The organism is Citrobacter sp. Cb004, from assembly GCF_030337065.1.
Lineage (GTDB): Bacteria > Pseudomonadota > Gammaproteobacteria > Enterobacterales > Enterobacteriaceae > Citrobacter > Citrobacter braakii.
The window spans coordinates 57672-110842 of the sequence record NZ_JAOWCH010000034.1 but is presented as its reverse complement, the minus strand read 5'-3'; the positions used below and the strand labels follow the sequence as shown (position 1 = coordinate 110842).

Genomic DNA, 53171 nt, shown 5'->3' with positions numbered 1-53171 from the left:
GGAAGGTGCGAATAAGCAGGTCATTTCTTCCCAAGCTGACTCGCTGATTAAAATTTCGCGGATCTGGGCCGATTTTTTTCCCGCAAACACATCGAATCAGCCTATTTAGGCTATTTTTTCCACCATTTCTGGCGTTATTTCCGGTTTTTACTGAGATCTCTCCCACTGACGTATCATTTGGTCCACCCGAAACAGGTTGGCCAGGGTGAATAACATCGCCAGTTGGTTATCGTTTTTCAGCAGCCCTTTGTATCTGGCTTTCACGAAGCCGAACTGCCGCTTGATGATGCGAAACGGGTGCTCCACCCTGGCACGGATGCTGGCTTTCATGTATTCGATGTTGATGGCCGTTTTGTTCTTGCGCGGATGCTGCTTCAAGGTTTTTACCTTGCCGGGACGCTCGGCGATCAGCCAGTCCACATCCACCTCGGCCAGCTCCTCGCGCTGTGGCGCTCCTTGGTAGCCGGCATCGGCTGAGACAAATTGCTCCTCTCCATGAAGCAGATTACCCAGCTGATTGAGGTCATGCTCGTTGGCCGCGGTGGTGACTAGGCTGTGGGTCAGGCCACTCTTGGCATCGACACCAATGTGGGCCTTCATGCCAAAGTGCCACTGATTGCCTTTCTTGGTCTGATGCATCTCCGGATCGCGTTGCTGCTCTTTGTTCTTGGTAGAGCTGGGGGCCTCAATGATGGTGGCATCCACCAAAGTGCCTTGGGTCATCATGACGCCTGCTTCGGCCAGCCAGCGATTGATGGTCTTGAACAATTGACGTGCCAGTTGATGCTGCTCGAGCAGGTGGCGGAAATTCATGATGGTGGTGCGATCCGGCAGGGCGCTATCCAGGGATAATCGGGCAAACAGGCGCATGGAGGCGATTTCGTACAGGGCATCTTCCATGGCACCGTCGCTCAGGTTGTACCAATGCTGCATGCAGTGAATACGCAGCATGGTCTCCAGCGGATAGGGCCGTCGGCCATTGCCCGCCTTGGGATAAAACGGCTCGATGACAGCGGTCATATTCTGCCATGGCAGAATCTGCTCCATGCGGGAGAGGAAAATCTCTTTTCGGGTCTGACGGCGCTTAGTGCTGAATTCACTATCGGCGAAGGTGAGTTGATGGCTCATGATGTCCCTCTGGGATGCGCTCCGGATGAATATGATGATCTCATATCAGGAACTTGTTCGCACCTTCCCTAGATAACGCAATAACGGTGCACTATTACCACCCCGCGCTTCAATAACCAAAGCGTCATAATCTGATGTCGCTGCAGAGATTTGCATAGGGAAAAGAACGCTTGCCGTAAATAAACAGCTTAAAGACTTAAAACGTTTAATGAAGTTGGCATGTCGACGCATACTTAACATATCTGCCCTTATAACTTACATCAGAGTAAAAATAAGCGTTTTCAATATATTACAGTCAGTTACTTACGGTACCCGACCATGTAAGATGCACTGCCGCTTATTTTGCAATAGGGTTATGAAGCAATTAATTCTTTCGTCTTATTGACTACCCGCGCCTCGCCCTCTAATCGTGGGAAAGCAGGCGTAAACTCGAAAATTTTATCACTCAGCGTAGTTCGTGGCTATGCGATACGAAAACTCTTAGACAAAAAAGTATTTTAGACTAAATAATCCTAATACTCTTGGGATTGAATTCTGGATTTAGATTAAGTTTGCATGACGAAACCTTGTGACGATGATAACTATTGCTGGTTAGCATAGCTACACCGCGCAACTGTTTGCATGGTAACTATTGTGTGCGGATAGAGAAAGTTCTGATAATAATGCCCCTGATAACAACAAAGATAACAATGTAAATAATATAACCTAATTTTAAGTTTCGAACAGGGTCGATAAAATGAAATTAAAGGTACAGTCATAAGCAGAACTAAGTACAGTAAAAACTCAATAAAATCAAATGACTTCTTGAACCTATCCTTGAAATCTACCAAAATTGGTATTTTGGTATCCGCCATAATACGTGCGCGAAGAATTGTGCATTGCTCAACTCGCTAAAGTATTTACCACTCTTGCGTATTATTGACAGTATCAACCACACTCACTTTACCCTTACAATTTGAAAGCTTATTTGCATTGAAAATAATTTATATACCCTCAATAATTCGAGTTACATGAAGGCGGCAAGTGAGTAAATCCCCAGGAGCATCGCGAACTATGTGACTGAGGCGAGCTAACGTAGCCAACGCACATGCAGCTTAAAGAATGACGGGTATAGACGCATAATTTTTTGCACTTACCTTCCCTCCAGCCTTTGAGGTAATTTGGACAAAGATGCCAATGGGAGCTGGTCAATGAAAATCGTTAACGCTGAAAAAAAACACATCCCCGCCATACGCGATATCTACGCCCATCATGTTATTCACGGTACCGGCAGCTTTGAAACTGACCCGCCGGATACCCGCGAGATGCAGGGGCGTCTGGAAAAAATCCGCAGTCTGGGACTGCCGTGGGTTGTCGCATTGCAAGAAGATAAGGTCATCGGGTATTGCTATCTCACCCGCTACCGCGAGCGTTATGCCTATCGCTATACCCTCGAAGATTCGATTTATATTGACCCGACGGCACAGCGTCAGGGGGTGGGAAAAGCGTTGCTACGCCATGTAATTGAGTGGGCTGAAACGCAGGGTTATCGGCAGTTGATCGCTATCGTCGGCGACAGCAATAATCAGGGATCGCTGAAAGTCCATCAGCAGGCCGGATTTACGAAAATAGGCACGCTGACGAACATTGGATTCAAGCATGGGCTCTGGCTTGATACGGTATTAATGCAACGCAGCCTGGGCACAGGAAACAGTACGCTACCAGCGGATTTCGATGCCGCTATTTAACATTGCCAAGGGATGACTTCAGGATACTGTTTTCTGGTAACCCTCAGACAAACAGAACCACAATCAGGTATAACGTAGTTATTAAATAATTCTCCGTTTTTCAACTCGTTAGAACGAAAAAAGCACCCGAACGTTAATGAACGGATGCTTTCTAAATCGAATAACTCAGTTTTACTTAGCGGGCGGCCCCGCCTGGTGCGCCAAAGGCATCGCGGGGCAAACGTCTTTTCAGCCCGAAGATGATTCATCCCTGCGCGTGATATTTCGCCAAATCCCCCCCGACAGTCTCAGGTTTTCCGGCCCGCTATTCAGGATTTGGGTTACACATTTCAGGTAATTGTCTTTCCAGCGCTCAATAAAAGAAGACTGGCTTTCGAACCTCTGCGGATCGACCATTTTCTCCAAAACAAAATGGATGCGCCCGTCTCGCCACACCGGAACACCAAATACGGTGGGTAAGTGCATTTTCCAGGCAAGTCGAGAGCAAAAGGTGGAGTAGGTAATCTGCTGGCCGAAAAAGTCGATAGTCGGCGCGCTCAAATTCAACGCGCCGTCGATCGCCACAACAAGCGACTGCCCACTATGTAAGGCCTGTATGCAAGCCCTGACCACGTCCGCTTCGCTTTTGTCACTAACCGAAATCAACCGCTCGCCGTAGCCCCCTTTGAGCACGCCAGGCGTGGAAGCCACCCATTTGCTGTTCATTTCCAGCAAGGACAGGATCATCGGCCCGGCATACATTGCGCCCATATGAGCCGATACAACAATGCAACCACGCTTATCGAGCTGCAGCCGTTGGAAAAACTGCTCGACATGCGATATATCGGCCAACCGATACATCGGTTCGTCGGCCTGCTCTCCACGGCATTCAAGCCAGTCGAGGAGATAATTATCGGCAAGATACCCCCACTTCGCCCGGCGTTCCCATTCATCGCGCTCGATACCGGACTGTCTGCCGGCAACTTCCCATGCCCAGTCAAGGCGCTCAGGCGGTAGATTAACGGCAGATATTTGCCCATCAAGCGCCAGCAGCCCCTCTTCGAATGACTGAGGCAGATGGCTTGCTCTGGCCTGAATATAGTGCTCAAAGATGCTTTCCGCTTCGCTTGTTTTCCCCGCCTGTAACAACGCCGCCGCGGCATAACGGTTCCATTTACTGGTCACCCCTTTTTCCCTTGCCAGTTGTACAAACTCATCGCTGGCAGCAGCGTATTGCCCAACCTGGCGCAGTGCTCGGGCATACATGGCTCTGACATAAGGAAGATCAGGATGAGTCGCGAGCGACTGCTGCAGTAACGGAATGGCTTTCTCATTCTGACCCGTTCTGATTAAGGCATCGGCATACAGGGTCACGATCCGTAAATTATCAGGGTTAAATTGCAGGGCATGACGCCAATGCTCAGCGGCCTGAAGCTTCGCTTCCCGGCTGCGGCCAGATTGATAGTGGGCAAGCCCCAGGCTACGACGCAGCGCTGCACCATCCAACCCACGGGCTAATGCGGACTCCCCAGTCTGAATGGCTTCCTGATATTTACCGACAGCGCACAGCGTATCAACCGCCAGCCCCGCCGACTCCTGCTTTTCTAACGCGAAGAAAGGGAGCAATGCGCGGGCCAGGTCATGATCTTCTGGTAGGCGGCTTTTATTTAAGAAACGGAGGCAGGTCTCAATCATATCTCCCCGCGGGGGAACTTCCTGCGCCTGTGTTCTGGCCAACGAGATTGCCTGTAACTCTTTATCCACCAGCGTCAGGCTGCGCAGATGGAGGGCAAAAATTTTGCTATTGCCCGAAAAAGCGAGCCATGCCCGCTCGGCTAAGTCAGCAACAGTCGCATATTGTTTACTCTTAAGCAGCACGCTTGCGACCAGCAGGACATCCTCCGGCTGGCACACATTCACCGCCAGCAGTTTGTTAACCACCTGTAGTACAGCGTCCCGATGATGTGATGCCAGCGGCGAAATAACCCAGCGTCGCAATAAATCACGGCTATTCTTTGCCGTCAGCACACGGTCGGACAACAAAGTCAGCGCGGCATCTGTTTCATCTTTACGCAAACACGCGATAGCGAAGAGAATAATGTTTTGCTCATTTCCAGCACTATCTCGCACTTTTTCGGGATGCTGCCCGAAATAGTGACATAGCCCCTCCCAATCCTCTTGTTTGAGCAGGGTGGTTGGCGATTTTTTTTTACATGTAGAGTGCAAGCTCATCGTATTTCCTTACTCCGCCTTATTCACGCATCCGCCTGATAGTTATCAGGAGAGAAGTCACCAGGTACGCGATGCCCAGCAACACGAAGAACAGTAACCACTTTGTTCCATCGGCATAGCGAGTGGTGTCAGACACCACCATCGGTTGAGAAATGATCAGCAAATACCGTCTCTCACGTAACGCTTGAAGCTTCCCTTGCTGTAAGGTCTGTAAGGCAGATTCCCAGCGTGTTTTGGCGATCTCACTCTGCAGGCGAAGATCTTCAAACAGGGACAGGCTTTCTGAAGAGCCTTGCGACCCTAACTTATTTGACAGGCGGTTACGTTGTTCGCCGATCTGCTTTTCCAGGACCTTGATTTTGGCCGACAGGCGAGGAATAAGGGGGTTCTGATCCAAACCATTAGCCATTAATTGCGCGTATTCCGCTTTCGCCTCCGCCAACTGCGTTTCAAAGCCAGCAATTAATTGATAAATCGCGGTCACGGTTTCCTGCGGTTCAATATCTTTTTGTATATGCTGTATTTTTAGCAATTCAAGCCGAGCTGCCCCCAGATTTTCCTGGGCCGATTTAACATCGTTTTCCAGCCATAAAATTCGTTCCTGCTGCATCCGCGCTGAAACGGTATTAACGTGCTGTTCAGCAAAAGCCAGAATGCGCTGGGCAAAAAACTCAGCCTGTTTCGCACTCCGCGCCTTGACGTTTAAACGCAGCATGCCCTGTTGAATATCGACAGCAACCGAGACTTTCGATAAATAGTAACGATAAGGATCATCATTAATACCCAGCGGTGCATGGTAGCGGGAAAATAATGCGATATCGTCTTGCGCGAAATAAGATAAAAAACCGAGATCTTTTTCCATCCGCTCCATCATTTCTTTCGAAAGTATAAACTCGCGAACCTGAAAGCCCTCCGACATCTCATTGCCTGCACCAAAGAAAGCTGTTCCAGAAAAATTATCCTGGCTGGCATCAGTTTGCACAATAAAGGTGGCATCCGCGCTATAAAAACGCGAAGTTAATAGCCACGACATAAGCATAATAACCAGCAGCGGCAAAGCAATATAAAGAAAGAGCCGACGTAGCGATTGTTTGGCTTGCTGAACACGTCGCTCTTTAATAACCAATGACGCTCTACGGACGGAATCAGCATCCGTCGCGGACCAACCGGCGTCTGGGCGATGTTGACTTTTCGCATCGGCCGTTTTTTCTGTCTGGCGAAGGGCGCGTTCATCCTCTTTTTGTTTCAGTCGCAAGGCTCGGCTTTCTTCTGCTACCTTCGCCCTTTCCTCTTTCCATTTTTTAATACGTTCTGAATTTTCCACTCTCTATCCGTATATTTTCTATTTATATATCAAAGGAATAATTATCAGTTTGAAGCATCGCCTGATTTGACTGATATTGTTCAAAAAGCGCAGATGCCTGTGCTAAATCTTCACACATCGTAATTTTCCCATGCAGCAGTACGCCAAACGCATGACAGTGTTCTTTAATAAGCCGAGGGTTGCGCGTTAGCACAATCAACCCTTTCTGTTGCAGCTCATAAGCTAGCGCCGCCTGCATACGCAACTGTGAGGTATTATCCCCGGTGTACAGCTTGTCATCGGCAATATAAAGGCGACAGGGAAGCAGTAAATTAATGGCAAATGCCAGATGCGCTTTCATCGTGACAGAATATTCACTCACCCTGTCGGTATAGCGCTGTTCAAGCTGGGTCAATTGATAGCAGAAATGTGAAAACTCATCGCCATCCAGGCCATAAAGACTGGCCATCATGCGCGCATTCTCTTCGCCGGTTAACCCCGGCAGAACAAAAGCATTTGCCCCCAGTGGGAGCGCATCACCCCGTAGCCCAATAAAATCCCCTTCATCAGGAGCATCTATACCGCACAGCAATCGGGTTAGCGTCGTTTTGCCTGAACCAGGGGCCGCCAGAATACCGATATGCTCATGGTAATCCATGACAAAATCTGTTTTATCAAGGACCACCCGCGGGCCCTTATCAGACTCAAAATAGCGTGTACAACCTAATAAACCGAACACGAACGCGTCTCTCCTGAAGCCAAAGTCAGTGATTTTCAGTGTCACAAATCAGGTGAAAAATGATGCCCGCGAGGAATAACGTTGCGGAAAATGCCAGAGGGTAAAGAGGTTCAAGGTACAAGGAGTTATATCCCTCAAACATTCCTTCTCTGACTATCTCATTAGCATGAAGTAGAGGGTTCCAGCTGAATATGCTCAATAATGAATAGGGCAATTCATTCGCCGTATAAAAGACAGCTGAAATCAAAAACATCGGTCTTAGCACCACAGGAACGGCTTTGTAGACCAGCGGAAACCGTTCAGACAGTGCGTCACAAAAGTAACCAAACGATAACCCCAGAAGCCATGCGATAACCATCCCTTCAAAAATCAGGATCGGTTTCTGGGCTTCCCAGCGGGAGAAGATAAGAAAGTTAATTAATGAAACAATAATATAAATGATAACCGCATTAACAAATTCGACTGCGGCAAGAGCAAAAATCACATGTCTTTTCTTAACCTGCGAGACAACCGCCAACGATGTGGAGAATGAACGGGTGCGCATGGTTGCGGTAATGGTATAACGAAATAACAGATACGGTAATATACCTGCAATAACAAAGCTGATATCGTCAGTGAATATTGGCACGGTGCGATTTAAATATTGAAAAGAAATAACGGTAATGGTTATCCATACCAGTGGTACGGCCAGCACCATCATATAGTTTAGCAAATTACCGTTATAGCGTGTTTTGATATCGCGTGACATTAACAAAATGATTAACTCACAGACGGTAATGAGTTTCATAAAATAATAAGTATTATTTTTCAAAATATTCATATGGCGACGTTAGAAAGAATTAGAGCCGCGGATCAAAAAGCTATCGAATGCGGCTTTCACCTTAGCGAAATCAGTCAAAGAGGCGTTCGAGATATAGATAACATCGCCGTCTTCCACCCGCATGGCCTGTGCTAAAAACACCGAGTCAGGTTGGCTCATATCGACATGATAGATATTCAGCTTACGCATCTGCTGTTTCGCCTGTTCCGCTTCGTCATGCTTGTACAGAAAAACCGCCTGCGGATCGGCAAGATTGTCGTTTAATCCTTTCGCCAGCGCCAAAGCATCCACTACGCTGGAATGACGCTGAACCAGAGCATGTTTCCCCTGAACACCCGCCGCGCCGAGCACATTAACATACTCGGTCACTTGACGCAGAGTGATACGGTCATCCGGCTGTAAGACAATATCCAACCCGGGATACTGATAAATATCTGACAGTCGCGCATTGAAATAATGCTGCTGGCGCGTCACGTGAACTTCCATCATCTCTGCGCTGGTATTTTCTACTGCCGCCGCCGTTGCCAAAAAATGACTAAGACGATTCATACTCTGTTCGAGAGGGTAGCGACCCGTTTTCCCGCTGCCCTCGACCGTCACCATGGCTCCGGTGCGGGCGGTAAGCGTCACCAGCACCTGAGGATTCAGGACAACGCGCGAAAGTCGCTTTCTGATCTCTTCAGCCAGTTGTGTCACATCCAGCCCGGTAACCGGAATGATCCCGGCATAAGGCACCTGAACGATATTACCGTCAGTCACAAGAATATTTTCAAAATCCGCCCGGTCGCCGCTCGCGTTATTGGATAAGTACCCCGCCCCGCCCGAGGATAAAATAGTGATATGCAGCACATCGCCTTTAGCCAAAGATGTCCAGTGCCAGTTATTTTCGGCAAAGACCGGATCGACAATAGTTTTCGGCACAGTATCGGCATCACTCAGTTTTAATGTCGGTGTGACTTCAACCAGATGATAATGAGGATCGTCCTGATTAATCAGGCTGGATTTAAATACCGCCCTGGGAATAGTGCATCCCGAAAGCAGAAAAAACGTCGTTAATAATATAATAATTTTTTTCATAACTTATTTTATAAATGAAATAGCTGAAAAAATGCTGCCCATTAATTAACGAGGCTGAGAGGCAATGGTTTGTACAAACGTTCCCACCATATGTTCAACGGTGAAGCGTTCTTGTAAAAATGACTGCGTCTGTTGGCAAATACCGGTTCTGCTGCGCCATAAATTGACCAACTGTTCTGCATAGCGGCAAGCCTGGTCAAGATTGACCGTCTGCGCATCATCAAGAATGAAACCCGAAACACCCTCAATAAAGCATTCTGCCGATCCACCTGCAGGGGTTGAAATCACCGGCACCCCGACCATTTGTGCTTCAATGAGCACATTGGGTAGCCCTTCATAACGCGAAAACAAAATGAATACGTCCATTTTTTGCAGCCAATACCCCACGTCACGCGAGACGCCAACGAATAGTATTCTCTCCAGAATCCCCAACTGTTCGGCGCGTTTCTGCGCTTCAGCGCGCAAATCACCATCGCCTACCAGCACAAAGCGTGTGGCGGGGTGGTGCTGTAAATAGCGTGCTGCAAAATCAATCCATGCAAGAGGGTTCTTATCACCTACAAAGCGGAAAACGCCACCAATAGTTGTGTCCGCATCCTGGGTTTTTTGCGTAAACTGCTGCCAGATTTTATGTGGCACCTCAGAAGAGGGCTCGGTAGATGGCGGTAAGACGCCGTTATATACAACCTGGAAGTGCTTCGCCTCCAACTTTAGCCAGTCGGCATAATGGCGGGTCACACAATGGTTGTTACTCATAAAATCAACGCCAGGCACGGCCGCCAGCGCCTGGTAAAGAGGCTCATATTCCGGCTTGAACAGACGCTTTCTCACCACCGGCGGTAAGCCACGTAATCCCAGTTGAATTCTGGGCACGCCAGCAATCAGCGCTGCAAGCGCAATCATCAGACAAGCGCCATCCTGCCAAACGGAGAGATAATCCGGCTTGCGCTCGCATAAGTGGGGGACCAGATGCTTGATGCCGTAGTTACACACCGGCGGCAGATGAGAGAGCAATAAGCGCAACTCCGGAGATTCTATTGTCGCATCGTCAAAGAAGTTTCCGGTAATCTTCGCGATTTCAAGCACCTCGACCTGTTCTTCCAGCACTTCTTTCAGGAAAAAGTCTTGCCTGAGTTCCGGTGCCAGGGAGCGAATAATGAGTTCTACCGGCTCTTCTACTTTCAGGCCGCCAATTTTCCCCTGTTGCCGATATTTTCTGGCGATCTCGATAGCCAGCCTGGAAATCTGACGCTCTGCACCGCCGCTACCTAGCGAGCCTGTACAGAGCGCAAGGCGACCAAAAGATCCGACAGGAAGCTGCCGCGGCTGACGATTTCGATAAAACAAGATGGCATGCTTCATTGCAATAATACGGGTGTTGGTCCCCACAGGGATCGCTTCCCCTTCAAGGCGTTCAAGCAAATCGCAGATCTTATTTATTTTGCCTAAATAATTGTTATATTTTTTCTGCACACCGGTGCTAACCTTTTTAAGAATTAGCTGCGCATCTTTGGCTAGCCCCGTATTATATAAACGCCGCGCATACTCATAACGTGCTTCATCATTGTTTTGTGTAATTAGCGTTTCGTAGAGCGCGTATGCACGCGCCGTTTCATTGAAATCATGAAGAAATTCTGCTTTTTTTAGCATCGCTAATGAAGTTAAAGCCTCAGCCGGTAATTCACTGTCAATTAACGCAATAGCTTGCGCAAGCTTCCTCTCTTGTTTCAATGTTAAAAGCGTTTTCCCTAGCGCAGCTAACTTTTCTTCCTCCGTAATCATTACGACTTCCCTGATGTATTTTTTTGTAATGCGGTTATGCAGGTCGAGATCTGCCTTGTCACCGGCTCCGTTGGCCCATTGACTTTCTCCAGTCGCTGCCAATACTGCAAAGCCTGGGTGTAGTCGCGTAAATGCATTGCATTTAATGCGGCATATTTCAAGGCATAGGCATTTTCGCTATCAAAAACGAGTAATTTTTTCGCATAATCCAGATGTTCATAAGACGCGATAGCGCTGCCGCCATCCTTCAGTGACTCATTAAATAATCTGATAATTTGCTTATATTCACGCATCAGGCGAGAAACATCAGGATCAATTCGTTTCAGGCTAATCAATACAGACAATGCTTCATCCAGACGCCCTTCAGTTTTCTTCTGGCGTACATATTTAAGGGCTCTGGTTGCAACATTGCGACACTCTTTCTCAAACAGCTCGTTCATCGAGGCATTCTGGAATGATGGAGAAATGCTCATGACGTTAGCAATCAAATCAATGAGGAACGGAATGTCGTTAATATGACGTATGCTGCGTAACATAATCGACTGCAGGCTGGTAATGTTCGAGTTACGAATCAAGGTCATGTGGGCCAACGTGCACGCATCCTTCCAGGCACCAAGATTCACCAGCGTTCTTGCACAATATACTGTGCTAACAGGATCGAACTCCAGAAGTGGCCACACAATTTTCGCCCCTACCAGGATATTTTCATAATCCTCACGCTCATACATTTCTCTTAATTTCTCGCGCCATGCCGTTTTAACTTCATTATTAAAGCGAGAAATACGTGCATGGGGATAAACCATAAATGCAGAGAAGGTGTACACCAGCGAAGTACTCAGTGAGACAAAATCATCAACCGAATGTAGCGACAGCGCGGTATTGTTCCATGCCACAAAAACGTCGTGGAGTTTATCTTTATACGAGGTGCTAAGCGCCTGATGATAGCTCATATTCTTGATGCAGAAAGCTGCGTGGATGACGAGACCGGTATCATGAATCGTCGACAATACCGTCAGCGCAAATTCTGACTCATGGCGGAGTAACTGCTCAAGCGCATGCTTGAAAATCAATTCATCACTGAATTTGATTGCCAAAGATAACGCTGTTTCCATAAACGCATCATTTAGGCGCTGCGATTGAATGCCGGCATGGAAAGCTTCGGAGAATGCGTTGCCATCATTGAAATATTGCGTGCTGCTCAGGAAATTAACCCATCCGCTTTGGGTTTCAGGATTCAATAACAGTACACTTTTCCAGTATTGATATGACTTATCAAACAGCTGTAAAGCATCGGCTGAGCCGGCGGCAACGGTAAGGACTTCTTCATCTTCAATTTCATTGGAAAGCATCATCTCGGCCGTCGATAAGGCTTCCCGCCAACGCGCTAATCCATGCAGAGACCTCAGCCGACAACGTAATGTACTGTCCGTCGTACCGATAATTTTCTCAACATCACTAATATCCTGATAAGCCTGTTCATAATAACCTAAACGGCTGAAGATTACGGACCGAAGTTGGATCAGAACGGGCTCTTGCTGCTGATTTCTTAATGCGGCAAAAAGTTGCTGTGATGCAGCAATAATGTCGCCATCGGCAAGCAGCTTAGTGATCGATAATGTAATCTCACGTATTTGGTCTTGTTTCTCTTGCCGCCTCTCATCAAGATGATGCTTAGTATTGTTGATCACTCCCTTAAAAATAGCCGCAACGATCGCATCACCAAACATGTCGGTATAATGAGTAAGATCGTCGCCATTTTTTTCCAGGGCTCGTTTCTGCCCCCACTTTTCCATCAAATTTGTCGGGTTAACGCAGGGAATATCCATCCTGGCGGCGATGGTCTCGACATTTTTAATCAACCGACTGCGGGACTGAATGACGGTTCCAGCACGAGTCACAGCATCAACATGGGTCATAAACATAACGCGATCGCGACCAAGAAGCTGAATGATTTCCATCATATCCTGTTCGATAGCATGCTCATCCATCTGCTCAACATTAATATTGCTTAATAAGGCACGATCGTCTTCCGACATTCCGGCAAAACAGGGATCGTCTTTGAGATAGGCCAGCAGTTTGTGTTGATTCCCTTGCGTGGCAAGCGACCAGTACACACGCGCCCGCTCTGTTTGGCTAAAAAACTCATAAAAATGACGAGTTATATAATTTTGTTGTAAGCACAACCCATAGGCCATAATCTTCTTCTGACTTGAAATCTCAACGATATAGAAATCAGAACGACTATGAACGTCGTTTTTTGAATAATTTACAGCAGTTCTAAAAATAAAAGGCCGGACCTTTTCAGGAATATCTATCAATCCCAAAATAAAACGAACCTGCTGTAATGCCTCGCTGCTCGTATGCGTAAATCCATATATTTTCTTAAAATTAGCCTTAAAATTAAAATAAGGCTGAGCTCTTTTTACCGGACTCGCGATACGGCAACTACCAATGGCGGTAAGCGTAAACATCTCTGACGATTTCATTAAATTCATCCACGTGAAAAGAAAGTGAGTAGTTATACTCAGGAATACAAAGCAGTCTGTTTATCGATATACCATTTTAGAGTCTGCTTAAGTCCTTCTTTGATATCAAACTCAGGCTCATATGAAAGAAATGTTTTTATTCTGGTAATATCTGCCTGACTATGCTTAACGTCACCGTCACGAAAATCTTTATAAATTGGTTCAGCACTAATTTGTTCGTCCCGCCATAAATTCAACCCATCGCGGATGAGATAATAAAGCTCATTTAGCGAAGTTCTGTCTCCAACAGCCACATTATAGACTTTATTTTTTGAGTCTAAATCATTAGTCGTTGCTGATAATAAATTGGCCTGAATCACATTTTCTATATAGCAAAAATCGCGGCTTGTTGAACCATCGCCATTGATATAAATTGGTTCATCTTTAAGAAGCGATAGTATCCAGCGAGGAATGACTGCAGAGTATGCTCCGTTAGGGTTTTGGCGGCGGCCAAATACATTAAAGTAGCGCAGGCCAATAGCGTTAAAATCATAGCTGCGAGCAAACACCTCGGCGTACAATTCATTGACGTATTTTGTAACCGCATACGGGCTTAATGGCCGGCCGATCCGTTCCTCAATTTTAGGTAAATCGGGATGGTCACCATAAGTACTACTGCTTGCGGCATAGGTGAAACCAGATACATGTGCATCTCTCGCCGCCGTCAACATATTTAAAAAACCATCAATGTTAGCGCTATTTGTCGTGATAGGATCCTGCAAGGAACGAGGTACGCTTCCCAGAGCGGCCTGATGTAAAACGTAATCGACATTCTCACAAACAGCCTGACAATCGGCAAATGACCGGATATCCCCATGAACAAAGGTAAACCGCGACCATTGTTCTTCACTGACAGCGGCACGCACATCCTCTAAATTATGTTGATAGCCAGTTGAAAAGTTATCCAACCCAATTACTGTTTGATTTAAATAGAGTAGTTCTTCTAATAATCCAGAGCCGATAAAACCTGCTACGCCAGTAATAAGCCAACGTTTTGGTTCAAGAACGAGTTGTATTTTTAATTCTTCATAGGCTGTCATGATTATAACCTCACATCTGACTGCTCAGGCGAAAGGATATACTTCAAATCATAAAGCACATGTTTATCTTTTCCAAAGCCACGAATATCAGTACTCCCCATCTTCTTAAACTGCTCATGGCCAACGGCAACAATAATGGCATCATAAGAAGCCGCCTTGATTTCCGATACAGGTATAATCCCGTATTCCTCTTCGACTTCCTCAGCATCCACCCAAGGGTCAAAAATATCAACATTACAGCTGTAATTGCCCAACTCTTTTACAACATCGATAATGCGGGTATTCCTGATATCCGGGCAGTTTTCTTTAAAGGTGAACCCCAGAATCAGAACGTTAGAACCCTCAACATTAATCCCTTTTTTGATCATGGCTTTGATCAACTGTCCCGAAACATAGTTACCCATATTATCGTTCAGTCGACGACCCGCGAGGATAATTTCCGGATAGTAACCGATGCCCTGAGATTTATGAGTCAGATAATAGGGATCGACGCCAATGCAGTGACCACCAACCAGTCCAGGACGGAATGGCAGGAAGTTCCATTTACTTCCCGCTGCTCGCAGTACGGCTTCAGTGTCAATCTCTAATCGGTTAAAGATAATCGCCAATTCATTTACCAGCGCGATATTGAGATCGCGTTGGGTATTTTCAATCACCTTTGCCGCTTCCGCGATCTTAATGCTTTCCGTTTTGTACGTTCCTGCCGTGATGATCTGTCGATAGATCTCATCAACCAGACAGGCCGTTTCTGCAGTTGAACCAGAGGTGATTTTCTTGATAGTTGTCAGACGATATTTTTTATCGCCGGGATTGATGCGCTCTGGGCTATATCCGACAAAGAAGTCTTTGTTAAATGTCATCGCTGACATACGCTCAAGGATCGGCACGCATTCTTCTTCAGTACACCCTGGATATACCGTAGATTCATACACCACGATATCCCCCGGCCTCAGTACTTTGCCAACAGTTTCACTTGCCATAATCAAAGGGGTGAGATCTGGTTGCTTATAATCGTTGATCGGCGTCGGGACGGTAATGATGTAAAAATTGCATTCTCTGATTTCATCAATTGATGAGGTAAACGTCAGATGGCGAGCATCACGTAGCTCTTCTTCTGTGGTTTCGAGATTGACATCGATCCCTTCTTTTAGCTCGAGTATACGTTTATGATTAACATCAAAACCAACCACCTGACGAATTTTCCCAAATTCAGCAGCCAATGGTAAGCCAACATACCCGAGTCCAATAATGGCAATTTTTACATCATCTTTGCTGATCATTACTGATAAGTCCCTTATTTAATAATTATTAACTTTAAATAAATCCCAGATGTTTTCTGGAACGCTACCGCCCCTGACGTTCTTAGCCAGCGTATCTATTCTTATCGAAATCACGACAGTTTCTAGTCTAAGCAAGGCTAGAAATTTTATATTTCCTAATTTTAGTTAAATGGAGGTCGTATGCAGTATCCGTTCTAAAACAACAATTAAAGATCGGATCTTTAATTGTAATTCTTAATGAGAAAACGCATAGCATTTTATTCTGGCAATAGAAGATATCGAGGGTCTCGCACGCCGAATTTAAGGGCGATCTCTTTTCTCCAACGATACAATGTTGACGGCGAGTTCATAAATCTATCCTGAAGCTCCTCCATACCGCTTTCGGTTAAGAAGTACTTCATCTTCATGATATCTTTGTTGCTAATCTTAAAGTTACATTCCCTTCGCCCTGCCGTTATCTTGTCACCATTTCGTCGATATAGGCTTATTTTCTTAATCATCTCCGACACAGATGTTGAGGTATCGAAAACAGCAATAACATTTTTGATATTATCCAACCAAAAAAGAGCCAAAGGCATCAACCGTGAGCTGGAAATGATGATTATGATTTTATTGATATTTTTATTCCGTGAGAAAAAAACCAAGGTGCTACGTAAGCTATATTGATTAAGATTCACGAATAAATAATTTCTTTCGTTTGTAATCAGTGACATTTCATCAATAACACTAGCGGCACCACCCCCAAAGTAAATATCATTAGGTGGCCAGAAATGTTGATACTTCATGAAGCCTCCATAACCTCAAAAAACTCTATTTCATCCATGGAAAGGTAAGTGTCTACTTTTAAGCACACCGCCCCTCTAAAAAATACCTAACAATCGAGTAATTGATTTTATTAATATTGCTAAATACATGAGATGAACTTTTACACAACAAGGATGTGATATCAACCCCTCGCCATTCATAGCTAAAAGCTATCAATCACTCATTCTTAGATTTGAATTACTAATGGATATCGGCATTTTAATACGATTATTGGTTGTATTATTAGCACTACCTGTGAAACCGCACTTTCATCTTTTATTCAAAATGAGAAAATTCTCAAAACACAAGGAAACATTTTCTTACAAATTACCAGCATACATACTGGGGTTAAAGGTAGCCTGACTGAATTGTCACCCATGTCTCTACCTTTAAATTCTTAGCTATACCGTGTGAGATTTTAATCAGTACAACTGAAGTCTATCTAACTATATTTGCTATATTTTTCAACAACAATGACATAATATACACAAGGCTAACGAGCCCCCGGGCATAGCAAGCATTCAAAATGGTACAAAGTACTAAACTGACTCGTATATTTTTGTGTATCTACATGATTTCGTGACCGGATAATGAGAACAAAACTAGTCACCTTAAGAAATTATCAGCAGTGATTAAACTCCTGAAGATATTTTTAACAAAATAGATGTCACCATGTTTATCCAGGTAAAATCATACCAAGTCTAAACCATCTAAAACCTGTTACTGCCGATTAGATAAAATTGACCTACAAAAAGGCTACATTACTTATTTATGAAGAATGACCAATCTTATATCGTGTTAAATAAAGATAACTTTGGAATTATAATCTAACAATTAACTACGTGACCTGTATTAACGTTGATATATTTTCAGACAGACAATCAAACATACTCCTTAAAATTTCTTAAATAAATTCAATTGATTGATAGTTGATTTTTTGTACCACGGGGGAAATGCGATATTTAAGACACCAGTATCGCGAATTGTAAGGATTAACCAGCATATACAAGGCTCTACTATCCGAGAACGTCAAAGATTTCTCTTTGGCCCCTGTGGATAGTTAGTTTCATATGAGGTATCTCCCGCCAGGGGGGCTATCGTCTCCCACAATCGCTTTAGCCTGCATAGTCGTGCATTGAGTCTGTCTGACCGTTAAACAAAGAAACACATTGAGATTACGAAGGATAATTGAATCAGGAGAGTCAGTGAGAAGTAAGTCGTGGAGCGGGCGAAGGGAATCGAACCCTCGTATAGAGCTTGGGAAGCTCTCGTTCTACCATTGAACTACGCCCGCATTGGAGTGCGTAAGGGATTATAAACCTTACGCTCTTCTTGGCAAGGGACTAACTGACTGACTGGCGATTAATTCACCGTCAGCATTTTGGCTTACTGCCATTTGGTGGCAAATAACGCAGCGGATCGATAGCCGTCGCCCGATAGCGGATCTGGAAATGCAGCCGCACCGTGGTCGCATCCGAGCTGCCCATCGTCGCGATCTTCTGCCCGGCTTTCACGTTTTGACCGTTGTTCACCAACATCGTGTCATTATGCGCATACGCAGTGATGTAGTCCTCACTGTGCTTAATCATAATGAGATTACCGTAGCCCCGTAGCTGATTACCGACATAAACCACCTTCCCGGCTCCGGCGGCATAAATCGGCGTACCGCGCGCAGCTGAGATATCAATGCCTTTATTGCCGCCGTCCGCGGTTGAATAAGGCAGAATCACTTTACCGCTGGCAGGCCACTGCCAGCAACGCTGTCCGACCGGTGGCCAGGAGGATTGCGGTACGGACGAAGATGGTCTGACCGCCGCCGTTTTGGTTGAGGATTTCGTCGTTGTTTTGCCAGAGCCTGAACTGGTTTTCGCGCCGCCGCTGACCTTCAGCTTTTGCCCCACTTCAATGGTATAGGGCGGTGAAATATTATTCAGGCGTGCAAGCTCTTTTACGCTGGTCCCGGTGGCGCGCGAAATACGGTATAGCGTATCTCCCCGCTTCACGGTATACACGGAGCCGGAATAACTTCCTGTATCAGACGACTTGCTCCCGGAACAGCCAGCTAACAGCAGACCGACACACAGCAGCATCGCGATACTCAGGCCATTTTTCTTCAGGCGTCCTGCACTCAAAACAATACCTCGCAACATTTTCAGACGCTTTATCATAGCAGCCAGAAACCGGATGCCAAATCATATCGCGCAACGAAGCGTCGACTCTGGCATTTCACACCCTCTGTTAATCATTCTGACTTAATAAAGCATATAATGTGAATGCTTAAGATTGATGGTGGACGCTATGCGACAGGAACATGTCATTTTATTGAATGAGCAGGGCCAGCCCTGTGGAACACTGGAAAAGTATGCGGCGCATACCGCCACAACCCCCCTGCACTCTGCTTTCTCATGCTGGATATTTAACGAGCAGGGTCAACTGCTGGTCACCCGCCGTTCGCTGCACAAAAAAGCCTGGCCAGGCGTCTGGACCAACTCTGTCTGCGGTCACCCGCAATTGGGTGAAAGCACCGAAGCCGCTATTATCCGCCGGGCTAGCTTCGAGCTGGGTGCAGACATCGACTCGCTCAGCCCCGTGTATGCTGATTTTCGTTATTGCGCCACGGACCCGAGTGGAATAGTGGAAAACGAAGTATGCCCGGTTTATGCCGCACATATCGTCAGTGAGCTACAGCTAAACCCAGATGAAGTGATGGATTTCCAGTGGAGCAATCTTGAGGATGTTTTAAGCGGGATTGACGCGACGCCGTGGGCTTTTAGCCCGTGGATGGTAATGCAGGTTTCAGACGTTAAGGCGCGAGAGTTACTGCGCAAGTTTGCCAACGGGAATTGATTGCCTGACGGGGCTACGCCCATCAGGCCTACATAACGCATTGTAGGCCTGATAAGGCATCAGCCGCCATCCGGCATTTCACATCTTACTTAACCGGGCGCATTGCCGGGAACAGGATTACGTCGCGGATAGTATGGCTGTTTGTGAACAGCATAACCATACGGTCGATACCAATGCCCAGGCCCGCAGTCGGCGGCAGACCGTGTTCCAGAGCGGTAACATAGTCTTCGTCGTAGAACATCGCTTCGTCGTCACCTGCATCTTTGGCATTAACCTGATCCTGGAAACGCTGCGCCTGATCTTCTGCATCGTTCAGCTCGCTGAAGCCGTTACCGATTTCACGTCCGCCAATGAAGAATTCGAAGCGATCGGTGATTTCCGGATTTTCATCATTACGACGCGCCAGCGGAGAAACTTCTGCCGGGTACTCGGTAATGAAGGTCGGTTGAATCAGGTGCGCTTCTGCAACTTCTTCAAAGATTTCGGTCACGATACGGCCCAGACCCCAGCTCTTCTCAACTTTGATGCCGATAGATTCCGCAATCGCTTTTGCAGAATCGAAGTTATCCAGATCGGCCATGTTGGTTTCCGGACGGTATTTCTGAATCGCTTCGCGCATCGTCAGTTTTTCGAACGGCTTACCAAAGTCAAAGACTTCTTCGCCGTAAGGCACTTCAGTCGTTCCCAGAACGTTCTGCGCCAGCGTACGGAACAGCGATTCGGTCAGTTCGATCAGATCTTTGTAGTCCGCATAAGCCATGTAGAGTTCCATCATGGTGAACTCTGGATTATGGCGAACAGAGATGCCTTCGTTACGGAAGTTACGGTTAATTTCGAATACGCGTTCGAAGCCGCCAACCACCAGGCGCTTGAGGTACAGTTCCGGCGCGATACGCAGGTACATGTCCAGATCCAGCGCGTTATGATGGGTGATAAACGGACGCGCTGCCGCCCCGCCTGGGATCACCTGCATCATCGGGGTTTCTACTTCCATAAAGCCACGACCAACCATGAACTGACGGATACCCGCCATAATCTGTGAACGCACTTTAAAGGTATTGCGGGATTCATCGTTAGAGATGAGGTCCAGGTAGCGTTGACGATAGCGCGCTTCCTGATCCTGCAGACCGTGGAATTTATCCGGCAATGGGCGCAACGCTTTCGTCAGCAGACGCAGCTCGGTACAGTGGATAGACAGCTCACCGGTCTTGGTCTTGAACAACTTACCTTTCGCGCCGAGGATATCGCCCAGATCCCATTTTTTGAACTGCTCGTTGTAGACGCCTTCCGGCAGATCGTCGCGAGCAACGTACAGCTGAATGCGGCCGCCAACATCCTGCAGCGTAACGAATGATGCTTTACCCATAATACGGCGGGTCATCATACGGCCAGCAACGGAAACCTCAATGTTCAGCGCTTCCAGCTCTTCATTTTCTTTCGCGTCGAAGTCAGCATGCAGTTGGTCTGAGGTATGATCGCGACGGAAATCGTTCGGGAAGGGGATCCCCTGCTCGCGCAGGCTCGCCAGCTTCTCACGGCGCGTTTTCAGTTCATTGTTAAGGTCGGCTACCGCGTCAGCGCCCTGTACGTGTTGTTCAGACATGTTGGTTCCTCATAACCCTGCTTTCAAACTTGCTTCGATAAATTGATCCAGGCTGCCATCCAGCACCGCCTGCGTGTTGCGGGTTTCAACCCCGGTACGCAGATCTTTGATGCGGGAGTCATCAAGGACATAAGAACGAATCTGGCTACCCCAGCCGATATCTGATTTGGTATCTTCCATCGCCTGTTTCTCGGCATTCTTCTTCTGCATTTCCAGTTCATAAAGCTTCGCTTTCATCTGCTTCATGGCCTGGTCTTTGTTCTTGTGCTGGGAACGGTCGTTCTGACACTGCGTCACAATCCCAGTCGGGATGTGGGTGATACGCACCGCAGATTCGGTACGGTTAACGTGCTGACCGCCCGCACCAGAAGCGCGGTAAACGTCAATACGCAGGTCCGCCGGGTTGATATCGATATCAATATCATCGTCAACTTCCGGGTAGACAAACGCAGAGCTGAACGACGTATGGCGACGACCGCCGGAGTCGAATGGGCTTTTGCGCACCAGGCGATGTACACCGGTTTCGGTACGCAGCCAACCGTAAGCATATTCGCCAGCAATTCTGATGGTCACGGATTTAATACCCGCCACTTCACCTTCAGATTCTTCAATAATTTCAGTCTTAAAGCCGCGCGCTTCAGCCCAACGCAGGTACATACGCATCAGCATGCTTGCCCAGTCCTGTGCTTCCGTACCGCCTGAGCCAGCCTGAATATCGAGATAGCAATCTGCGCTATCATATTCACCGGAGAACATACGACGGAATTCCAGCTGGGCCAGCTTATCTTCCAGCGTATCAAGTTCTGCTACGGCTTCGTTAAAGGTTTCTTCGTCGTCGGCTTCTACAGCCAGTTCCAGCAGGCCGGAGACATCTTCCAGGCCCTGGCTCATCTGATCAAGCGTATCAACGATGGCCTCGAGGGAGGAACGCTCTTTACCCAGCGCCTGCGCGCGTTCGGGTTCGTTCCATACGTCCGGCTGTTCCAGCTCGGCGTTTACTTCTTCCAGACGCTCTTTCTTGGCATCATAGTCAAAGATACCCCCTAAGAACGTTAGAGCGCTCCGTGAGGTCCTGAATGCGGTTATTTACCGGATTAATTTCAAACATTGTCTGATTTCTTTTATTGGACTAGTCAAAATGCGGTTATAAGAGCGGGATTGTAACTAATCCACACCCTTTTTTATAGCGAATATACACATCATCCTTCAAGCTGCCTCTTTGTTGGCTGCGCGATTTCGCCCCAGTCACGTACTGCTCGTACGCTTATGGAGACTCATCCACTTGCCGCCTCGATGCAGCTTGAATGATTTTGTGTAAAGTGACGCTAAAGTGGCCAGATATTATCGATTATAATCTGCAGGCTGCGGTTGCCGCGAAACTCATTAATATCCAGTTTGTAGGCAAGCTGAACTTCGCGAACACCGTTATCCGGCCAGCAGGTGGTATCAACGTTAAACGCAATACCGTCCAGCAACGGTCCACCACCGACGGGCTCCACCATCACCTTCAGATGACGCTCACCGACCAGACGCTGCTGGAGCAGACGGAAATGCCCGTCAAACAGTGGTTCCGGGAACATTTGTCCCCACGGTCCGGCATCACGCAGCATTTGCGCGACCTCCATGGTCATCTCCGCCGCGCTCAGAGCACCGTCAGACACCACTTCGCCCTGCAGTAAGGCGGGGTCCAGCCACTCGGTTACCAGTTCGCCGAAACGCTGCTGGAAACGCTCAAACTGCGCCTCTTCCAGCGACAAACCCGCCGCCATAGCGTGACCGCCAAACTTGAGGATCATACCTGGATGAAGAGTGTCCAGGCGCTCCAGCGCATCGCGCATGTGTAGCCCCTGAATCGAGCGCCCGGAGCCTTTCAGCGTACCGTCACCGGCCGGGGCAAACGCAATTACCGGACGGTGAAAGCGCTCTTTAATACGCGATGCCAGAATCCCCACCACTCCTTGATGCCACTCGGGATGGTACATCGCCAGACCGCCTGGTAGCGTATCGCTACTGCGTTTCAGCTTTTCACACAGAGTCAGCGCTTCCGCCTGCATACCCTGCTCGATCTCTTTACGCGTCTGGTTGAGTGCGTCCAGCTCATTGGCCAGCACGCGTGCTTCACCAATGTTGTCGCACAGCAACAGCGCCACGCCAACGGACATATCGTCCAGACGCCCCGCTGCATTCAGCCGTGGTCCGAGAGCAAAACCTAAATCACTGGCAGCCAATTTGAGTGGGTCGCGATTGGAAATCTCCAGCAGCGCTTTTATACCAGGGCGGCACTTTCCGGCACGAATACGGCTTAAGCCTTGCCACGTCAGAATGCGGTTATTGGCATCCAGCGGGACCACGTCGGCCACCGTGCCAAGCGCAACCAGATCGAGCAAATCCGCCAGGTTCGGCGGCGCAATTCCTCGTTCATCAAACCAGCCTTTGTCACGCAGGAAGGTGCGCAGCGCCAGCATCAGATAGAAGGCCACGCCAACGCCAGCAAGCGATTTAGACGGGAATTCACAATCGTGCAGGTTAGGATTGATGATCGCTTCAGCACCCGGCAGCGTGTCCCCTGGCAGATGGTGATCGGTCACAACGACCGGGATCCCCAGCGTTCTGGCATGTTCAACACCCGCGTGGGACGAGATGCCGTTGTCGACGGTGACAATCAGCTGAGCGCCCCGGGCATGGGCCTGATCAACAACTTCCGGGCTTAAGCCATAACCGTCTTCAAAACGATTAGGCACCAGGTAGTCCACGTTACTGCAGCCCAACGCGCGCATCGCCAGAATGCTGAGCGCGGTGCTGGTCGCGCCATCGGCGTCAAAATCGCCGACCACGATGATTCGGGTTCCTTCGCGAAAAGCGTTATAGAGGATTTCAACCGCTTTTTCGACACCGTTCAAATGCTGCCACGGCAGCATGCCTTTCACACTACGCTCAAGCTCCTGCGCGCTGCGCACACCGCGGCTGGCGTATAAACGGCGCAGCAATGGCGGCAAGTCGGCAGGTAGCTCGGCGGTCTCGTCGGCTTCACGCCGACGAAGTTGTATCTGTTGTTTCACGCGAATTATTTACCGCTGGTTTGTTTTGCATGTGCGTCGAGGAATTCTTTCATCTCTTTCGGGCTCTGATAGCCAGGCACTACATAGCCATTGCTCAGCACAATCGCCGGCGTACCGCTGACGCCAAACTGTACGCCCAGCGCGTAGTGGTTAGCGATGTCCACATTGCAGGTCGCAGGCTTCACATCTTTGCCAGCCATGGCGTCGTCAAAGGCTTTGTTTTTGTCCTTCGCACACCAGATAGATTTCATGTCCTGCTCGGCCTGGCTTTCCAGTCCCTGACGAGGGAAGGCCAGATAGCGTACGGTGATCCCTAACGCATTGTAGTCTTTCATCTCTTCATGCAGCTTGTGGCAGTAGCCACAGGTGATGTCGGTGAAAACGGTAATGACGTGTTTTTCCTGCGGCGCTTTGTAGACGATCATCTCGTTTTCCAGCGCGTTCAAATGCTTCATCAGCAGTTGGTTGGTAACGTTTACCGGGCTTGCACCGCTCACGTCATACATCGGTCCCTGAATAATATGTTTACCGTCTTCGGTAACGTACAACACGCCGCTATTGGTCAGTACAGTTTTCATGCCCGCAACCGGAGCAGACTGAATCTCGGTACTCTTAACACCCAGCTTCGCTAATGACTGGCGAATCGCCGCATCGTCTGCATGTACCATGCCGGAAAACGCCGTCGCCAGCAGGGTGAACATCATAAAACGTTTTTTCATAACCTATCCTTTCCTGTCAGCACTCACGCTCGCGGGTGATGCTGTTGATGTAGTTGCCGCAAGCGCTCCGTTGCGACATGAGTATAAATCTGCGTTGTCGAGAGGTCGCTATGCCCCAGTAGCATCTGCACCACGCGCAGATCAGCGCCATGGTTGAGCAGATGCGTGGCAAACGCATGCCGCAGGACGTGCGGGGACAGCTTTTCGCTGTCGATTCCAGCCAACACAGCATAGTGTTTGATACGATGCCAAAAGGTTTGGCGAGTCATCTGTTGCGCCCGCTGGCTGGGAAACAGCACATCTATTGATACACCGTTGAGCAACCACGGACGCCCATGCTCCAGGTACGTTTCCAGCCAGTACACCGCCTCCTCACCTAACGGGACAAGGCGCTCTTTATTACCTTTACCGATCACCCGAACCACGCCCTGACGCAGGCTGACGTCACTCATCGTCAGCCCCACCAGTTCAGACACGCGCAGGCCTGTGGCATACAATACTTCCAGCATGGCTTTGTCGCGAAGTTCCAGCGGTTGTTCTATCAGCGGCGCCTGCAGAAGTCGTTCGACCTGTGCTTCGCTGAGATCTTTGGGCAGACGCTGCGGAAGTTTAGGTGATGCAAGCGAGGCGCTGGGGTCATCTTCGCGATATTTTTCACGGTACAGATGCTGAAAAAAACGCCGCATTGCACTGAGCAAGCGTGCGGAACTGGTGGCTTTATATCCCCCATCCATCCGCTCAGCCAACAATGCTTGCAGGTCATCACTCTGCGCGGTCGCAAGCGAGGCGCCGCGGTGATGTAGCCATTCAACAAGCATGGTCAGATCGCGACGATACGCACTTAGCGTGTTTTCCGCCAGATTTCGTTCCAGCCACAGGGCATCAAGAAACTGCTCGATGCGCGCCAGATCCTGTTCCACTCGCGCCCCTTATTTCACTCTCATTTTTGATGCATTATGCCTCATTGTGCCGAGAATGCGGCGATTCTGTTACACTACCCGCAACGCTACAGCAGAATTGAGATGTTTACGTCATGAACATGGGTCTTTTTTACGGTTCCAGCACCTGCTATACCGAAATGGCAGCAGAAAAAATCCGCGATATCCTGGGTCCCGAACTGGTGACACTGCACAACCTCAAAGATGATTCCCCGACCTTAATGGAGCAGTATGACGTGCTCATTTTAGGCATCCCAACCTGGGATTTCGGTGAAATCCAAGAGGACTGGGAAGCGGTCTGGGAGCAACTGGACGACCTCAACCTGGAAGGCAAAATTGTTGCGCTTTACGGTATGGGCGATCAGTTGGGATACGGTGAATGGTTCCTGGATGCGCTGGGTATGCTGCACGATAAACTGGTCACCAAAGGCGTAAAATTTGTTGGTTACTGGCCAACCGAAGGGTATGAATTTACCAGCGATAAGCCCGTCATTGCCGATGGACAGCTGTTTGTTGGCCTGGCACTGGATGAAACAAACCAGTACGATCTCAGCGATGAACGCATTCAGGCCTGGTGCGAGCAAATCCTTGGTGAAATGGCCGAACACTGGTCCTGATAACCATTTTGCCGGATGTAGGCGTAAACGCCATATCCGGCCTACATGCCGCACCGAACCGTAGACCTTAACGCTGCACGCCATCAGGCATTCATCAGCATTATCCCTGCTTCGCCTGTTGCAGTATTAACCGCCGCAAATCCCGCCACTCCGCGTCATCCATACTGTCTGCCGCCAGCCACAAATGCTGACGTTTTCCGGCATCGGAACGTAAACGCAGCATCATGCCTGTTTTGACCATCCAGGGTGCGCTAGCAATAGTCCACTCTTGCCCTTGCCAGCGTAGACGACCGTCCATCAACAGCCGAATCTCGCCCTGACAGGCATTGATTCGGCGCTGGCTACGGACGCTATCGAACACCACCAGAGAGAGCAGAACCAGCCATAATGGGGTGTAGCTCAATGGCCAGGGCATCAATAATATAAATACCGCCACCAGCCCATGAATGAGCAGCGAAAGCCATTGCGCGCGCCATGAAACGCGTAAATCAGATTGCCACTGGACCACGTTCCCGATTCCGTGTCTGGATAAGTCGCACCATCTGCTCTAGCTGAGCATCAGCCGGTTTCCCATGATTCATCAACCAGTTAAATAAGTCTGGATCATCACATTCTAGCAGACGGATAAAGATACGTTTTTCTTCATCACTTAAGCTGTCATATTCATGTTCGAAAAACGGCATGATCGAGATGTCCAGCTCACGCATACCGCGACGGCATGCCCAATGAATACGTGCTTTGTTGTTAATATCCATGTTCTTCTTCCTGTCTCGCGAAAACGAAGTATCCCGCTATTGTAACGTGTTTTTCCCTCATATTTACGGGAATATCAGCAAACGGAAGCGTGCTCGCTAAATAAAACCACATTAAGTCAAAGGATTCAGCATTTTTGGATGTCTCCTCGCAAAGCTTAATATATGGCACAAATAGCCTGTTTAAACCGCTTGCAATGGGCCATAGCTCTTTTACCATTAGTCATTATCACTGCGTTAAGCAAATCAGGACATTAATTATGGCTTTTATATCTTTTCCTCCTCGCCAGCCTTTCGCGTCAACGCGCTTGCCTCTGACGCTAATGACGCTCGATGAATGGGCGCTCGCCACCATCACCGGTGTCGACAGTGAGAAGTATATTCAGGGTCAGGTCACAGCGGATGTCAGCCAGATGACTGAGCATCAGCACGTGTTGGCAGCACATTGTGACGCCAAAGGTAAAATGTGGAGCAACCTGCGTCTGTTCCGCCAGGGTGACGGTTTTGCATGGCTTGAGCGCCGTAATCTGCGCGATGCGCAGCTCACCGAACTGAAAAAATATGCAGTCTTCTCGAAAGTGGCGATTGCCCCGGACGACGAGCGCGTACTGCTGGGCGTCGCGGGATTCCAGGCGCGTGCTGCGCTGGCCAATCTCTTTAGCGAATTACCAAACAGCGATAAGCAGGTCATTACTGAAGGTTCTTCCACCATATTGTGGTTCGAACATCCCGCTGAGCGTTTCCTGCTGATCGTTGATATTGCAACGGCGGAAACCCTGGTAGAGAAGCTGCGCGGTGAAGCGGAGTTAAATAACAGCCAACAGTGGCTGGCGCTGGATATCGAAGCAGGTATTCCGGTGATTGATACTGCCAACAGCGCGCAGTTTATTCCGCAAGCCACCAATCTGCAGGCTCTGGGCGGAATCAGCTTTAAAAAAGGCTGCTATACCGGTCAGGAAATGGTTGCTCGCGCAAAATTTCGCGGAGCCAACAAACGTGCCATGTGGACGCTGGCAGGTGCGGCCAGTCGGGTACCGGAAGCAGGTGAAGACCTGGAGCTGAAAATGGGTGAGAACTGGCGTCGTACCGGCACCGTACTCGCCGCGGTGCAACTGGCGGATGGACAGGTACTGGTGCAGGTTGTGATGAATAACGACATGGAAGCCGACAGCGTGTTCCGCGTTCGTGACGACGCGAAAACGCTGCATATCGTACCGCTGCCGTATTCGCTGGAAGAGTAAATCGCCGGGTGGTGACTTTATCTTACCGGGTCGCGCGTTTTAAAGACCCGGTAAGCACAGCACTGCTGGGTAATGATAATTACGCCTGCCCCACGTACAGGTAGATCGCCAGGAAATGGCAAACGCTGCCACCCAGCACAAAGCCGTGCCAGATCGCATGGTTGTATGGAATGCGCTTACAAACGTAGAAAATAACGCCCAGCGAATACACCACACCACCAACTGCCAGCAACGTCACACCACCCACCGCCAGCTTAACCGCCAGTTGATACACCACAATCAGCGATAGCCAGCCCATCGCCAGGTAGGTTACCAGCGACAGAACCTTAAACCGGTGCGCAATGGTCAGTTTGAATAAAATACCGAGCAGCGCCAGGCTCCAGATAACAATCATCAGTCCATGTGCCAGCGGCGAATCCAGCCCCACCAGCAGAAATGGCGTGTAGGTCCCGGCAATCAGCAGATAAATCGCGCAGTGGTCGAACTTTTTCAGCCAGACTTTCGCTCTTTGATGGGGGATCGCGTGATATAAAGTTGAGGCGAGGAACAGCAGGATCATGCTGCCGCCATACAGGCTATAGCTGGTTATCGCCATGGCGCTGGCGTTGGTATCCACTGCCTGAACCAGCAACAATACCAGTCCGACAATCCCAAACACCAGCCCGATACCGTGACTGATGCTATTGGCTATTTCCTCTGCCAGCGAATACCCCTGCGCAATTAATGGCTTCTGAACCATATTTTACTCCCGAGAAACGAACACTATCGTGATTGCTCCTCTAGCGTAACTGAGAATGGTTCCAGTGAACACCTGTTAGCTAAAATATTTGCCAACTAAATAATAATCCATAAAAATCATGATATTATATTTTAATATTCAGCTAACAGGCGTACCGTTAAAATCAAAGGCATTTAAAATCAATCACATAAAATTGTGTTTGATCCGGGTAAATCTCGGCAATCACGTGTTTAAGTTCTTCTAGCGTCATATTTTCCTGGCGAGCATGTTTCTCCGTCAGCGTATCCAGCGTGACGGTTGAGGTGCCAACAACCTCAATCGTGCAGAAGTACCCCTCATCTTCGAAGCGCCCAACCCGTAGAATGTCACCGGCTTTGAAGTGTGATTCGGACTCGTCACGAATCGTAATGGTTTTGCGTCCGGCCAGAATGTCATCCTGGAAACGCTGAAAAAAAGTGATGTCATTTGGCTGCATGTTATTATTCCCTGTAGATGAAGTCTGATGAGTGAGTTTTGCCATTGTGAGTATGTTCTCCCACGCTGCCATCGCCAGTCTCAACAATCTTGAGATGCTGGTCTACAACTATGTCATCAAAAACCGTGACAAAGTCATGTACATGACCATTCGCGAACTGGCTGATGCCGTGGGCGTTTCCACCACCACCGTACTGCGCTTTTGCCGCAAGCTTAAGTGTGAAGGTTACTCAGAATTTCGCGTACGCTTCAAATTATATTTAGAGCAGAATGAACCGCAACAGGCTAATTTCGGTGCCAGCGAAATTATCAGCTTCTTTAAAGGCGTTAATAACGACGAGTTCGACAAACTACTCGATCAGGCTGTTGATATTATATTATCTTCCGAGCGTATTATATTCGTCGGGGCGGGAACATCCGGAGCCCTGGCAAAATATGGCGCACGTTTTTTCTCAAACGTCGGAAAATTCAGTAACCACATCGATGACCCTTATTTCCCGGTAACTAATGATATGGCCAGAAACGCGCTGGCGATCGTGCTTTCCGTTTCTGGAGAAACCGAAGAGATCCTACGCTTTGCCAGCCAGTTCAGTCTGCATAACTGTAAGGTTCTGTCGGTCACCAGCCATGAACATTCGCGCCTCGCGAAACTTGCCGACTTTAATCTCTCCTGGCACGTTCCACAGACACGCATTGCCGGGGTATACGATATAACCACGCAGATCCCCGTTATTTATATTCTGGAATCACTCGGTCGCAAGCTGGCGAAAAGAATAGCGTAAAAAAACAATCTGTTTTTTTGATGTAACAAATCACATTAACGCTATTTTGTTATATCGTGACATTTATCTTTCCTTTGTTAGACTCAAAATCAGATTGTATTAATTTGAGACTGAGCGCAGATGAAAAAACTTACCTTACCAAACGATTTTTTATGGGGCGGCGCGGTTGCGGCGCATCAGGTTGAAGGCGGCTGGAATAAAGGTGGCAAAGGGCCCAGCATTTGCGACGTACTGACCGGGGGGGCACACGGCGTTCCGCGAGAAATCACTCAGGACGTCGTGCCAGGTAAGTACTACCCCAACCACGAAGCCGTCGATTTTTACGGTCATTACAAAGAAGACATTAAGCTGTTTGCCGAGATGGGCTTCAAATGCTTCCGTACGTCAATTGCCTGGACCCGTATCTTCCCCAAAGGGGACGAAACCCAGCCAAACGAAGAAGGGCTAAAATTCTACGACGACATGTTTGATGAACTGCTGAAGTACAATATCGAACCGGTTATCACCCTTTCCCACTTCGAAATGCCGCTACACCTGGTTCAACAGTACGGTAGCTGGACCAATCGCAAAGTCGTTGATTTCTTTGTCCGTTTTGCTGAAGTGGTCTTTGAGCGCTACAAGCACAAGGTCAAATACTGGATGACCTTCAACGAAATCAACAACCAGCGTAACTGGCGTGCACCGCTGTTTGGCTATTGCTGCTCCGGCGTGGTGTATACCGAGCATGAAAACCCGGAAGAGACTATGTACCAGGTGCTGCACCACCAGTTCGTGGCCAGCGCTCTGGCGGTGAAAGCCGCACGTCGCATCAACCCTGAAATGAAAGTCGGCTGCATGCTGGCAATGGTCCCGCTATACCCGTACTCCTGTAAGCCTGAAGATGTGATGTTCGCGCAGGAATCAATGCGTGAACGCTATGTATTCACCGACGTTCAACTGCGCGGCTACTATCCATCTTATGTACTGAACGAGTGGGAGCGCCGCGAATTCAATATTCGAATGGAAGCTGGCGATGAACAAATCCTTCGTGAAGGTACCTGCGACTATCTCGGATTTAGCTACTACATGACCAACGCGGTAAAAGCGGAAGGTGGTAGCGGCGATGCCATTTCCGGTTTTGAGGGCAGCGTGCCGAACCCGCACGTCAAAGCATCCGACTGGGGCTGGCAGATTGATCCGGTCGGCCTGCGTTACGCCTTATGCGAACTGTACGAGCGTTATCAGAAGCCGTTGTTTATCGTTGAAAACGGATTTGGCGCTTACGACAAAGTGGAAGAAGACGGCAGCATCCACGATGACTACCGCATCGACTATCTGCGCGCCCACGTCGAAGAGATGATGAAAGCGGTAACGTATGACGGCGTAGATCTGATGGGCTACACGCCGTGGGGCTGCATCGACTGCGTCTCGTTCACCACCGGCCAGTACAGCAAACGCTACGGTTTTATCTACGTGAACAAACACGACGACGGCACCGGCGATATGTCGCGTTCGCGTAAGAAAAGTTTTGAGTGGTATAAAGCGGTGATTGCCAGCAACGGCGAGAATCTGTAATTTTTTGCCGGATGGCGCTGCGCTTATCGGATTTACGGGAACTGAACCTGTAGACCAGAGCAAACATTTACGCCGCCATCCGGCAAGCAACGCATTACTTCCCGCCGGCCAGCTCCAAAAAACTGCCCGTGACGTAAGACGCCTTCTCACTCAGCAGCCAGGTAATCGCCTGCGCGACCTCTTCCGGCTGTCCGCCGCGCTGCATAGGCAACATGGATTTCACGCGATCGACCCTTCCCGGCTCGCCGCCTGACGCATGCATTTCCGTGTAGATAAGACCGGGTCGCACGCAGTTCACGCGTATCCCCTGCGCCGCAACCTCCAACGCGAGGCCGGTGGTAAGCGTGTCCACCGCACCTTTTGAGGCTGCATAATCAACGTATTCGAACGGGGCGCCAAGCCGTGACGCCGCCGAAGAGACATTCACAATCGCCCCGCCCTGACCGCCGTGCTTAAACGACATGCGCTTTACCGCTTCCCGACAACACAGAAAATAGCCGGTAACATTAGTCGCCAGGACGCGATTAATACGCTCAGCGGTTAGACTTTCCACCGTGCTCTGTTCAAACAAAATCCCGGCATTGTTCACCAGAGCAGTCAGCGGCTCGCCCTCGCGGTCAATGGACTCAAACATCGCCCCGACCTGGCTTTCATCGCTGATATCTGCCCGCAGAGCAAACGCCTTTCCTCCCGCAGCGGCGATATTGTTCACCACCTCCGTTGCCGCACGAATATTGTGATGAAAGTTAACGGCGACCGTGTAACCCTCTAGCGCTAACTGCATCGCGGTTGCCCGACCAATACCGCGACTGCCCCCCGTAACCAGTGCTATAGCCATCACTATTCTCCCCAAAAATAAAGGCGCCGAAGCGCCTTTAAAAGATAGCTGAATCAGTCGATTACTGATAATCGCTCAGCGGCACGCAGGAGCAGAACAGGTTACGGTCACCGTAAACGTCATCAAGGCGTTTCACGGTCGGCCAGTATTTGTTCGCTACGCCCGCCGGGAAGACGGCGATTTCGCGGCTGTAACCGTGATTCCACTCCGCGACCAGCTCATTTTGCGTGTGCGGGGAGTTAACCAGCGGGTTATCTGTAAGCGACCATTCACCGGCTTTCACGCGATCGATCTCAGCGCGGATTGCCAGCATCGCATTGATAAAGCGATCCAGTTCCATTTTGCTTTCCGATTCAGTCGGTTCCACCATCAGCGTACCCGCTACCGGGAACGACATGGTCGGCGCATGGAAACCGTAATCGATCAGACGCTTGGCAATATCCAGTTCGCTGATGCCGGTCTCTTCTTTCAGTGGGCGAATGTCGAGAATACATTCATGTGCCACACGACCATCGCGACCGGTATACAGCACCGGATAGGCATCTTTCAGACGGCTGGCAATGTAGTTAGCGTTCAGGATCGCCACCTGGCTTGCCTGCTTCAGACCTTCTGCGCCCATCATACGGATGTACATCCAGCTGATCGGCAGAATGGATGCGCTACCGAACGGTGCCGCAGAAACCGCGCCCTGACGGGTGAGCATCCCTTCAATCTGTACTACGCTATGACCCGGCACGAACGGCGCCAGATGCGATTTAACACCGATTGGTCCCATACCTGGGCCACCGCCGCCGTGCGGAATGCAGAATGTTTTATGCAGGTTAAGGTGTGAGACATCGGCACCGATAAAGCCCGGTGTGGTGATCCCAACCTGAGCATTCATGTTCGCGCCATCAAGATAAACCTGGCCGCCAAACTGGTGCACAACGTCGCACACTTCACGGATCGTTTCTTCATACACGCCATGAGTAGAGGGATAGGTCACCATGATGCAGGAGAGGTTTTCACCCGCCTGCGCCGCTTTTTCACGCAGATCGCCAAGATCGATGTTGCCGTTCTTATCACAGGCGACAACCACTACCTGCATACCCGCCATCTGTGCGGAGGCCGGGTTGGTACCGTGGGCAGAGGCCGGGATCAGACAGATATCGCGATGGCCTTCGTTACGGCTTTCGTGATAATGGCGAATCGCCAGCAGACCCGCATACTCGCCCTGCGCGCCGGAGTTCGGCTGCATGCAGACTGCGTCATAACCGGTCAGTTTTACCAGCCATTCGGAAAGCTGGCCGATCATCTGGTGATAACCTTCTGCCTGCTCTGGCGGGCAGAACGGATGCAGTTCAGCGAATTCCGGCCAAGTGATAGGGATCATCTCGGCGGCAGCGTTCAACTTCATGGTGCAAGATCCCAGCGGGATCATTGCCTGGTTCAGGGCCAGATCTTTGCGCTCCAGCGAGTGCATATAACGCATCATCTCGGTTTCGCTGTGATAGCGATTAAACACCGGATGGCTGAGGATCGCATCGTCACGCAGCATACTGTCCTGAATGGAACGGCTATCGAGCGCCACGTCTTTGTCCAGCGTTTCGATGTTCAGACCGTGGCTGTCTCCCAGCAGAACATTGAACAACTGCACCACGTTTTCACGGGTGGTGGTTTCATCGAGCGTAATACCTACCGCATTATGGATATCGCTACGCAGGTTGATTTCTGCCGCTTCAGCACGCGCCAGTACCGCAGCCTTATCGGCCACTTCAACACACAAAGTGTCAAAGTAGTGCGCATGACGCAGCTTCAATCCTTTCTGTTGCAGACCGGCTGCCAGAATATCGGTCAAACGATGGATGCGATTAGCGATGCGTTTCAGGCCAACCGGGCCATGATAAACGGCATACAGGCTGGCGATGTTGGCCAGCAGAACCTGCGAGGTACAAATGTTGGAGTTCGCTTTCTCGCGGCGGATATGCTGTTCGCGAGTCTGCATCGCCATACGCAGGGCGGTATTACCCGCTGCATCTTTGGAGACGCCGATAATACGGCCTGGCATGGAGCGTTTGAATTCATCTTTAGCGGCAAAGAATGCCGCGTGCGGGCCGCCGTAGCCCATCGGTACGCCGAAGCGTTGCGCAGAGCCGAAAACGATATCCGCGCCCTGTTTGCCCGGTGCAGTCAGCAGTACCAGCGCCATAAAGTCGGCAGCGACGCTGACCACTATTTTACGGGATTTCAGCTCAGCCATCAGGGCGCTGTAGTCGTGCACTTCACCGGTGGTGCCAACCTGCTGCAACAGCACGCCGAACACATCCTGATGATCCAATGCTTTTGCCGCGTCATCAACAATGACGTCAAAACCAAAAGTTTGCGCACGAGTACGCACTACGTCCAGCGTTTGCGGATGAACATCAGCCGCCACAAAGAAACGGTTGGCGTTTTTCAGTTTGCTGACGCGTTTGGCCATCGCCATGGCTTCAGCTGCAGCAGTAGCTTCATCCAGCAGAGAAGCGGAAGCCATGTCCAGGCCGGTCAGGTCCAGCGTCACCTGCTGGAAGTTCAGCAATGCTTCCAGACGGCCCTGGGAGACTTCCGGTTGATACGGGGTGTAGGCGGTGTACCAACCCGGGTTTTCCAGCATGTTACGCAGGATAACCGGTGGCAGCTGCACGGCGGTGTAGCCCATGCCAATGTAGGACGTGAAGCGCTTGTTACGCCCGGCGATGGCTTTTAATTCAGCCAGCGCAGCGTATTCGGTCGCCGCCTCGCCCACCTGTGGCGGGGTTGCGAGCTGAATGTCTTTCGGCACAATCTGGCCGATCAGCGCGTTTAACGACTCGGCGCCAACCGCATTCAGCATCTCTTGCTGCTGCGCGGCGTCCGGTCCGATGTGGCGTTCAATGAAAGCGCCGCTATTTTCAAGCTGGCTTAACGTCTGTGTCATGGGCGATGGTTCCTGAAACGTGCAGTGAATCGTAGGTGTCTCTACTTACCTGAATACGCAAAAAATTCGCGTTGCAGGAAGGCGGCGACGCAGCACATCCCCAGGAGCTTACATCAGTAAGTAACTGAGGTGTGCAAGAAAGCCAACACACCTGCAACGTGAAGAATGAAGCGTATTTATTCGTCTTCTAACAAAGCTTCATATGCAGTCGCATCCAGCAGCGATTCAATTTCGCTTTCATCGCTGGCTTTGATTTTGAAGATCCAGCCCCCTGCATACGGCTCGCTGTTGACCAGTTCCGGGGAGTCGCTGAGCGCGTCGTTAACCGCAACAATCTCACCGCCTACTGGCGCATAAATATCGGATGCCGCTTTTACGGATTCCGCAACGGCGCAGTCATCGCCCGCGCTGACGGTTGCGCCAACTTCGGGCAGGTCAACGAAAACCATGTCACCTAACAGCTCCTGAGCATGTTCGGTGATCCCAACGGTGTAAGAGCCGTCAGCTTCTCTGCGCAGCCATTCGTGTTCTTTGCTGTATTTCAGTTCTGCAGGTACGTTGCTCATCAATCAATCTCCAAAAAAGGATGAATTACGCGACGGCTTTGCCGTTACGCACAAAAACAGGTTTAGTCACTTTTACCGGCATTTCGCGGTTACGGATCTGTACGATCGCGTTCTCACCAATACCCGCAGGGACACGCGCCAGCGCGATGCTGTAACCCAGGGTTGGGGAGAATGTCCCGCTGGTGATAATGCCTTCCTGCTGATTGCCGGAAGCATCGGTGAAACGCACCGGCAGTTCATTACGCAGTACGCCTTTCTCGGTCATCACCAGTCCGACCAACTGTTCGTGGCCTTTTTCACGCTGCATTTCCAGCGCTTCCCGACCGATAAAGTCGCGGTCAGTCGGTTCCCACGCGATAGTCCAGCCCATGTTGGCCGCCAGCGGGGAAATGCCTTCGTCCATCTCCTGACCGTACAGGTTCATGCCGGCTTCCAGACGCAGCGTGTCGCGCGCGCCAAGACCGCAAGGTTTGACACCTGCTTGTACCAGCGCACGCCAGAAGTCTGCCGCCTTTTCACTCGGCATAGCAATTTCATAGCCTGCTTCGCCGGTATAACCGGTGGTTGCGATAAACAAATCACCCGCCTGAACGCCGAAGAACGGCTTCATGCCTTCTACCGCCTGACGCTGCTCGTCAGTAAACAATGTGGCTGCTTTTTCCTGCGCGTTTGGGCCTTGCACCGCAATCAGCGACAGATCGTCTCGAACGGTGATGTCGATGGCGTAAGGTTCAGCGTGTTGGGTAATCCAGGAGAGGTCTTTTTCGCGGGTGGCGGAGTTTACAACGAGGCGGAAGAAATCTTCAGTGAAGTAGTAGACAATCAGGTCATCTATCACGCCGCCCGACGCGTTGAGCATACCGGAGTAGAGGGCTTTACCCGTCTTCGTTAGCTTCGCGACGTCGTTTGCCAGCAGATAACGCAAGAACTCCCGGGTGCGGCTACCGCGCAGGTCGACGATGGTCATATGTGACACATCAAACATTCCGGCATCGGTGCGAACAGCATGGTGTTCATCAAGCTGAGAACCGTAATGCAGTGGCATCATCCAGCCATGGAAATCTACCATGCGCGCGCCACATAGCGTGTGTTGTTCGTACAAAGGAGTCTGTTGAGCCATCTTTTCCTCGTTGAATAAGCGGGGCTACCAACTCTTTCGCGGTGAAATTTTCGCCACGAAACCCAGCACCGCAGCCGCTCCAGGGGCCACGACGCAAACGTTCTCTTTGTCCTGAACTTACCACCGAAACAGACGCTAAACCATAAGGCAAAATTAACCATCACATTAGCTTATGGCCAAAAACAGCAAAATCACCGGCAGAACAAAACCCCACCCATACGACAAATAATCAGAACAAAAAATAAATACAAGCTGGAATTAACAGCACCAACCAACATTAAATGTGGAAAAATTGTCAAAAATGGCGTTATGAAAAAAACGTAATATTAAAAAAACTAATGCGAAAAAAGGCGTGGAATTAGATTATTTCAAATGAGAGAAGCACCCCGGCGCGCAGGCCGGGAGTGGAAAGTGTGACGGGTCTCAAACTCTTAAGATTGTCCTTACGGACGCTAGCGTAACCACTCAGGAAGATCGTTCAGTCCCATCGCCTGGCGGATGAGCTGTGGTTTTACGCCTGGCAGGGTATCGGCCAGTTTCAGACCAATATCACGCAGCAGTTTTTTCGCCGGATTCTCGCCTGCAAACAGTTCACGAAATCCCTGCATACCGGCTAGCATCATCGCTGCGCTGTGCTTACGGCTACGCTCGTAGCGGCGCAAATAGAGATACTGACCAATATCTTTGCCCTGACGCTGTAGCCGCTTCAGCTCATCGATCAGCTCCGCCGCATCCATAAAGCCAAGGTTAACCCCCTGACCCGCAAGCGGGTGGATGGTATGCGCCGCATCCCCCACCAGCGCCAGACGATGAGCAGCGAATTGACGGGCATAGCGTCCCGTCAGCGGAAACGCCTGACGCTCGCTTTCAAGGCTGCACAGCCCCAGGCGATTATCAAAAGCGATATTCAGCGACTGATTAAACTCGTCAACGCTTGCCTGCTGCATGCGTTCTGCTTCCTGCGGCGAAAGCGACCAGACGATAGAGCACAGGTGCGGGTCACTGAGCGGCAGGAACGCCAGGATCCCCTCACCGTGAAACGCCTGCCGCGCAACCGCGCCGTGAGCTTCCTGCGTACGGATAGTCGCCACCAGCGCATGATGACGGTAATCCCAGAAAGTGAGCGGAATATCCGCTTTGTTGCGCAGCCAGGAGTTAGCGCCATCGGCGCCGACCACCAGGCGAGCGGTCAGCATTGCGCCATCTTTCAGGGACAGAAATGCCTCATTCTCACCCCAGGCTACCTGCTGTAACTCAGCGGGCGCCATCAGCGTAATGTCCGCTGAACGCTGCGCTTTTTGCCAGAGTGCGTAATGGATCTCTGAGTTTTCAACGATGTGGCCTAAATGGCTGTAGCCCATGCTCTGGTCATCAAACGCAATACGCCCAAAGCTGTCTTTGTCCCAGACTTCCATGCCGTGGTAGCAACAAGCGCGACGGGCAACAATGTCGGACCAGACGCCCAGTCGGCTAAGCAGTTTTTCACTGGCGGCATTAATGGCCGATACGCGAAGCTGAGGAGGTGCATCCGCCGCCAAAGGCTGCGGAACATGTTGTTCTAACACCGCAACGCGCAACCCGCTGCCCTGCAAGCCGCAGGCAACCGCCAGTCCCACCATGCCGCCACCAACAATTGCTACATCAACACTTTGCACTGTTTGCTCCTGAAAATAGGACAATCAAAAACCGTAGGCCGGATAAGGCAAAGCCGCCATCCGGCATTACTTCCGCGACATTGCCTGATGGCGCTGCGCTAATCAGGCCAGCTTCTTTAATTCGGCCTACAGGATATATCTATCGCGCAACCCAACCGAGGGTCCGCTCCGCCAGCGCATCGCGTGCAGGCGTGAATAATTCCATCGCCATCAGCCCGACATTACGCCCAACGATCAGCGGGGCCCAGCGATTGGCAAACAAATACACCAAATTGTTGGTCACACCAATCGTCGTTTCGCGATCGCGTTCGCGGCGCTGCTGATAGCGTGCCAGTACCGCATAATCACCGATATCTTCCGCGCAGTTTTGCGCCTGCGTCAACGTCTCAGCCAGGCTCATCACATCGCGCAGACCAAGGTTGAAACCTTGTCCGGCAATGGGATGCAGCGTCTGTGCTGCGTTCCCCACCAGCACAGTACGATGGGTAATGGCTTTTTGCGCCGAGGTTAACGAAAGCGGATAGGCGTTGCGTTTACCGGCCTGGGTAATACGCCCCAACCGCCAGCCAAACGCAGTTTGCAGTTCGCGGCAAAATTGTTCGTCGGACCAGGCCATAATCTCATCCCGCCGCTCCAGCGGATGGCACCACACCAGCGAGCAGCGACCATCAGACATCGGTAGCATTGCCAGCGGACCATATTGTGTGAAACGTTCAAACGCTCGCCCGTCATGCGCAACGGAGGTCGTGACGTTGGCAATCATCGCCAGTTGTTCATAGGGTTGTTGCTGCCAGTCAACGCCGCAGGCGGTAGCCAGTGCGGAGCGCGTGCCATCGGCGGCCACCAACAGGCGACCATTGATCATCTCGCCATTTTCCAGCGTAACCTCAACGCGTTCCTGCGTGCGTGACACGCTGGCTACACGGTCGGGGCAGTGCAGCGTGATGCCCGGCGCTTTACGCAACAGCGCAAACAAACGCAGCCCGACATCGTGCAGTTCTACCACCTGGCCCAGCGCCGGAATACGGTATTCCTGCGCATCCAGCGTCACAAATCCGGCATGGCCGCGATCGCTGACGTGAACCGTTTTGATCGCCGTTGCGCAATCGGCAATCGCCTGCCATACGCCAATTCGCGCCAGCTGTTGGCAGGCCCCTGCCGCCAGCGCGATCGCCCGGGCGTCAAACCCTGGATGGCGGTCAGTTTCAGGTTCGCTCGCTTCTATCAGGTGAACAGGCAGAGTCCCGTGGCTGAGCTGAGAAATGGCCAGCGCCAGCGTTGCACCGACCATACCACCGCCAACGATAATCACGCTCATTGCAGCCGCGCCGCAGCCATTAAGGCTTCAATGTCATCCGCTTTCTTCACCACGCTGGCGGTCAGGTTCTCATTGCCGTCCTCGGTGATGAGGATGTCATCTTCAATACGAATGCCGATACCACGATAAGCAGGCGGCACATCGGCGTCCGGCGCGATATACAGCCCCGGTTCGACGGTGAGCACCATTCCTGGCTCGAGAATACGTGAGCGGTCCTGACCATAAACGCCAACGTCGTGCACATCCAGTCCCAGCCAATGGCTAAGACCATGCATAAAGAATGGGCGATGCGCATTTTCGGTAATCAGTTGGTCGATCTCGCCGTGCAAAATGCCAAGCTTCACCAGACCCGTAATCATGATGCGCACCACTTCGCCGGTGACTTCCTGGATGGACGTCCCCGGGCGATACAGGCGCAGACTGGTCTCTAATGACTCCAGTACGATGTCGTAGATTTCACGCTGAGCAGGGGAAAATTTGCCGTTTACCGGGAAGGTACGCGTAATGTCGCCCGCATAACCTTTGTATTCACACCCGGCGTCAATCAACACCAGATCGCCATCGCGCATTTCACTTTCATTTTCGGTGTAATGGAGAATACAGCCGTTTTCGCCGCTGCCGACAATCGTGTTATAGGATGGGTAACGCGCGCCATGGCGAGTAAACTCGTGGTGAATCTCCCCTTCCAACTGGTATTCAAACATTCCCGGACGGCATTTTTCCATCGCGCGGGTATGCGCCAGCGCACTGATCTCTCCGGCACGGCGCATGACCGCAATTTCTTCTGGTGATTTGAACAAGCGCATTTCATGGACCATTGGACGCCAGTCGATGATCGCGGCGGGTGCGTGCAGATTTTGTCTGGAGCCTTTACGCAGTTTATCCAACGCCGTGCACACAATCTCGTCTGCCCAGGCATATTCGCCCTGCGCGTGGTACACCGCATCCAGGCCATTGAGCAACAGGTGCAGCTGTTGGTTGATTTCACTGAAGGCCAGCGCCCGGTCAACGCCGAGTTTTGCCGGTGCGGCGTCCTGGCCCAGACGGCGGCCAAACCAGATCTCCGCCGTCAGATCGCGAACCCGATTAAACAAAACGCTGTGGTTATGAGTGTCATCACTTTTAATCAGCACCAGCACAGCTTCCGGTTCGTTAAAACCGGTGAAGTACCAGAAATCACTGCTTTGGCGGTACGGGTATTCACTGTCCGCGCTGCGCGTCGCTTCAGGCGCGGCAAAAATCAGCGCGGCGCTGCCAGGCTGCATTTGTGCCAGTAAAGCCTGGCGACGACGCTGGAATTCTTGCTGAGATATCTCGCTCATCACACTCTCCTTTGCGTTTCGTTCTTAGTGCAGAGTCGGTTTACGGATTTCCGGCGCGGTCGGCTGCTGACGCGTAAACGTGTCATGGCACAGCAAGGCGGCTACGCGCACGTATTCGATAATCTCTTCGAGCGACATTTCCAGCTCTTCCTGATCTTCGTCTTCGTCATATCCCAACTGAGCGATATTGCGCAGGTCGTCAATCGCTTCACCGGTTTCACCGGTCACCTTGTCGAGCTTTGGCTGCGTAACGCCAAGGCCCAGCAAAAAGTGGTTTACCCACCCCGCCAGCGCATCGGCACGATCAAACACGCTAACGTCGTCGCCTTCAGGCAGATAAAGCTGAAAAAGGAAACCGTCGTCCTCGAGGGCATCGCTGGTGGCTGAGTGCATTTTCATCAGTGCCTGAGCCAGCTCGTGACCGAAGGCCAGACCTTCGTTAGTCAGGTCGTGCAGCAGCGGCTGCCATGAGCTGTCGTTGTTGCCGCCGCAAATCATCCCGCTGATCAAGCCGTGCATTTCGGCCGGGGTTAATCCAGCCCCTTGTTGGTTCAAAAACTGGCTAACGTCGTTGTAGCCAGGCATTTCGTTCTGTATAGACATAAGCATTCGTCATCAAAGGGAGGAATATTCATGGTATGCTACCACTTTGGGCCCTGGTGGACCAGAAAAGGGCTTGTATCTTGATACCAGGGTAGCTATAGTGTCGCCCCTTCGCGGACCCAAGGTCTGGAGACGAAGGCAGCGCAGTCAATCAGCAGGAAGGTGGCATGTCTGCACAACCCGTCGATATCCAAATATTTGGCCGTTCACTGCGAGTGAATTGCCCGCCTGAACAAAGGGATGCGTTGAATCAGGCTGCGGACGATCTCAATCAGCGATTGCAAGATCTGAAAGTTCGCACTAGAGTCACAAATACTGAGCAGTTGGTTTTCATCGCCGCGTTGAACATCAGCTATGAATTAACTCAGGAAAAAGCGAAGACGCGTGAGTACGCGGCGAGCATGGAACAACGTATTCGGATGCTACAACAGACCATCGAACAGGCGTTGCTTGATCAGGGTCGCATAACCGAAAAAACGGGCCAAAACTTTGAATAACACTTTTCGGTTTACTGTGGTAGAGTGACCGTGAAGACAAAATTTCTCTGAGATGTTTGCAAGCGGGCCAGTCCCCTGAGCCGATATTTCATACCACAAGAATGTGGCGCTCCATGGTTGGTGAGCATGCTCGGCCCGTCCGAGAAGCCTTAAAACTGTGACGACGCATTCACCTTGAACCAAGGGTTCAAGGGTTACAGCCTGCGGCGGCATCTCGGAGATTCCCTTCTACCTGGCAACAGCCATGACACTACTTTCTGAACTCCCTTTATCCCGGCAAGAAATTCGTCAACTGATTCGACAGCGTCGTCGCGCGCTGACCTCTGAACAGCAACGACACTACGGTCAGCAAGCCGCGACCCGAATGCTCAGTTTTCCCCCTGTTGTACTCGCGCATACTGTGGCGGTATTTCTCTCGTTCGATGGCGAACTCGATACCCAGCCGCTGATAGATCAGCTGTGGCGAGCGGGCAAGCGCGTTTACCTTCCGGTTCTTCATCCCTTCAGTCCCGGTAATTTACTGTTCCTGCACTATCATCCGCACAGCGACCTGGTGACCAATCGCTTAAAGATCCCGGAACCACGGCTTGATGTACGCGACGTATTGCCACTGTCAAAGCTGGACGTACTGATTACGCCGTTAGTGGCATTTGATGAGGACGGGCAACGCCTGGGCATGGGCGGTGGATTTTACGACCGCACGCTACAAAACTGGCAGCAGCATAAGATCCAACCCGTGGGCTACGCGCATGACTGCCAGTTGGTAGAAAAATTGCCGGTTGAAGAGTGGGATATCCCGCTGCCAGCGGTGGTGACGCCGTCCAAAATCTGGGAGTGGTAGCCGTTTTTTGCCGATTGACAGCGCCGTTTTTTTGACCTAAATTCCTCGGTGAAGGGTGAGGGAGGCGAACCTCCCTCCTGCGTACTCTCTGTTAATATGCTGGGCAAGCGATGATTAACAGGATCAGCAGCATGATGACGTATCTCATCATCGTCCCTTTCCTTTTTAGAGCCCCTGCTTCGGTAGGGGCTTTCCCGTTTCAGCGCTATGCTGCGCCCCTATCGTAAATTCCTTTTATTGCTGTACAACACGCAACGCTGCCTTTAGTTGCCAACTGCGGCAAAGCTCGAAAACAGAATGTATGCGTTACAGAAAGAGATTTTGAGGCAGGGAAATCAGAGGAAAGATGGGCAGGTCAACCGCCTGCCCATGTAGAGGAAATCAGTACAGCAGACGAGCGCGAATGGTTCCAGGAAGGGCTTTCATCGCCAGCAGCGCTTTCTCCGCCACATCTTCATCCGCTTCAATATCGATAACCACATAACCTACCTGCGCGGAAGTTTGCAGATACTGCGCGGCAATGTTGACGCCCTGCTCGGCAAAAATCTGGTTCAGTGCCGTCAGTACACCCGGACGGTTTTCGTGAATGTGCATCAGACGACGACCACCGTGCAGCGGCAGAGAAACTTCCGGGAAGTTTACCGCAGACAGCGTAGACCCGTTGTCGGAATACTTGGTCAGTTTCCCAGCCACTTCCAGACCGATGTTTTCCTGCGCTTCCAGCGTTGAACCACCAATGTGCGGCGTCAGGATCACATTATCGAAATCACACAGCGGCGAAGTGAAAGGATCGCTGTTAGTTGCCGGTTCGGTTGGGAATACGTCGATTGCAGCCCCCGCCAGATGTTTAGTCGCTAACGCGTCGCACAGCGCAGGAATATCAACAACCGTACCGCGTGCGGCGTTAATCAGCAGCGCCCCCGGTTTCATCAGAGAAATCTCACGCGCGCCCATCAGGTTTTTGGTGGAGGCATTTTCCGGCACGTGCAGACTCACCACGTCGCTCATATTGAGCAGGTCGGAAAGATGCTGTACCTGCGTGGCATTGCCAAGCGGGAGTTTATTTTCAATATCATAGAAAAAGACATGCATCCCGAGCGATTCCGCCAGAATGCCCAACTGAGTACCAATGTGGCCATAGCCGATGATCCCCAGTTTTTTACCACGCGCTTCAAAAGAGCCGGTAGCCAGCTTATTCCAAACGCCGCGGTGCGCTTTGGCGTTCGCTTCGGGTACGCCACGTAGCAGTAGCAGCAGTTCGCCAATCACCAGCTCAGCAACGGAACGTGTGTTAGAGAATGGTGCGTTAAACACAGGGATCCCGCGCTTTGCCGCTGCACTTAGATCAACCTGGTTGGTGCCAATGCAGAAGCAGCCAATCGCGACCAGTTTCTCTGCGGCGTCAATCACATCTTCAGTCAGATGGGTACGGGATCGCAGGCCAATGAAGTGGGCATCACGGATGGACTCTTTCAGTTGTTCAGTGTCCAGAGCACCTTTGTGAAACTCGATGTTGGTATAACCTGCTGCACGAAGGCTTTCGAGTGCTTTTTGGTGCACGCCTTCAACCAGCAGAAATTTAATCTTATCTTTCTCCAGTGATACCTTTGCCATTTCCCCGACCCTGTCTTTTTTTGTTCAAACTGATGTGTTGTGTGTGGGATTTTCATCCGTCTCTTCAACATATCAAAAAATAATATTGCGGCAATATGAACGTTTGCGTCGCCGTGCTGAAGAAATGTCATTCAACGGGAAATGTCAGAGGAAAATACTGGCGATAACTTTTTCTTTGGAGAGATCGGCAGGACAATATTATAAACGTGACACAAGTCACCAAATTTGCCCTGCCAAAATTTTTTTAACGGGAGAAGACGCTCCCGTCAGATCATTTTACGATAGTTTTCACGCCGTCAGGCGTACCGATCAGCGCGACATCCGCGCCACGGTTGGCAAACAGGCCGACGGTTACCACACCTGGAATCGCATTGATGGCATTTTCCAGCGCGATGGCGTCGAGGATCTCCAGACCGTGCACATCGAGGATCACGTTGCCGTTGTCCGTCACGACGCCCTGACGATATTCAGGACGACCGCCCAGTTTCACCAACTGGCGAGCCACAGCGCTGCGCGCCATTGGGATCACTTCGACCGGCAGCGGGAAGTTACCGAGAATATCGACTTCTTTAGACGCATCCGCGATGCAGATAAATTTCTTCGCCACGGAAGCAATGATTTTTTCACGGGTCAACGCTGCGCCGCCGCCCTTGATCATCTGCATGTGACCGTTGATTTCATCCGCGCCGTCAACGTATACGCCGAGGCTATCCACTTCGTTAAGATCGAACACGTGGATGCCAAGGCTTTTGAGTTTTTCAGTCGATGCATCCGAACTGGATACCGCACCTTCAATCTGACCTTTCATTGTGCCCAGCGCATCAATAAAGTGTGCGGCTGTTGAACCTGTACCTACGCCCACAATGGTGCCGGGCTGTACATACTGAAGTGCCGCCCATCCTACTGCTTTTTTCAGTTCATCCTGCGTCATGATCGTTTCGCCTGTGGTGTGAATATGGTGGGAAAATTCACGCGCATTATAGAACATTGTGCAGAAAAATGTCCCCACACCCGCTCGCAAGCGGCGGATTTCGTCTTTACCCAATCAAAAATTGTGTCATAGTGCAGAACAAGCAAAAATTTCAGGAGTGCGTCAAAGCAATGAAACGTCCGGACTACAGAACACTACAAGCACTGGATGCGGTTATTCGTGAACGAGGATTTGAGCGCGCGGCGCAAAAGCTATGCATCACGCAATCCGCGGTTTCACAGCGCATAAAACAGCTTGAGAATATGTTCGGACAACCGCTGCTGGTGCGTACCGTACCGCCGCGCCCAACGGAACAGGGACAGAAACTACTGGCGCTTCTGCGCCAGGTTGAACTGCTGGAAGACGAGTGGCTGGGCGATGAACAAACCGGCTCGACGCCGCTTCTGCTTTCGCTGGCGGTGAACGCCGACAGTCTGGCGACCTGGTTACTTCCGGCGCTGGCCCCGGTACTGGCTAATTCACCGATTCGACTGAACCTGCAGGTTGAAGATGAAACCCGAACCCAGGAACGTCTGCGTCGTGGTGAAGTAGTCGGTGCGGTGAGTATTCAACATCAGGCGCTGCCAAGCTGTCTGGTGGATAAACTGGGCGCGCTGGACTACCTGTTTGTTGGCTCTAAACCTTTCGCCGAGCGTTATTTCCCAAACGGCGTCACCCGTTCCGCCCTGCTGAAAGCCCCGGCGGTCGCGTTTGACCATCTTGATGATATGCACCAGGCGTTCCTGCAACAAAACTTCGACCTGCCGCCGGGCAGCGTACCGTGCCATATCGTTAACTCGTCTGAAGCCTTCGTCCAGTTAGCCCGTCAGGGAACAACCTGCTGCATGATCCCACACTTACAGATTGAGAAAGAGCTGGAAAGCGGTGAGCTTATCGACTTAACGCCAGGCCTGTTCCAGCGTCGGATGCTGTACTGGCACCGCTTTGCACCAGAAAGCCGCATGATGCGCAACGTCACCGACGCGCTGCTGGCCTATGGCCACAACGTACTGCGTCAGGATTAATTCCTCGAACAGAGGCCGGATAGCGGCGTCACGCCTTATCCGGCCTGCAAGCCTTTCCCCTCTTTTCATGCTATTCCCGCCACGTCTTTGAAATACATCACAAAATAAAACACGCCACACGGCAAAAAACGACGTCCTGTTGGCTATTTTTTGCTGGCGACAAGCCAAATGAAAAAGCACACCGTATTCGCAAAGATTCAACTTATTGCGTAATACGGAGCAAAAAATGGCAAACGTGCAGGAGTGGCAAACACTCGCCAATAAAGAACTCAGTCGACGGGAAAAAACCGTTGAGTCGCTGGAAAGACAGACGGCGGAAGGGATTGTCATCAAGCCGCTGTACACCGAAGCGGACCTCGATAATCTGGAAGTCACGGGCACCCTGCCCGGTCTGCCGCCTTACGTGCGTGGCCCGCGCGCCACTATGTATACCGCGCAGCCGTGGACGATTCGCCAATACGCCGGTTTCTCTACCGCCAAAGAGTCCAACGCCTTTTACCGCCGTAACCTCGCCGCTGGGCAAAAAGGGCTTTCCGTCGCCTTTGACCTTGCCACTCATCGTGGCTATGACTCAGACAACCCGCGCGTAGCGGGCGACGTCGGCAAAGCCGGCGTGGCGATCGATACCGTCGAAGATATGAAGGTGCTGTTCGACCAGATCCCGCTGGATAAGATGTCGGTATCGATGACCATGAACGGCGCGGTGCTGCCGGTACTGGCGTTTTATATCGTCGCGGCGCAGGAGCAAGGCGTGACGCCGGAACAGCTCACCGGGACCATTCAGAACGATATTCTGAAAGAATACTTGTGCCGCAACACCTACATTTATCCGCCAAAACCCTCCATGCGCATTATCGCCGACATCATCGCCTGGTGCTCAGGCAACATGCCGCGCTTTAACACCATCAGCATCAGCGGCTATCACATGGGTGAAGCCGGGGCAAACTGCGTACAGCAGGTGGCGTTTACGCTGGCAGACGGTATTGAATACATCAAGGCCGCGCTTTCCGCCGGACTGAAAATTGATGACTTCGCCCCGCGCCTGTCATTCTTCTTCGGCATCGGCATGGATCTGTTTATGAACGTCGCCATGCTGCGCGCTGCACGGTATCTGTGGAGCGAAGCGGTCAGCAGTTTTGGCGCGACCAACCCGAAATCTCTCGCTCTGCGTACCCACTGCCAGACCTCAGGCTGGAGCCTGACCGAGCAGGACCCGTACAACAACGTGGTACGAACCACCATTGAGGCGCTCGGCGCTACGCTTGGCGGCACCCAGTCTCTGCATACCAACGCTTTTGATGAAGCGCTCGGCCTGCCCACCGATTTCTCCGCCCGTATTGCGCGTAATACGCAGATCATCATTCAGGAAGAATCAGAGATCTGCCGCACCGTCGATCCGCTGGCCGGATCGTATTACGTCGAATCACTCACCGATCAAATCGTGAAGCAGGCGCGCACGATCATCAAGCAGATTGATGAGGCAGGCGGCATGGCGAAGGCGATTGAAGCCGGACTTCCTAAACGGATGATCGAAGAAGCGTCCGCGCGCGAACAGTCGCTGATCGACCAGGGTAAGCGCGTTATCGTCGGGGTGAACAAATACAAGCTGGATAAAGAAGACGACACGTCGGTGCTGGAGATCGACAACGTGAAGGTGCGCAACGAGCAGATTGCCTCACTGCAGCATATCCGCGCCACCCGCGACAATGATGCGGTTAAAGCCGCGCTATCCGCGCTGACCCACGCTGCGCAACAGAATGAAAATCTGCTGGCCGCCGCCGTCAACGCCGCCCGCGTTCGCGCCACGCTCGGCGAAATCTCCGATGCGCTCGAGGCCGCCTTTGACCGTTATCTGGTTCCCAGCCAGTGTGTTACTGGGGTGATTGCGCAAAGCTATCACCAGTCCGACAAATCCGCCGATGAGTTCGATGCCATTGTTGCGCAAACTGAACAGTTCCTCGCAGAAAATGGCCGCCGCCCGCGTATTCTGATCGCCAAGATGGGTCAGGACGGCCACGATCGCGGCGCAAAAGTGATCGCCAGCGCCTACTCCGATCTCGGCTTCGATGTCGATCTCAGCCCGATGTTCTCCACACCGGAGGAAATTGCCCGTCTGGCGGTAGAAAACGATGTGCATGTCGTTGGCGCATCATCGCTGGCGGCGGGTCATAAGACATTGATCCCTGAGCTGGTCACCGCGCTCAAAGGCTGGGGACGCGAAGACATTTGCGTCGTCGCCGGCGGGGTTATTCCGCCACAGGATTACGCTTTCCTGCACGAGCATGGCGTGGCAGCCATTTATGGCCCAGGCACGCCGATGCTCGACAGCGTCCGCGATGTGTTAACCCGTATCAGTAAACATCATGATTAACGCCACCACGCTTGAGGATACCGTCCGCCGCTTGCGACTCGGTGAACGGGCTACGCTCGCCCAGGCGATGACGCTGGTCGAAAGCAATCACCCGCGCCACCAGCCGCTGAGTACGCAATTGCTGGACGCGATTATGCCGTTCACCGGTAACGCCCTGCGTCTGGGGATCACCGGCACGCCGGGCGCGGGTAAAAGCACCTTTCTGGAAGCATTCGGCATGCTGTTGATTCGCCGCGGGTTACGGGTAGCGGTGATCGCCGTCGATCCCAGCAGCCCGGTCAGCGGCGGCAGCATTCTGGGTGATAAAACCCGCATGACGGAACTGGCTCGCGCAGAATCTGCGTTTATACGTCCGGTTCCTTCCAGCGGTCATTTAGGCGGCGCCAGCCAGCGCGCCCGCGAATTAATGCTGCTGTGCGAGGCGGCGGGCTTCAACGTGGTGATTGTGGAAACCGTCGGCGTTGGGCAGTCAGAAACCGAAGTCGCAGGCATGGTGGATTGCTTTCTCTCACTGCAAATCGCCGGCGGTGGCGACGATTTGCAGGGCATCAAAAAAGGCCTGATGGAGATGGCGGATCTGGTCGTCATCAACAAGGACGACGGTGATAACCGTACCAGCGTTGCCATCGCCCGCCATATGTACGAATCCGCCCTGCATATTCTGCGCCGCAAATATGACGAGTGGCAGCCGCAGGTTCTGACCTGTAGCGCCCTGGAAAAACGCGGCATTGAGGAGGTTTGGCAGGCGATAACCGACTTTAAAACGTGCCTTACCGCCAGCGGTCGACTGGAAAAAGTCCGCCAGCAGCAGGCGGTGGAATGGCTACACAAGCAGGCTGAAGAAGAAGCCCTGCATCTGCTGTTTGCCCGGGCTGATTTCGACCGGTATTTCCAGCAGACGCTGCTGGCCGTCAAAAACAATGATCTTTCGCCGCGCACCGGCCTGCGGCACATCAGCGAATTTATCCAGCATCATTACTTTCAATAAAGAGAACATTATGTCTTATCAATACGTCAACGTGGTCATCATCCAGAAAGTCGCGGTCATTGAGTTCAATTACGCCCGCAAGCTCAATGCCCTGAGCAAAGTGTTTATTGACGATCTGATGCAGGCGCTGAACGACCTCAATCGTCCGGACATTCGCTGCATCATTCTGCGCGCCCCGAGCGGGGCCAAAGTGTTCTCTGCCGGGCATGATATTCATGAACTCCCCACCGGACGTCGCGATCCGCTCTCTTATGACGATCCGCTGCGTCAGATAACTCGTATGATCCAAAAATATCCGAAGCCGGTGATCTCCATGGTTGAAGGCAGCGTCTGGGGCGGCGCGTTTGAGATGATCATGAGTTCCGATCTGATCATCGCAGCCAGTACGTCTACCTTCTCCATGACCCCGGTCAACCTCGGCGTGCCCTATAACCTGGTGGGCATCCACAACCTGACCCGCGACGCTGGTTTTCACATCGTTAAGGAGCTGATTTTTACCGCCTCGCCCATCACCGCTCAACGCGCCATGGCGGTCGGGATCCTCAATCATGTCGTTCCAACCGAGGAACTGGAAGATTTCACCCTGCAAATGGCGCATCACATCTCGGAAAAAGCGCCGCTGGCAATCGCCGTCATCAAAGAAGAACTGCGCGTGTTGGGCGAAGCACACACCATGAACTCTGACGAATTCGAGCGCATTCAGGGCATGCGCCGCGCGGTGTACGACAGCGAGGATTATCAGGAAGGGATGAACGCGTTTATGGAAAAACGTAAACCTAATTTTGTTGGCCATTAATCACGCCCGACGAAGGAGACGGCCATGAAACGGATGAGCGCCGAACAGGCGGCAGAAATTATCCAGCACGATGATATGGTGGCGTTCAGCGGCTTTACCCCCGCGGGTTCGCCAAAAGCGTTACCCACCGCAATTGCCCAACGCGCCTGCGAACGGCATCAGGACGGGCAGCCTTTTCAGATCCGCCTGTTGACCGGGGCGTCAATTGGCGCCGCCGCTGATGATGCACTATCCGCGGCGGATGCCGTTTCCTGGCGTGCGCCTTATCAAACCTCATCTGGCCTGCGCGAGAAAATTAACCAGGGCCAGGTGAGGTTTGTCGATCTCCATTTGAGCGAAGTCGCGCAGATGGTTAATTACGGCTTTTTTGGCGATATCGATGTTGCCGTCATTGAAGCTTCCGCCATTGCGCCGGATGGCCGGATTTGGCTTTCCAGCGGTATTGGCAATGCGCCCACCTGGCTGCTGCGGGCGAAAAAGGTGATTATCGAGCTGAATCATTACCATAATCCACGCGTGGCTGAGTTTACCGACATCGTAATACCCGGCGCACCGCCGCGGCGTAACAGCGTGCCCATATTTCATACCATGGATCGCGTGGGCAGTCAGTGCGTGCAGATAGACCCCAGGAAAGTGGTCGCGGTGGTGGATACCGACCAGCCCGATGCCGGGAATGCGTCGGATAAAACCAATCCGGTCAGCCAACAAATTGCCGATAACGTCGTCACTTTCCTACTGGCAGAAATGGCGCACAAACGCATTCCAGCAGAGTTTCTGCCCTTACAAAGCGGCGTGGGCAATATCAATAACGCGGTAATGGCGAGACTGGGAGAGAATCCGGATATCCCGCCCTTTATGATGTATTCAGAGGTGTTACAGGAATCGGTGGTGCATCTGCTGGAAACGGGCAAGATCACCGGTGCCAGCGCCTCCAGCCTGACCATCTCAGCCCCGTCGCTACAGAAGATTTACGACAATATGGACTTCTTCGCCAGCCGAATTGTGCTGCGCCCGCAGGAGATCTCCAATAACCCGGAAATCATCCGTCGGCTGGGGGTCATTGCGCTCAACGTTGGGCTGGAGTTTGATATCTACGGCCATGCCAATTCCACGCACGTTGCGGGCGTGAACCTGATGAACGGGATCGGCGGCAGCGGGGATTTCGAGCGCAACGCCTACCTGTCTATCTTTATGGCGCCGTCGATTGCCAAAGGCGGGAAAATCTCAACCATCGTGCCGATGTGCAGCCATGTCGACCACAGCGAACATAGCGTTAAAGTGATCGTGACCGAACAAGGGATTGCCGATCTGCGTGGGTTATCTCCGATGCAGCGGGCGCACACGATTATCGATAACTGTGCGCATCCCCTTTATCGGGACTACCTGCACCGCTATCTGGAAAAAGCGCCCGGCGGGCATATCCATCACGATCTCAGCCATGCGTTCGATCTGCATCGCAACCTTCTCGAGACAGGATCGATGCTCGGTTAACTTGCCGTACCGTCACGATCTTCAGCAATATGCTGGAGCATGGTGCCGGTATAGCGATGATTTTTCAGAGAATAGAGAAACTCCTGCATATACATGGGGCTGCCGGGCGCGTCGAAATACTTTAGCGTCGACGGATTCACCAGCCGCCAGGCAAAATGAGGAATCACCGTCAAAAACTGCCCGCGCTCCACCGCGCTAATCTTGGCCATAAAGCTGTACGGACGGTAGATAATCGTCGGATTGATCCCGCAGGGTCGCATGTAAGCATCCAGCATTGCCTCAAAGTTGGCGCGATTCTGGAAACGCATTTGCAGCCAGGGTAGCTCGCGCAGCAGATCCTGCGGCTGTTTCTCTTCGTAGCGCCGGGAAACGAGAAACCCCAGACGCAGCGGAGACAGTTCGCTGATCGCCAGATTTTCCAACTCTTGTACGCGAGGAGAAACGTGCTGTGGCGAGATAA

At 51.1% G+C, this 53171-nt stretch carries 45 protein-coding genes, 1 tRNA gene and 1 other RNA gene (1 of these 47 only partly in view); 14 read left to right on the top strand and 33 right to left on the bottom strand.

Annotated elements, in window-relative coordinates:
- Nucleotides 1–147 precede the first annotated feature (147 nt).
- Nucleotides 148–1128 carry an IS5-like element ISKpn26 family transposase gene (locus tag OGV65_RS02700; protein ID WP_000019445.1) on the bottom strand — a complete coding sequence of 327 codons (981 nt, stop codon included), beginning with the start codon at nt 1126–1128 and terminating at the stop codon, nt 148–150.
- A 1190-nt stretch (nt 1129–2318) separates the two neighbouring features.
- Between OGV65_RS02700 and OGV65_RS02695 the strand changes: the two genes are divergently transcribed.
- A complete protein-coding gene (locus OGV65_RS02695; RefSeq protein ID WP_101700195.1) occupies nt 2319–2855 on the top strand; it encodes a GNAT family N-acetyltransferase in 537 nt (178 codons plus the stop codon).
- 228 nt (nt 2856–3083) lie between these two features.
- On the opposite strand, the gene vexE is transcribed toward OGV65_RS02695, so the two are convergent.
- The 12 genes from vexE to actS form a co-directional block, all read right to left on the bottom strand.
- Complete coding sequence (vexE, locus tag OGV65_RS02690; protein WP_235117304.1) at nt 3084–5066, bottom strand: Vi polysaccharide transport protein VexE; 1983 nt, start codon at nt 5064–5066, stop codon at nt 3084–3086.
- 19 nt (nt 5067–5085) lie between these two features.
- Entirely contained in the window at nt 5086–6390 is a 1305-nt protein-coding gene (gene vexD, locus OGV65_RS02685) for a Vi polysaccharide ABC transporter inner membrane protein VexD (protein WP_047499334.1), read from the bottom strand.
- Between the two features lie 22 nt (nt 6391–6412).
- Entirely contained in the window at nt 6413–7108 is a 696-nt protein-coding gene (gene vexC, locus OGV65_RS02680) for a Vi polysaccharide ABC transporter ATP-binding protein VexC (protein ID WP_047499332.1), read from the bottom strand.
- 25 nt (nt 7109–7133) lie between these two features.
- Nucleotides 7134–7928, bottom strand: a complete 795-nt coding sequence (gene vexB / locus OGV65_RS02675; RefSeq protein ID WP_047499331.1) for a Vi polysaccharide ABC transporter inner membrane protein VexB — start codon at nt 7926–7928, stop codon at nt 7134–7136.
- Between the two features lie 9 nt (nt 7929–7937).
- Entirely contained in the window at nt 7938–9005 is a 1068-nt protein-coding gene (gene vexA, locus OGV65_RS02670; RefSeq protein WP_047414406.1) for a Vi polysaccharide ABC transporter protein VexA, read from the bottom strand.
- 45 nt (nt 9006–9050) lie between these two features.
- Nucleotides 9051–10787: a Vi polysaccharide biosynthesis glycosyltransferase TviE gene (gene tviE / locus OGV65_RS02665; protein WP_235117303.1), complete on the bottom strand. Its 1737-nt coding sequence runs from the start codon at nt 10785–10787 to the stop codon at nt 9051–9053.
- Nucleotides 10787–13282 (bottom strand): Vi polysaccharide biosynthesis protein TviD, encoded by a 2496-nt coding sequence (gene tviD / locus OGV65_RS02660; RefSeq protein ID WP_286454564.1) that lies wholly within the window; start codon nt 13280–13282, stop codon nt 10787–10789. The genes tviE and tviD overlap by 1 nt, the downstream gene beginning before the upstream one ends.
- Nucleotides 13283–13311: 29 nt before the next feature.
- Nucleotides 13312–14352 carry a Vi polysaccharide biosynthesis UDP-N-acetylglucosaminuronic acid C-4 epimerase TviC gene (tviC, locus tag OGV65_RS02655; protein ID WP_103766700.1) on the bottom strand — a complete coding sequence of 347 codons (1041 nt, stop codon included), beginning with the start codon at nt 14350–14352 and terminating at the stop codon, nt 13312–13314.
- 2 nt (nt 14353–14354) lie between these two features.
- On the bottom strand, nt 14355–15632 hold the full coding sequence (gene tviB, locus OGV65_RS02650; RefSeq protein WP_016157409.1) for a Vi polysaccharide biosynthesis UDP-N-acetylglucosamine C-6 dehydrogenase TviB: 1278 nt from the start codon (nt 15630–15632) through the stop codon (nt 14355–14357).
- 257 nt (nt 15633–15889) lie between these two features.
- Entirely contained in the window at nt 15890–16417 is a 528-nt protein-coding gene (locus OGV65_RS02645; protein ID WP_047499323.1) for a Vi polysaccharide biosynthesis protein TviA, read from the bottom strand.
- Between the two features lie 1239 nt (nt 16418–17656).
- Nucleotides 17657–17730 (bottom strand) — tRNA-Gly (locus OGV65_RS02640).
- Between the two features lie 79 nt (nt 17731–17809).
- Nucleotides 17810–18568 carry an amidase activator ActS gene (actS, locus tag OGV65_RS02635; RefSeq protein WP_279263796.1) on the bottom strand — a complete coding sequence of 253 codons (759 nt, stop codon included), beginning with the start codon at nt 18566–18568 and terminating at the stop codon, nt 17810–17812.
- A gap of 166 nt (nt 18569–18734) precedes the next feature.
- Here actS and idi point away from each other — a divergent pair, with 166 nt between their 5' ends.
- A complete protein-coding gene (gene idi / locus OGV65_RS02630; RefSeq protein ID WP_279263795.1) occupies nt 18735–19283 on the top strand; it encodes an isopentenyl-diphosphate Delta-isomerase in 549 nt (182 codons plus the stop codon).
- Between the two features lie 85 nt (nt 19284–19368).
- Here the strand turns inward: idi and lysS are convergent, their stop codons facing one another.
- The 5 genes from lysS to xerD form a co-directional block, all read right to left on the bottom strand.
- Nucleotides 19369–20886 carry a lysine--tRNA ligase gene (gene lysS, locus OGV65_RS02625; protein WP_005123357.1) on the bottom strand — a complete coding sequence of 506 codons (1518 nt, stop codon included), beginning with the start codon at nt 20884–20886 and terminating at the stop codon, nt 19369–19371.
- A gap of 9 nt (nt 20887–20895) precedes the next feature.
- Nucleotides 20896–21994, bottom strand: a protein-coding gene (gene prfB / locus OGV65_RS02620) for a peptide chain release factor 2 (RefSeq protein ID WP_100250065.1) whose coding sequence is annotated in 2 segments (ribosomal slippage) — nt 20896–21918 and nt 21920–21994 — 1098 coding nt in all. Because the reading frame shifts where the segments join, the coding sequence is not laid out codon by codon here.
- Between the two features lie 217 nt (nt 21995–22211).
- On the bottom strand, nt 22212–23945 hold the full coding sequence (recJ, locus tag OGV65_RS02615) for a single-stranded-DNA-specific exonuclease RecJ (RefSeq protein WP_286454563.1): 1734 nt from the start codon (nt 23943–23945) through the stop codon (nt 22212–22214).
- A gap of 5 nt (nt 23946–23950) precedes the next feature.
- On the bottom strand, nt 23951–24664 hold the full coding sequence (dsbC, locus tag OGV65_RS02610; protein WP_103766660.1) for a bifunctional protein-disulfide isomerase/oxidoreductase DsbC: 714 nt from the start codon (nt 24662–24664) through the stop codon (nt 23951–23953).
- A gap of 23 nt (nt 24665–24687) precedes the next feature.
- Complete coding sequence (gene xerD, locus OGV65_RS02605) at nt 24688–25584, bottom strand: site-specific tyrosine recombinase XerD (protein ID WP_016154346.1); 897 nt, start codon at nt 25582–25584, stop codon at nt 24688–24690.
- A gap of 113 nt (nt 25585–25697) precedes the next feature.
- Between xerD and fldB the strand changes: the two genes are divergently transcribed.
- Nucleotides 25698–26219, top strand: coding sequence for a flavodoxin FldB (gene fldB, locus OGV65_RS02600; protein WP_016154347.1), 522 nt, complete (start codon nt 25698–25700; stop codon nt 26217–26219).
- A gap of 100 nt (nt 26220–26319) precedes the next feature.
- On the opposite strand, the gene OGV65_RS02595 is transcribed toward fldB, so the two are convergent.
- Together OGV65_RS02595 and sdhE are read right to left on the bottom strand one after the other, a co-directional pair.
- Nucleotides 26320–26727 carry a protein YgfX gene (locus OGV65_RS02595; protein ID WP_016154348.1) on the bottom strand — a complete coding sequence of 136 codons (408 nt, stop codon included), beginning with the start codon at nt 26725–26727 and terminating at the stop codon, nt 26320–26322.
- Nucleotides 26708–26974, bottom strand: a complete 267-nt coding sequence (sdhE, locus tag OGV65_RS02590; protein WP_016154349.1) for an FAD assembly factor SdhE — start codon at nt 26972–26974, stop codon at nt 26708–26710. Before sdhE ends, OGV65_RS02595 begins: the two co-directional genes overlap by 20 nt.
- Nucleotides 26975–27231: 257 nt before the next feature.
- On the opposite strand from sdhE, the gene ygfZ reads away from it, so the two are divergent.
- Entirely contained in the window at nt 27232–28212 is a 981-nt protein-coding gene (gene ygfZ, locus OGV65_RS02585) for a tRNA-modifying protein YgfZ (RefSeq protein ID WP_137352061.1), read from the top strand.
- A gap of 79 nt (nt 28213–28291) precedes the next feature.
- Here ygfZ and trhA read toward each other — a convergent pair whose 3' ends face one another.
- Both trhA and yqfB read right to left on the bottom strand, forming a co-directional pair.
- A complete protein-coding gene (gene trhA, locus OGV65_RS02580; RefSeq protein ID WP_049282171.1) occupies nt 28292–28951 on the bottom strand; it encodes a PAQR family membrane homeostasis protein TrhA in 660 nt (219 codons plus the stop codon).
- 163 nt (nt 28952–29114) lie between these two features.
- Nucleotides 29115–29426 carry a N(4)-acetylcytidine aminohydrolase gene (gene yqfB / locus OGV65_RS02575; RefSeq protein ID WP_016154352.1) on the bottom strand — a complete coding sequence of 104 codons (312 nt, stop codon included), beginning with the start codon at nt 29424–29426 and terminating at the stop codon, nt 29115–29117.
- Nucleotides 29427–29478: 52 nt separating this feature from the next.
- Here yqfB and OGV65_RS02570 point away from each other — a divergent pair, with 52 nt between their 5' ends.
- Nucleotides 29479–30207 carry a MurR/RpiR family transcriptional regulator gene (locus OGV65_RS02570; RefSeq protein ID WP_003838265.1) on the top strand — a complete coding sequence of 243 codons (729 nt, stop codon included), beginning with the start codon at nt 29479–29481 and terminating at the stop codon, nt 30205–30207.
- Nucleotides 30208–30327: 120 nt separating this feature from the next.
- Nucleotides 30328–31761, top strand: coding sequence for a 6-phospho-beta-glucosidase BglA (gene bglA, locus OGV65_RS02565; RefSeq protein WP_016154353.1), 1434 nt, complete (start codon nt 30328–30330; stop codon nt 31759–31761).
- A gap of 94 nt (nt 31762–31855) precedes the next feature.
- Here the strand turns inward: bglA and OGV65_RS02560 are convergent, their stop codons facing one another.
- From OGV65_RS02560 to OGV65_RS02525, 8 genes are all read right to left on the bottom strand, one after another.
- Entirely contained in the window at nt 31856–32599 is a 744-nt protein-coding gene (locus OGV65_RS02560) for an SDR family oxidoreductase (RefSeq protein ID WP_259688486.1), read from the bottom strand.
- 61 nt (nt 32600–32660) lie between these two features.
- Nucleotides 32661–35534 (bottom strand): aminomethyl-transferring glycine dehydrogenase, encoded by a 2874-nt coding sequence (gene gcvP, locus OGV65_RS02555; RefSeq protein WP_286454562.1) that lies wholly within the window; start codon nt 35532–35534, stop codon nt 32661–32663.
- Nucleotides 35535–35710: 176 nt separating this feature from the next.
- Nucleotides 35711–36100 carry a glycine cleavage system protein GcvH gene (gene gcvH, locus OGV65_RS02550; protein ID WP_286454561.1) on the bottom strand — a complete coding sequence of 130 codons (390 nt, stop codon included), beginning with the start codon at nt 36098–36100 and terminating at the stop codon, nt 35711–35713.
- Nucleotides 36101–36125: 25 nt separating this feature from the next.
- A complete protein-coding gene (gene gcvT / locus OGV65_RS02545) occupies nt 36126–37220 on the bottom strand; it encodes a glycine cleavage system aminomethyltransferase GcvT (RefSeq protein ID WP_016157417.1) in 1095 nt (364 codons plus the stop codon).
- Between the two features lie 452 nt (nt 37221–37672).
- The gene (gene ubiI, locus OGV65_RS02540; RefSeq protein ID WP_047499314.1) at nt 37673–38875 is read right to left on the bottom strand and encodes an FAD-dependent 2-octaprenylphenol hydroxylase; all 1203 of its coding nucleotides are present in this window, start codon (nt 38873–38875) and stop codon (nt 37673–37675) included.
- Nucleotides 38876–39014: 139 nt separating this feature from the next.
- Entirely contained in the window at nt 39015–40193 is a 1179-nt protein-coding gene (gene ubiH, locus OGV65_RS02535; protein WP_279263792.1) for a 2-octaprenyl-6-methoxyphenyl hydroxylase, read from the bottom strand.
- Nucleotides 40190–41515, bottom strand: a complete 1326-nt coding sequence (gene pepP, locus OGV65_RS02530; protein WP_075847442.1) for a Xaa-Pro aminopeptidase — start codon at nt 41513–41515, stop codon at nt 40190–40192. The genes ubiH and pepP overlap by 4 nt, the downstream gene beginning before the upstream one ends.
- Nucleotides 41516–41539: 24 nt before the next feature.
- Nucleotides 41540–42118, bottom strand: a complete 579-nt coding sequence (locus tag OGV65_RS02525) for a YecA/YgfB family protein (RefSeq protein ID WP_141875622.1) — start codon at nt 42116–42118, stop codon at nt 41540–41542.
- A gap of 167 nt (nt 42119–42285) precedes the next feature.
- Between OGV65_RS02525 and zapA the strand changes: the two genes are divergently transcribed.
- The 3 genes from zapA (at nt 42286) to OGV65_RS02510 (ending at nt 43456) form a co-directional block, all read left to right on the top strand.
- Complete coding sequence (zapA, locus tag OGV65_RS02520) at nt 42286–42615, top strand: cell division protein ZapA (RefSeq protein ID WP_003026980.1); 330 nt, start codon at nt 42286–42288, stop codon at nt 42613–42615.
- Nucleotides 42616–42656: 41 nt separating this feature from the next.
- Nucleotides 42657–42840: non-coding RNA, 6S RNA (gene ssrS / locus OGV65_RS02515), on the top strand.
- 19 nt (nt 42841–42859) lie between these two features.
- On the top strand, nt 42860–43456 hold the full coding sequence (locus OGV65_RS02510) for a 5-formyltetrahydrofolate cyclo-ligase (RefSeq protein WP_286454560.1): 597 nt from the start codon (nt 42860–42862) through the stop codon (nt 43454–43456).
- 381 nt (nt 43457–43837) lie between these two features.
- Here OGV65_RS02510 and serA read toward each other — a convergent pair whose 3' ends face one another.
- Both serA and rpiA read right to left on the bottom strand, forming a co-directional pair.
- Nucleotides 43838–45070 (bottom strand): phosphoglycerate dehydrogenase, encoded by a 1233-nt coding sequence (serA, locus tag OGV65_RS02505; protein ID WP_016154363.1) that lies wholly within the window; start codon nt 45068–45070, stop codon nt 43838–43840.
- Nucleotides 45071–45341: 271 nt separating this feature from the next.
- The gene (gene rpiA / locus OGV65_RS02500; RefSeq protein ID WP_016154364.1) at nt 45342–46001 is read right to left on the bottom strand and encodes a ribose-5-phosphate isomerase RpiA; all 660 of its coding nucleotides are present in this window, start codon (nt 45999–46001) and stop codon (nt 45342–45344) included.
- A 170-nt stretch (nt 46002–46171) separates the two neighbouring features.
- Between rpiA and argP the strand changes: the two genes are divergently transcribed.
- The 5 genes from argP (at nt 46172) to scpC (ending at nt 52711) form a co-directional block, all read left to right on the top strand.
- A complete protein-coding gene (gene argP, locus OGV65_RS02495; protein WP_003825477.1) occupies nt 46172–47065 on the top strand; it encodes a DNA-binding transcriptional regulator ArgP in 894 nt (297 codons plus the stop codon).
- Nucleotides 47066–47291: 226 nt separating this feature from the next.
- A complete protein-coding gene (scpA, locus tag OGV65_RS02490; protein WP_153690041.1) occupies nt 47292–49436 on the top strand; it encodes a methylmalonyl-CoA mutase in 2145 nt (714 codons plus the stop codon).
- On the top strand, nt 49429–50424 hold the full coding sequence (gene meaB, locus OGV65_RS02485) for a methylmalonyl Co-A mutase-associated GTPase MeaB (protein ID WP_200079807.1): 996 nt from the start codon (nt 49429–49431) through the stop codon (nt 50422–50424). The genes scpA and meaB overlap by 8 nt, the downstream gene beginning before the upstream one ends.
- Before the next feature lie 10 nt (nt 50425–50434).
- Nucleotides 50435–51220 (top strand): methylmalonyl-CoA decarboxylase, encoded by a 786-nt coding sequence (scpB, locus tag OGV65_RS02480; RefSeq protein ID WP_016154367.1) that lies wholly within the window; start codon nt 50435–50437, stop codon nt 51218–51220.
- Between the two features lie 24 nt (nt 51221–51244).
- Complete coding sequence (gene scpC, locus OGV65_RS02475) at nt 51245–52711, top strand: succinyl-CoA:acetate CoA-transferase ScpC (protein WP_286454559.1); 1467 nt, start codon at nt 51245–51247, stop codon at nt 52709–52711.
- On the opposite strand, the gene srsR is transcribed toward scpC, so the two are convergent.
- Nucleotides 52708–53171 carry the 3' portion of a LysR family transcriptional regulator SrsR gene (gene srsR, locus OGV65_RS02470; protein WP_016154369.1) on the bottom strand. Its footprint extends 433 nt past the window's final position, so the window shows 464 of its 897 coding nt (coding positions 434–897); its start codon lies off the right edge, out of view — the gene reads right to left on this strand; the stop codon is at nt 52708–52710. The genes scpC and srsR overlap by 4 nt on opposite strands.

What these genes read in the sequence shown, in the direction of transcription:
- OGV65_RS02695 (WP_101700195.1), top strand. Translation starts at nt 2,319, where the DNA reads ATGAAAATCGTTAACGCTGAAAAAAAACACATCCCCGCCATACGCGAT.
- scpC (WP_286454559.1), top strand. Translation starts at nt 51,245, where the DNA reads ATGAAACGGATGAGCGCCGAACAGGCGGCAGAAATTATCCAGCACGAT.
- idi (WP_279263795.1), top strand. Translation starts at nt 18,735, where the DNA reads ATGCGACAGGAACATGTCATTTTATTGAATGAGCAGGGCCAGCCCTGT.
- trhA (WP_049282171.1), bottom strand. Translation starts at nt 28,951, where the DNA reads ATGGTTCAGAAGCCATTAATTGCGCAGGGGTATTCGCTGGCAGAGGAA.
- tviD (WP_286454564.1), bottom strand. Translation starts at nt 13,282, where the DNA reads ATGAATTTAATGAAATCGTCAGAGATGTTTACGCTTACCGCCATTGGT.
- ubiH (WP_279263792.1), bottom strand. Translation starts at nt 40,193, where the DNA reads ATGAGCGTGATTATCGTTGGCGGTGGTATGGTCGGTGCAACGCTGGCG.
- scpB (WP_016154367.1), top strand. Translation starts at nt 50,435, where the DNA reads ATGTCTTATCAATACGTCAACGTGGTCATCATCCAGAAAGTCGCGGTC.
- scpA (WP_153690041.1), top strand. Translation starts at nt 47,292, where the DNA reads ATGGCAAACGTGCAGGAGTGGCAAACACTCGCCAATAAAGAACTCAGT.
- OGV65_RS02525 (WP_141875622.1), bottom strand. Translation starts at nt 42,118, where the DNA reads ATGTCTATACAGAACGAAATGCCTGGCTACAACGACGTTAGCCAGTTT.
- OGV65_RS02570 (WP_003838265.1), top strand. Translation starts at nt 29,479, where the DNA reads ATGTTCTCCCACGCTGCCATCGCCAGTCTCAACAATCTTGAGATGCTG.
- gcvH (WP_286454561.1), bottom strand. Translation starts at nt 36,100, where the DNA reads ATGAGCAACGTACCTGCAGAACTGAAATACAGCAAAGAACACGAATGG.
- tviB (WP_016157409.1), bottom strand. Translation starts at nt 15,632, where the DNA reads ATGATCAGCAAAGATGATGTAAAAATTGCCATTATTGGACTCGGGTAT.
- dsbC (WP_103766660.1), bottom strand. Translation starts at nt 24,664, where the DNA reads ATGAAAAAACGTTTTATGATGTTCACCCTGCTGGCGACGGCGTTTTCC.
- tviE (WP_235117303.1), bottom strand. Translation starts at nt 10,787, where the DNA reads ATGATTACGGAGGAAGAAAAGTTAGCTGCGCTAGGGAAAACGCTTTTA.
- ygfZ (WP_137352061.1), top strand. Translation starts at nt 27,232, where the DNA reads ATGGCTTTTATATCTTTTCCTCCTCGCCAGCCTTTCGCGTCAACGCGC.
- bglA (WP_016154353.1), top strand. Translation starts at nt 30,328, where the DNA reads ATGAAAAAACTTACCTTACCAAACGATTTTTTATGGGGCGGCGCGGTT.
- OGV65_RS02510 (WP_286454560.1), top strand. Translation starts at nt 42,860, where the DNA reads ATGACACTACTTTCTGAACTCCCTTTATCCCGGCAAGAAATTCGTCAA.
- tviC (WP_103766700.1), bottom strand. Translation starts at nt 14,352, where the DNA reads ATGACAGCCTATGAAGAATTAAAAATACAACTCGTTCTTGAACCAAAA.
- lysS (WP_005123357.1), bottom strand. Translation starts at nt 20,886, where the DNA reads ATGTCTGAACAACACGTACAGGGCGCTGACGCGGTAGCCGACCTTAAC.
- vexA (WP_047414406.1), bottom strand. Translation starts at nt 9,005, where the DNA reads ATGAAAAAAATTATTATATTATTAACGACGTTTTTTCTGCTTTCGGGA.
- argP (WP_003825477.1), top strand. Translation starts at nt 46,172, where the DNA reads ATGAAACGTCCGGACTACAGAACACTACAAGCACTGGATGCGGTTATT.
- fldB (WP_016154347.1), top strand. Translation starts at nt 25,698, where the DNA reads ATGAACATGGGTCTTTTTTACGGTTCCAGCACCTGCTATACCGAAATG.
- serA (WP_016154363.1), bottom strand. Translation starts at nt 45,070, where the DNA reads ATGGCAAAGGTATCACTGGAGAAAGATAAGATTAAATTTCTGCTGGTT.
- gcvT (WP_016157417.1), bottom strand. Translation starts at nt 37,220, where the DNA reads ATGGCTCAACAGACTCCTTTGTACGAACAACACACGCTATGTGGCGCG.
- sdhE (WP_016154349.1), bottom strand. Translation starts at nt 26,974, where the DNA reads ATGGATATTAACAACAAAGCACGTATTCATTGGGCATGCCGTCGCGGT.
- meaB (WP_200079807.1), top strand. Translation starts at nt 49,429, where the DNA reads ATGATTAACGCCACCACGCTTGAGGATACCGTCCGCCGCTTGCGACTC.
- pepP (WP_075847442.1), bottom strand. Translation starts at nt 41,515, where the DNA reads ATGAGCGAGATATCTCAGCAAGAATTCCAGCGTCGTCGCCAGGCTTTA.
- gcvP (WP_286454562.1), bottom strand. Translation starts at nt 35,534, where the DNA reads ATGACACAGACGTTAAGCCAGCTTGAAAATAGCGGCGCTTTCATTGAA.
- OGV65_RS02700 (WP_000019445.1), bottom strand. Translation starts at nt 1,128, where the DNA reads ATGAGCCATCAACTCACCTTCGCCGATAGTGAATTCAGCACTAAGCGC.
- rpiA (WP_016154364.1), bottom strand. Translation starts at nt 46,001, where the DNA reads ATGACGCAGGATGAACTGAAAAAAGCAGTAGGATGGGCGGCACTTCAG.
- zapA (WP_003026980.1), top strand. Translation starts at nt 42,286, where the DNA reads ATGTCTGCACAACCCGTCGATATCCAAATATTTGGCCGTTCACTGCGA.
- vexE (WP_235117304.1), bottom strand. Translation starts at nt 5,066, where the DNA reads ATGAGCTTGCACTCTACATGTAAAAAAAAATCGCCAACCACCCTGCTC.
- OGV65_RS02645 (WP_047499323.1), bottom strand. Translation starts at nt 16,417, where the DNA reads ATGAAGTATCAACATTTCTGGCCACCTAATGATATTTACTTTGGGGGT.
- yqfB (WP_016154352.1), bottom strand. Translation starts at nt 29,426, where the DNA reads ATGCAGCCAAATGACATCACTTTTTTTCAGCGTTTCCAGGATGACATT.
- vexB (WP_047499331.1), bottom strand. Translation starts at nt 7,928, where the DNA reads ATGAATATTTTGAAAAATAATACTTATTATTTTATGAAACTCATTACC.
- OGV65_RS02560 (WP_259688486.1), bottom strand. Translation starts at nt 32,599, where the DNA reads ATGGCTATAGCACTGGTTACGGGGGGCAGTCGCGGTATTGGTCGGGCA.